50 protein-coding genes, 1 other RNA gene and 1 riboswitch are annotated in these 54709 nt (G+C 37.8%); of the genes, 31 read left to right on the top strand and 20 right to left on the bottom strand.

Features of this window, described 5'->3' with window-relative positions; translation table 11 throughout:
* From MLD65_RS15200 to MLD65_RS15190, 3 genes are all read right to left on the bottom strand, one after another.
* On the bottom strand, positions 1-629 hold a 629-nt coding region (locus MLD65_RS15200), incomplete at its 3' end, for an NAD(P)/FAD-dependent oxidoreductase (RefSeq protein ID WP_243292708.1).
* Between the two features lie 444 nt (positions 630-1073).
* Positions 1074-1781 carry a GNAT family N-acetyltransferase gene (locus MLD65_RS15195; protein ID WP_243292707.1) on the bottom strand — a complete coding sequence of 236 codons (708 nt, stop codon included), beginning with the start codon at positions 1779-1781 and terminating at the stop codon, positions 1074-1076.
* 13 nt (positions 1782-1794) lie between these two features.
* A complete protein-coding gene (locus MLD65_RS15190; protein ID WP_243292706.1) occupies positions 1795-2904 on the bottom strand; it encodes a mandelate racemase/muconate lactonizing enzyme family protein in 1110 nt (369 codons plus the stop codon).
* Between the two features lie 90 nt (positions 2905-2994).
* On the opposite strand from MLD65_RS15190, the gene MLD65_RS15185 reads away from it, so the two are divergent.
* Positions 2995-4281 carry a transcriptional regulator gene (locus tag MLD65_RS15185; protein WP_243292705.1) on the top strand — a complete coding sequence of 429 codons (1287 nt, stop codon included), beginning with the start codon at positions 2995-2997 and terminating at the stop codon, positions 4279-4281.
* An 18-nt stretch (positions 4282-4299) separates the two neighbouring features.
* Here the strand turns inward: MLD65_RS15185 and nhaC (MLD65_RS15180) are convergent, their stop codons facing one another.
* The gene (nhaC, locus tag MLD65_RS15180) at positions 4300-5721 is read right to left on the bottom strand and encodes a Na+/H+ antiporter NhaC (RefSeq protein ID WP_243292704.1); all 1422 of its coding nucleotides are present in this window, start codon (positions 5719-5721) and stop codon (positions 4300-4302) included.
* Positions 5722-6157: 436 nt separating this feature from the next.
* Between nhaC (MLD65_RS15180) and MLD65_RS15175 the strand changes: the two genes are divergently transcribed.
* Entirely contained in the window at positions 6158-7264 is a 1107-nt protein-coding gene (locus tag MLD65_RS15175; RefSeq protein ID WP_243292703.1) for a M20 peptidase aminoacylase family protein, read from the top strand.
* A gap of 369 nt (positions 7265-7633) precedes the next feature.
* On the opposite strand, the gene MLD65_RS15170 is transcribed toward MLD65_RS15175, so the two are convergent.
* The gene (locus MLD65_RS15170; protein WP_243292702.1) at positions 7634-8122 is read right to left on the bottom strand and encodes a hypothetical protein; all 489 of its coding nucleotides are present in this window, start codon (positions 8120-8122) and stop codon (positions 7634-7636) included.
* A 508-nt stretch (positions 8123-8630) separates the two neighbouring features.
* Positions 8631-8733: riboswitch (glycine riboswitch) on the top strand.
* A gap of 144 nt (positions 8734-8877) precedes the next feature.
* On the opposite strand from MLD65_RS15170, the gene glyA reads away from it, so the two are divergent.
* The 6 genes from glyA to purU all read left to right on the top strand — a co-directional run bounded on the left by glyA (position 8878) and on the right by purU (position 15615).
* On the top strand, positions 8878-10128 hold the full coding sequence (glyA, locus tag MLD65_RS15165; RefSeq protein ID WP_243292701.1) for a serine hydroxymethyltransferase: 1251 nt from the start codon (positions 8878-8880) through the stop codon (positions 10126-10128).
* A gap of 24 nt (positions 10129-10152) precedes the next feature.
* Positions 10153-11268: a glycine cleavage system aminomethyltransferase GcvT gene (gene gcvT, locus MLD65_RS15160; RefSeq protein ID WP_243292700.1), complete on the top strand. Its 1116-nt coding sequence runs from the start codon at positions 10153-10155 to the stop codon at positions 11266-11268.
* Positions 11269-11346: 78 nt separating this feature from the next.
* Positions 11347-11742: a glycine cleavage system protein GcvH gene (gcvH, locus tag MLD65_RS15155; protein WP_243292699.1), complete on the top strand. Its 396-nt coding sequence runs from the start codon at positions 11347-11349 to the stop codon at positions 11740-11742.
* Position 11743: 1 nt separating this feature from the next.
* Positions 11744-13096, top strand: coding sequence for an aminomethyl-transferring glycine dehydrogenase subunit GcvPA (gcvPA, locus tag MLD65_RS15150; RefSeq protein ID WP_243292698.1), 1353 nt, complete (start codon positions 11744-11746; stop codon positions 13094-13096).
* Positions 13089-14579, top strand: a complete 1491-nt coding sequence (gcvPB, locus tag MLD65_RS15145) for an aminomethyl-transferring glycine dehydrogenase subunit GcvPB (RefSeq protein ID WP_243292697.1) — start codon at positions 13089-13091, stop codon at positions 14577-14579. Before gcvPA ends, gcvPB begins: the two co-directional genes overlap by 8 nt.
* A 142-nt stretch (positions 14580-14721) precedes the next feature.
* Positions 14722-15615 (top strand): formyltetrahydrofolate deformylase, encoded by an 894-nt coding sequence (gene purU / locus MLD65_RS15140; protein ID WP_481748540.1) that lies wholly within the window; start codon positions 14722-14724, stop codon positions 15613-15615.
* A 108-nt stretch (positions 15616-15723) separates the two neighbouring features.
* On the opposite strand, the gene MLD65_RS15135 is transcribed toward purU, so the two are convergent.
* Positions 15724-17097 (bottom strand): NAD(P)/FAD-dependent oxidoreductase, encoded by a 1374-nt coding sequence (locus MLD65_RS15135; RefSeq protein ID WP_243292695.1) that lies wholly within the window; start codon positions 17095-17097, stop codon positions 15724-15726.
* 579 nt (positions 17098-17676) lie between these two features.
* Between MLD65_RS15135 and MLD65_RS15130 the strand changes: the two genes are divergently transcribed.
* Complete coding sequence (locus tag MLD65_RS15130) at positions 17677-18864, top strand: multidrug effflux MFS transporter (protein WP_243292694.1); 1188 nt, start codon at positions 17677-17679, stop codon at positions 18862-18864.
* Positions 18865-18973: 109 nt separating this feature from the next.
* Here the strand turns inward: MLD65_RS15130 and MLD65_RS15125 are convergent, their stop codons facing one another.
* The 6 genes from MLD65_RS15125 to MLD65_RS15100 form a co-directional block, all read right to left on the bottom strand.
* Complete coding sequence (locus MLD65_RS15125) at positions 18974-20050, bottom strand: SDR family oxidoreductase (RefSeq protein ID WP_243292693.1); 1077 nt, start codon at positions 20048-20050, stop codon at positions 18974-18976.
* Positions 20051-20075: 25 nt separating this feature from the next.
* Entirely contained in the window at positions 20076-20867 is a 792-nt protein-coding gene (locus MLD65_RS15120; protein ID WP_243292692.1) for an alpha/beta fold hydrolase, read from the bottom strand.
* A gap of 240 nt (positions 20868-21107) precedes the next feature.
* Positions 21108-21797 carry an ABC transporter ATP-binding protein gene (locus MLD65_RS15115; RefSeq protein WP_243292691.1) on the bottom strand — a complete coding sequence of 230 codons (690 nt, stop codon included), beginning with the start codon at positions 21795-21797 and terminating at the stop codon, positions 21108-21110.
* On the bottom strand, positions 21797-22897 hold the full coding sequence (locus MLD65_RS15110) for an ABC transporter permease (protein ID WP_243292690.1): 1101 nt from the start codon (positions 22895-22897) through the stop codon (positions 21797-21799). Before MLD65_RS15110 ends, MLD65_RS15115 begins: the two co-directional genes overlap by 1 nt.
* A 99-nt stretch (positions 22898-22996) precedes the next feature.
* Positions 22997-24376, bottom strand: coding sequence for a sensor histidine kinase (locus MLD65_RS15105; RefSeq protein WP_243292689.1), 1380 nt, complete (start codon positions 24374-24376; stop codon positions 22997-22999).
* Positions 24373-25047 carry a response regulator transcription factor gene (locus MLD65_RS15100; protein ID WP_243292688.1) on the bottom strand — a complete coding sequence of 225 codons (675 nt, stop codon included), beginning with the start codon at positions 25045-25047 and terminating at the stop codon, positions 24373-24375. The genes MLD65_RS15105 and MLD65_RS15100 overlap by 4 nt, the downstream gene beginning before the upstream one ends.
* Before the next feature lie 363 nt (positions 25048-25410).
* Here MLD65_RS15100 and MLD65_RS15095 point away from each other — a divergent pair, with 363 nt between their 5' ends.
* The 14 genes from MLD65_RS15095 to MLD65_RS15030 all read left to right on the top strand — a co-directional run bounded on the left by MLD65_RS15095 (position 25411) and on the right by MLD65_RS15030 (position 42501).
* Positions 25411-26598 carry a CaiB/BaiF CoA transferase family protein gene (locus MLD65_RS15095; RefSeq protein ID WP_243292687.1) on the top strand — a complete coding sequence of 396 codons (1188 nt, stop codon included), beginning with the start codon at positions 25411-25413 and terminating at the stop codon, positions 26596-26598.
* A 13-nt stretch (positions 26599-26611) separates the two neighbouring features.
* The gene (locus tag MLD65_RS15090) at positions 26612-27826 is read left to right on the top strand and encodes an acyl-CoA dehydrogenase family protein (protein WP_243292686.1); all 1215 of its coding nucleotides are present in this window, start codon (positions 26612-26614) and stop codon (positions 27824-27826) included.
* A 120-nt stretch (positions 27827-27946) separates the two neighbouring features.
* Positions 27947-29350 carry an APC family permease gene (locus MLD65_RS15085; protein ID WP_243292685.1) on the top strand — a complete coding sequence of 468 codons (1404 nt, stop codon included), beginning with the start codon at positions 27947-27949 and terminating at the stop codon, positions 29348-29350.
* A gap of 14 nt (positions 29351-29364) precedes the next feature.
* Positions 29365-30822, top strand: coding sequence for an alpha-ketoglutaric semialdehyde dehydrogenase GucD (gene gucD, locus MLD65_RS15080; RefSeq protein WP_243292684.1), 1458 nt, complete (start codon positions 29365-29367; stop codon positions 30820-30822).
* 482 nt (positions 30823-31304) lie between these two features.
* On the top strand, positions 31305-32240 hold the full coding sequence (gene glaH / locus MLD65_RS15075) for a glutarate dioxygenase GlaH (RefSeq protein WP_243292683.1): 936 nt from the start codon (positions 31305-31307) through the stop codon (positions 32238-32240).
* 54 nt (positions 32241-32294) lie between these two features.
* Positions 32295-33506, top strand: coding sequence for an L-2-hydroxyglutarate oxidase (gene lhgO / locus MLD65_RS15070; protein WP_243292682.1), 1212 nt, complete (start codon positions 32295-32297; stop codon positions 33504-33506).
* Between the two features lie 272 nt (positions 33507-33778).
* Positions 33779-34087 carry a DUF3870 domain-containing protein gene (locus tag MLD65_RS15065; RefSeq protein ID WP_243292681.1) on the top strand — a complete coding sequence of 103 codons (309 nt, stop codon included), beginning with the start codon at positions 33779-33781 and terminating at the stop codon, positions 34085-34087.
* A gap of 449 nt (positions 34088-34536) precedes the next feature.
* The gene (gene nhaC, locus MLD65_RS15060; RefSeq protein WP_243292680.1) at positions 34537-35985 is read left to right on the top strand and encodes a Na+/H+ antiporter NhaC; all 1449 of its coding nucleotides are present in this window, start codon (positions 34537-34539) and stop codon (positions 35983-35985) included.
* Positions 35986-36210: 225 nt separating this feature from the next.
* Positions 36211-36369, top strand: a complete 159-nt coding sequence (locus MLD65_RS15055; RefSeq protein ID WP_243292679.1) for a DUF3055 domain-containing protein — start codon at positions 36211-36213, stop codon at positions 36367-36369.
* 132 nt (positions 36370-36501) lie between these two features.
* Positions 36502-36732, top strand: coding sequence for an SAV0927 family protein (locus MLD65_RS15050; protein ID WP_243292678.1), 231 nt, complete (start codon positions 36502-36504; stop codon positions 36730-36732).
* A 51-nt stretch (positions 36733-36783) separates the two neighbouring features.
* Positions 36784-37035: a biotin/lipoyl attachment domain-containing protein gene (locus tag MLD65_RS15045; RefSeq protein WP_243292677.1), complete on the top strand. Its 252-nt coding sequence runs from the start codon at positions 36784-36786 to the stop codon at positions 37033-37035.
* Positions 37036-37181: 146 nt separating this feature from the next.
* Positions 37182-39311: a sigma 54-interacting transcriptional regulator gene (locus MLD65_RS15040; RefSeq protein WP_243292676.1), complete on the top strand. Its 2130-nt coding sequence runs from the start codon at positions 37182-37184 to the stop codon at positions 39309-39311.
* A gap of 305 nt (positions 39312-39616) precedes the next feature.
* A complete protein-coding gene (locus tag MLD65_RS15035; RefSeq protein WP_243292675.1) occupies positions 39617-41125 on the top strand; it encodes an aldehyde dehydrogenase family protein in 1509 nt (502 codons plus the stop codon).
* The gene (locus tag MLD65_RS15030; RefSeq protein WP_243292674.1) at positions 41122-42501 is read left to right on the top strand and encodes a putrescine aminotransferase; all 1380 of its coding nucleotides are present in this window, start codon (positions 41122-41124) and stop codon (positions 42499-42501) included. The genes MLD65_RS15035 and MLD65_RS15030 overlap by 4 nt, the downstream gene beginning before the upstream one ends.
* 229 nt (positions 42502-42730) lie before the next feature.
* Here the strand turns inward: MLD65_RS15030 and MLD65_RS15025 are convergent, their stop codons facing one another.
* Positions 42731-42973: a hypothetical protein gene (locus MLD65_RS15025; RefSeq protein ID WP_243292673.1), complete on the bottom strand. Its 243-nt coding sequence runs from the start codon at positions 42971-42973 to the stop codon at positions 42731-42733.
* A 392-nt stretch (positions 42974-43365) separates the two neighbouring features.
* On the opposite strand from MLD65_RS15025, the gene MLD65_RS15020 reads away from it, so the two are divergent.
* The 3 genes from MLD65_RS15020 (at position 43366) to MLD65_RS15010 (ending at position 44519) form a co-directional block, all read left to right on the top strand.
* The gene (locus MLD65_RS15020; protein WP_243292672.1) at positions 43366-43509 is read left to right on the top strand and encodes a hypothetical protein; all 144 of its coding nucleotides are present in this window, start codon (positions 43366-43368) and stop codon (positions 43507-43509) included.
* 307 nt (positions 43510-43816) lie between these two features.
* Positions 43817-44017: a cold-shock protein gene (locus tag MLD65_RS15015; RefSeq protein WP_243292671.1), complete on the top strand. Its 201-nt coding sequence runs from the start codon at positions 43817-43819 to the stop codon at positions 44015-44017.
* A 130-nt stretch (positions 44018-44147) separates the two neighbouring features.
* Positions 44148-44519, top strand: a complete 372-nt coding sequence (locus MLD65_RS15010; protein ID WP_243292670.1) for an SET domain-containing protein — start codon at positions 44148-44150, stop codon at positions 44517-44519.
* A gap of 135 nt (positions 44520-44654) precedes the next feature.
* Here MLD65_RS15010 and MLD65_RS15005 read toward each other — a convergent pair whose 3' ends face one another.
* The 4 genes from MLD65_RS15005 to MLD65_RS14990 all read right to left on the bottom strand — a co-directional run bounded on the left by MLD65_RS15005 (position 44655) and on the right by MLD65_RS14990 (position 49596).
* Positions 44655-46091 carry an aldehyde dehydrogenase family protein gene (locus MLD65_RS15005; RefSeq protein ID WP_243292669.1) on the bottom strand — a complete coding sequence of 479 codons (1437 nt, stop codon included), beginning with the start codon at positions 46089-46091 and terminating at the stop codon, positions 44655-44657.
* A gap of 75 nt (positions 46092-46166) precedes the next feature.
* Complete coding sequence (gabT, locus tag MLD65_RS15000; protein ID WP_243292668.1) at positions 46167-47516, bottom strand: 4-aminobutyrate--2-oxoglutarate transaminase; 1350 nt, start codon at positions 47514-47516, stop codon at positions 46167-46169.
* 191 nt (positions 47517-47707) lie between these two features.
* Positions 47708-49111, bottom strand: coding sequence for a sigma-54 interaction domain-containing protein (locus tag MLD65_RS14995; protein ID WP_243292667.1), 1404 nt, complete (start codon positions 49109-49111; stop codon positions 47708-47710).
* Between the two features lie 203 nt (positions 49112-49314).
* Positions 49315-49596, bottom strand: a complete 282-nt coding sequence (locus MLD65_RS14990) for a biotin/lipoyl attachment domain-containing protein (RefSeq protein WP_243292666.1) — start codon at positions 49594-49596, stop codon at positions 49315-49317.
* Positions 49597-49784: 188 nt separating this feature from the next.
* On the opposite strand from MLD65_RS14990, the gene MLD65_RS14985 reads away from it, so the two are divergent.
* Positions 49785-50618 carry a GNAT family N-acetyltransferase gene (locus tag MLD65_RS14985; protein WP_243292665.1) on the top strand — a complete coding sequence of 278 codons (834 nt, stop codon included), beginning with the start codon at positions 49785-49787 and terminating at the stop codon, positions 50616-50618.
* Between the two features lie 64 nt (positions 50619-50682).
* On the opposite strand, the gene MLD65_RS14980 is transcribed toward MLD65_RS14985, so the two are convergent.
* Positions 50683-51162 (bottom strand): Lrp/AsnC family transcriptional regulator, encoded by a 480-nt coding sequence (locus MLD65_RS14980; RefSeq protein ID WP_243292664.1) that lies wholly within the window; start codon positions 51160-51162, stop codon positions 50683-50685.
* Positions 51163-51363: 201 nt separating this feature from the next.
* On the opposite strand from MLD65_RS14980, the gene MLD65_RS14975 reads away from it, so the two are divergent.
* On the top strand, positions 51364-52290 hold the full coding sequence (locus MLD65_RS14975) for a DMT family transporter (RefSeq protein ID WP_243292663.1): 927 nt from the start codon (positions 51364-51366) through the stop codon (positions 52288-52290).
* A 259-nt stretch (positions 52291-52549) separates the two neighbouring features.
* Here MLD65_RS14975 and ssrS read toward each other — a convergent pair.
* Positions 52550-52740: non-coding RNA, 6S RNA (gene ssrS, locus MLD65_RS14970), on the bottom strand.
* Positions 52741-52898: 158 nt separating this feature from the next.
* Entirely contained in the window at positions 52899-53285 is a 387-nt protein-coding gene (locus MLD65_RS14965) for a coiled-coil domain-containing protein (RefSeq protein WP_243292662.1), read from the bottom strand.
* Positions 53286-53666: 381 nt separating this feature from the next.
* Here MLD65_RS14965 and MLD65_RS14960 point away from each other — a divergent pair, with 381 nt between their 5' ends.
* The 3 genes from MLD65_RS14960 to MLD65_RS14950 all read left to right on the top strand — a co-directional run.
* Positions 53667-54095, top strand: a complete 429-nt coding sequence (locus MLD65_RS14960; protein WP_243292661.1) for a YwqH-like family protein — start codon at positions 53667-53669, stop codon at positions 54093-54095.
* Positions 54095-54361: a YwqI/YxiC family protein gene (locus tag MLD65_RS14955; protein ID WP_243292660.1), complete on the top strand. Its 267-nt coding sequence runs from the start codon at positions 54095-54097 to the stop codon at positions 54359-54361. Before MLD65_RS14960 ends, MLD65_RS14955 begins: the two co-directional genes overlap by 1 nt.
* Before the next feature lie 22 nt (positions 54362-54383).
* A partial coding sequence (locus tag MLD65_RS14950) for a T7SS effector LXG polymorphic toxin (protein ID WP_243292659.1) occupies positions 54384-54709 on the top strand: 326 nt, incomplete at its 3' end.

Here is a 54709-nt window from a genome sequence, read left to right as displayed (position 1 = left end):
GCTCTTACAATATTATCGGGATAAGCAACGACAATATTCGCTTCTTTATCCGAGAATGGAAGTAAATATCCATATCCTTTTGGTGCGAAGCGATGATCGAGCCAAACCATCACGGTATACCGATCGAAATTTCCTTCAACAGTCGCTCCTGTTAAACAGGCTGTCGTATTTTTTTCATAGGGCTGTAATTTTTCAGTATATGCACCATCTCCTGTTGCCATAATGACATGAGAGTGTTCATGCAATAATTCTTCATACGTACAAGTAGAGTGGAAGTGAATAGGTGTTTGCAATTGATTGGCTAACTGCTGTTCAAACGATAGGTGGTGGCGACCACGAATATTGACAAAGCCAATGTGACCTTCAATTTTTGCCTGTTCATTTTCAGAAAAAATGTGTAGCGTCCGAATATGGGACACCGGCTTTATATTAATTTGATGTCTTTCCATAAAGAAATGAATCGGATCCGTTATCGGCCTCGTTAACACGTTCATAAAGGCTTCCGCATTAATAAAGCGATCGCCGACTTGACTTCTTTTTTCATAAATAACAGGGGTAATCCCGTTACGCTCCAATGTAATCGCACATGCTAAACCGGATAATCCTGCCCCCATAATCGCAACGTTCATAAATGACACCTCCAAACCTACATATACAAATAGTTATTGACATGAATGAACATAAATAATCAAGATTTATTGTTCAAAAAATCAACGAAAGTGCCCGTTTTCTTTAATGATCATATGAAAAGTCAAGAAACACAACGGTAAGCTTTGCAGCAGCTATTATGAATTTTCGTAAACTCTTAAAACTAGGTGACTAAATGTATAGGAACAAAGGAAAAATCTTTATAAAAATTAAAGGCGAGGAACTAAAGTATATTCGTGATTTCGAAAAATATCGTGAGTTACTTAAGGAAAGTTTAGGGTTAATGGATCGGGAATCCTCAAAAATTGAAATACAAAAATATTGATATATCGGTATTCTTAAACATGTAAAAGGGGCATCCAAGGTCGTATTGGACAGCCCCTCATTTGACTCTCATTTAGGTTTAAAAATAATCCTTTCGAAGACTACTTCACTTTCTTTCCATATCGAACCCAATACTCACCATCCCGATTTTCCATTTCAAATCCACGAAAGCCATCTGATAAAAGTGTCTGTTGACCAGTAAAGTCGTCCATCCGAAGTGTTGCAACGTCTGTCCAATCTATCTTTTCGTTTTTTAGCAGTTCTTTCACAAAAATATAACGCATTCTATCACCGTACTTTTCTTTTAATGCAGCAATTTCCATTCCTTGAGCAAATTTATCTTTTAAACTAGGAATATTAAATGGTGCGACAGTACAACAAACATAATTGTATTCGCATTTTGTTTGTTGTAACTGTTGCATAATGATTCCGGCTAATGTTTTTTGTAGGCGATTCCCGCGGTATGCTGGATGGACATTCGATATTTCTTGATAAATGACACGAGTTAATTCTTTAACACTTAATCCAATATCTAATCCTAAATGTTCTTCATCATCAATAGGGGGAACTAATAGTGCACGAAATGCAATAAGCTCACCTTCCACGAACGCTCCAATCATTAACCCGTTTCCTTTTAAAATATAGTGATATTCTTCGGAACTAAGTGGTTGCAACGTTTCTTTGTTTTCCAATGATTCAATGACCATTTCTTGCAAAGATAAAATTTGTTCTAAATGATCTAAAGACAATGGTTTGATCAAAAATGGTTTATCATTTTTCTGTAACCTTCCTTCATAAAGAATGTCCATGTTTCCTCCTCCCTTAACGAACAACATGTTGAAAAACAGTTAAATGTTGTAGTGTCTCTTCATCAACATCAACACCTAACCCAGGCTTTTCTGTTAAGCGAATAAAAGGGACATCGTAGTGTAGGTTGCCAATGTCTTTTGAAAACTTTAATGGACCTGTAAGTTCAACACTTGTAATCATTTTTTTCGAAAAAGCAACGTGGAAACCAGCAGCGGAAGCAACAGATGATTCAACCATTGATCCAACTTGACATTCGATGCCAGCCATTTCTGCTTGGTGTGCTAATTTAACAGCTGGATGGATTCCACCGCATTTCATTAATTTAATATTTACTTTATCAGCTGCTTGTTTTTGGATAATTTGACGCATTTCACGAGGGCCTTTCAATCCTTCGTCAATCATAAGCTGAATATCGGTCATGGATTTAATATAGGCCATTGCATCGATATCATCCGCTACAACTGGCTGTTCCAACCAATCAATGTCCAAATGACGAAGGGAGCGTAATGCACGTAATGTTGTAGCGCTATTTTTCCAACCTTGGTTTACATCAACACGAATCGCAACATCATTTCCTACCCGTTCACGGACTGCTTGAATTCGTTTCACATCTTTTTTGACATCTGTTCCGACTTTCATTTTAAACGACTGGTATCCTTTCTTGATCATTAAAGCCGCTTCTTCTGCCATCTCTTCTGGTTCAGCAATGCTTAACACGTGTGTAATTGGGAATTCTTCATGGTAGCGTCCCCCAATTAATTGGTAAATTGGCTGATTCAGCTTTTTGCCCATTACATCAAAGCAAGCGATATCAATGGCCGCCTTAGCTGAAGGATTTCCGTAAACGGTTTGGTTCATTTTCTCATGTATTTTTTCTATGTTCATTGGATTTTCTCCAAGTAAAACTGGAGCCAATGTGTGTTTAATAGTAGAGAAGATGCCTTCCCACGTCTCACCTGTTACGTGCTCATCAGCAACGGCTTCACCATAACCGACAATTCCCTCATCTGTTTCGAGTTTGACAATAACTGAAGGCATATCATCATAAGCATGGTAACTCACAATAAATGGTTGATGTAGTGGTAAACGAATCGCATAAAGATGAATAGCTGTAATTTTCATGAATTTGTCCCCTTTCAGTTTACAAATATTTTTCGTTTTTGATATAGTTGACGTTAAATAGTCGTTAAATACTTATAAGGAGCTATAACAATGATGATAAAAATTGCCGTTATTGGTTCAACAGATTTTATTGATCATCTATTGTCTGTGACGAAGCAAATGGAAGGAATCGAAATAGACCCTTATTTTTATACGTATCCACAGGAAGCTGCTGAACTCATTAAACATTTAAAGCCATGTGATGTTGTCTTTTTCTCAGGTGCATTGCCTTATTATTTTGCGAAAGAAATGAGAGAACGATTAGCCATTCCAACCGTTTACTTGCAGCAAGATGAAATGGCGGTAGCCTCTTCACTTCTTTCTATTATATACCATCAAAACATTCAGCCCGAAAGAATTTCAATCGATTTAGTCGATTCTTCCTTTGTCAAAAATGTATTGATGGATACTGGTATTAGCAGCCTTCCACACGTCATGGATTATAAAGACATGTTGAAAAATAAGTTTGAAATAAAAGAACTTGTTGATTTTCATCATCATCTTTTTCGCACAGGAGCCGTTGATATCGCCTTAACAAGTGTTCATGCCGTATATGATAAACTACAAGAGCTTGGAGTTCCATCACAACGAATGCTTGATCCATCAAAAGCAATTATTCGTGGTTTGCAAGATGCAAAAGCAAAAGCGGAATTGGCGAAAAGTCACTCTGCTACTGTTGCAGCTTGTTTCGTATCGTTTTTAATGACAAACGAAGCTCCAACCGAACTACTCGAGATTTTTGCCCGTGGAATCCACAGTTCTTTCCGGCAAGTAGATGAAAAATCCTATATTCTCTATACAACGCGTGGTGATATAGAGGCGATCATGAAATCAAACACACTTCAAAGTTTCCTATTCAATTGGCAAGGATCTGTTGCAATTGGGTTTGGATACGGTGCGACTGCAACAGAAGCTGAACAAAATGCAAAAATTGCGCAAAGCTTTGCAGCCAATCATAAAACGGAAAGCTGTTGCTATCTTTTAACTGCAGAAAAAGAATTGATTGGACCATTTCCAAAAGAAACTAAAGTGCAAAGTCTAAAAAATGATCATCCAGAACTGCTAAAAATAGCTAAAGAAACAAAGCTCAGTCCTGCGAATCTATCAAAAATTCTTCAATTTAGCAAGTTTCATCATTCGCTTCAATTTACAGCAGCAGATCTTTCCGATTATTTACAAGTTACAAGGCGAACAACTGAACGAATCTTAAAAAAATTAGTCGATCATGGATATGCAAACATTTGTGGCGAAGAAATGCCCTATCAACAAGGACGTCCTCGTGCCATTTATGAGCTTAAGCTTCCGATATATCCTTGGAAAGAAGGAACGTTCATGTGAGCGAACGTTCCTTCTTTTTTAAGCGTTCAAGGTTGTTTCTTCTTCTTTCTTCAATGCCATAATTTCTGTTTCTGAAAGTTTTGTAATGCTATATCCAGTTAAGGCGTAAAGAATGGAAATCACCGGTACGGCAAAGTTAAGTACCGCATATGGAGCGTATTCAAGGGCGCTTACACCAAGTGTTCCAAAAATAAATACACCACATGTATTCCAAGGGATAAAGACGGATGTTAACGTTCCGCCATCCTCTAATGCTCTCGACAAGTTTTTCGAGTGAAGGCCTTTTTCTCTATAAGCCTTTGCATACATTCGCGAAGGAATAACGATGGAAATATATTGTTCAGAACATGTTAAATTTGTGCCAAAACAAGAGAAAATAGTAGATATGATAAGACCTTTAGCCGACTTCGCAAGCTGTAAAATCTTATTTACAATAGCATGCAACATACCCGTATGCTCTAATACACCACCAAATGTCATGGCGACAATGGTCATGGAAACCGTATACATCATCGAGTCTAAACCACCACGATTAAATAAGTTATCAACCATTTCGTTTCCTGTATCAATGACAAACCCTGATTGTAAAGCGCCTACTGCTTCTGCAACAGAACCGCCTTGAACGAAAACTTGTGATAAAAACCCTAGAACAATTCCGACGATGAGAGCAGGAATGGCTGGCACTTTTTTGGCAACTAACACGATAACTAATAAAGGAATAATTAACAATAGAGGTGAAATAAAAAAGCTCTCTTGTAATACGTGCATTGTATGTTCGATATCCGTTGTATCCACACCGCTTTTGCCAAAATTCCTTCCTAAGAAGAAATATACAACTAACGCAATGATTAAGCCTGGAATCGTTGTATAAAACATGTGGCGAATATGTTCAAATAAATCGGTTTTTGTTAAGCCAGATGCTAAGTTTGTTGTATCTGAAAGCGGTGACATTTTATCCCCGAAATAAGCACCGGAAATAATCGCACCTGCAACCATTGGTGCTGGAATACCCATACTAAGTCCAATTCCCATACCAGCTACACCAATTGTTCCCATTGTAGACCATGAACTTCCAATGGCGATCGCAACGATGGCGCAAATAATCGTGATGGAAACTAAAAATAAGGATGGTGTCAATATTTTTAGCCCGTAATAAATCATCGTAGCAACAATACCGCCACCAATCCAAGAGCCAATCGTTAAGCCGACAAGAATAATAATGACGATAGCTGGAAGTGCAAGACGAATTCCTTTATACATTGCCTCTTCGATCTCTTTCCACTTATATCCTGACCGCCAAGCAACTAAGGCTCCAACGGTTGTACCAATAATTAGTGGAATATGTGGGCCTTGTTCCAGAACAACAATGGCGATAGCCATGACAATAATTGTGACCAAAACTGGAATAATGGCCATCCTAAATGACATTTCTTTCTTCATATGATCCCCCTAACCATTATTTGTTTGATAATTTGAAATTGTCGTAAAATAGACGTTATTAAAATGATAATAAACGTTTTTACTCCGATTCGTCAATATGGTATCAATTTCAGTTCCACATCATAAGGAACACTTCAAACAATAAAATTGAAGTATTGTAGGTGGTTTAATATAACTATGCTACTAAAATAACACTCATTATCAAAATAATTGGTTAGGAACTATGTACAATGTATTTACTGTAGATCATTTGGAAAGAACACTTGACAATTGAATGAATATTCAATATGGTTTAAAAAACATAAGGTGTAAAGAACTAAAGTTAATTAACGACTATTTAACAACGGGGTTTAAGTTTATCTACGAATTTAGCAAAAATATAACCCTATTTTCTAAATCATATTTGTCCGAGACAGTGAAGAGGGGTGGGTAAAAAATGAAAGATATTAATCTTCGGGAGCGTTTGCATGAACTTTTTCAATACTTACATGAACATCCTGAAACGAGCTGGAATGAATATAATACAACAGCGTATATTTCTAGATTTCTAGAAAATGAAGGCGTTTCTTATAAAGTGTTTGATGATTGTCCCGGAGTTGTGGCGGAAATTGGAAGTGGGAAACCTGTTATCGCCATTCGTGCTGATATGGATGCACTGTGGCAAGAGGTAGATGGCGAGTTTAAAGCGAATCATTCTTGTGGTCATGATGCCCATATGACAATTGTAATGGGGCTTATTTTACAATTGAAAAATGCTGAATGGTCAAAGGGCACTGTACGATTTATTTTCCAGCCAGCGGAAGAAAAAGGGAGTGGGGCTGTGAAAATGGTGGAAAAAGGCACTGTCGATGATGCTGATTATTTATTTGGCGTTCATTTACGTCCAATTGAAGAATTACCTTTAAAACAAGCAGCACCATCCATTCGCCACGGTGCGGCAGATTTTTTAGTTGCTCATATATACGGACCGGATGCCCATGGAGCTCGGCCACACCAAGGTGTAAATGCCATTGATGTTATTTCTACTATTAATATTGGCTTGAAAAATATATGGCTTTCCCCGCAGCAATCGTATTCCGTTAAAATGACAAAATGCCAAGCGGGTGGGGAAAACCTCAATATTATTCCTGGGAATGGCCAGTTTGCCTTAGATGTTAGAGCGGAAAGTAATTCTTTATTAGAGGAGCTAAAGGAAAAGATAGAAAATGTTATTCAAAGTGCTGAATCAATGGGTGTAGAGATTACCTATAAATGGACAGATTTTACGCCAGGAGCAGAAGTTTCGGATGAGGCGGAAGGGCTACTGCGAAAAGGGATCGTTCAAACATTCGGTGAAAGTGGTTGTACGGCACCGCTTGTTACATCAGGGAGTGATGACTTTCATTTTTACACGATTGAAAAGCCGCACTTAAAAGCGGCGATGTTAGGACTCGGTGCTAACTTAAAACCAGGGTTACACCATCCACATATGACCTTTGATCATTCCTGTTTAGCAGATGGCGTGCAAATTTTGAAAAATACGGTTTTAGAAACATTAAGATAATATTAACCCCCTCATACTAGTTGTGTGAGGGAGTTTTTAATTTATCCTACTCTTAACGGGCAGTAAGCTCCCCCCACCTCAAGATTCTGTAGGGTACTGTCCGTAAAGGTCCAAAAATAAAGAACACAGACTAAGAGCGCCACGTCTGTGTAACCCACATCCTGTTGGTCACAAGGGCCTTTAGGTCATCCCGTAGGGACTAACATTTTAGTGGGGATGAAAAAACTCCCCATTGAATGAAGTTTCACTGTAATACAAAAAGACGTAGTTCATTCATTTTTTAGAAAAGAGAGAGTGTTTAGTTTAATAATCTATTATTGTTACTAGTAACTAGCGTATTGTTAAAGAGGCATTCTTCTAAAGAAGTCTCTACCTTCTTTGAGATCGTTGGATGATCTCGTTTCGGTCAAAATCTTCTAAAGATGAATCTGGCGCAACATGAATAAACTCTTCACCATTATGATATTCGGAATGATGTTGTCTCCCTAATGACTTATATCTTATATGAAGTTCTTCTAAAAATTCAGGTGTTTCTTCTTCTGAAGATGACTGCTTCATGCCATATAACCAAGTCTCAAGTTTATAAGTTCCTCTTTCGATAATTTGACACAAATCTTCAAGGGATTGGATTAACTCAGTGAGACAATCTAGTCCGTTCCTTAGCATGACAAGACCGTTATCTCTTGCCTTTTGAACAGAGTGTTCTAATCTGTACGAATTATCCTTGTACTGAAATTCAATATAACACCTGCTGCGATCGTAATTGAAAGTATAATCTTCAATTTTTAGACGCTTCATAATCCGTAGAAGTCTTCTTTCACACGTTTCCTGCTCTTTATATGGCTTCCATTTGAACATGTCATTCACCTTCCTTATATTCAATTTACCTAGTTTCGTAGCTATTCACTTAATACGTGAATTCTACAAAATAAACACTTTCCCTTTTATAATCGTTTTACATTTGTCGACTTATTTTGTGAAATAAACGATAAAGGATTACATAAAAAACATAATATTCCTGCTCTCCATTAAGAAAAAGAGTGTATTTGAATAATAAAAGAAGGTATTTATCTAAATTTGTAACATATTGTCGATAAAAAATTTACTTACACTGAGTAGAGTAGCTAAAACGGATGACACAAGACCTAGATGACGACAATGATCATAGAATAACAGTTTCGAAAACCAATGTTATCGTTTACAAAAAAATCTTGACATCCATAATTTTAATTATTATTCTAAATTTAATGAAAATTCAATATAAGCGGATGACGGTTGTGAGAGAGTGCAATGCAACAAGCCACCGAAGGAGCAAGTTCCAAAAAGACCCTTGGAACAAATCTCTCAGGTAGATGGAATCACAACGGGACGCAACTCTGGAGAGCGCGTACATAGTAGTACGCCACCAAAGGGGAAGACTTTATGAATAATAGAGTTAAACTCTCAGGTAAAAGGACAGAGAAGGGGGAGAACGCTACCCTTTTCTGTCCTTTTTGGCGTGCAGAAAAAGGTAGCAAGGCATACGTTTTTCTTAGAAAAGAACGTTTGTTGTGAAAGGGTTTTACTGTTTTAGCTATACGAAAATTTTAGTTTGAGTTCAAGGGGGAGTTGAAATGAGTTTACGGCAAAATGATCCAGCCATTTTTAAAGCCATTGAAAAGGAAAAGCATCGCCAACATCAAACACTTGAGTTAATTGCATCAGAAAATTTTGTAAGCCAAGACGTGTTAGAAGCAATGGGAAGTGAAATGACCAATAAATATGCAGAAGGTTATCCAAGGAAGCGTTATTACGGTGGATGCGAATTTGTCGATGTGGCAGAACAATTAGCGATAGAGCGCCTAACCAAGCTGTTTGGTGCTAAATATGCAAATGTTCAGCCTCACTCAGGTGCTCAAGCCAATCTCGCTGTTTTTTACGCGCTGCTTCAGCCTGGGGATAAAGTGATGGGAATGAATCTTTCCCATGGAGGACATTTAACTCATGGAAGCCCTGTCAGCATTTCAGGAAAATGGTTTGACATTGTTTCTTATGGTGTAAGAGAAGGCACTCACTTGATTGACTATGATGAGCTAGAAGCCATCGCGAAAAAAGAAAAACCGAAATTGATTATTGCAGGAGCAAGTGCTTATCCAAGAACAATTAATTTTGAACACTTTAAGGAAATTGCAGATCAAGTTGGTGCGAAGTTAATGGTAGACATGGCTCACATTGCAGGGCTTGTTGCAGCGGGTCTACATCCATCACCAATCCCTTATGCAGATGTTGTGACAAGTACTACTCATAAAACATTGAGAGGACCACGTGGCGGTATCATTTTAACAAACGATGAAGAAATGATGAAAGCAGTCAATAAAGCGGTGTTCCCGGGAATTCAAGGCGGTCCACTTATGCATATCATTGCAGCCAAAGCGGTTGCTTTCAACGAAGCATTACAGCCAAGTTTTAAGACTTATGCAGAACAAATCATTAAAAATGCGGCAACACTTGGTGAAACGTTAAAGAAAGAAGGTGCGACTCTTGTCTCCGGAGGAACTGACAACCACCTTGTTCTATTAGATGTTCGTCCGTGGAACTTAACAGGAAAAGAAGCAGAGAAATTATTAGAAGAAGCGGGTATTACCGTTAATAAAAACACGATTCCATATGACCCTGAAAGCCCGTTTGTCACAAGCGGAATTCGCATGGGAACAGCGGCCTTAACAACTCGTGGCATGAAGCAGAATGAAATGGTGAAAATTGGGGAAGTGATTGCTTCTGTTCTGAAGAGCAAAGGAGATAAAAACGTTCTTGAACGAGTAAAAGATACTACGAAAGCCATTTGCACGGCATATCCGTTATTTCAACAGTCAATCACAGTGTAAGAAATCTTATTCGGAGGTGTATCAATGGGTACAGAAACAGTATTAAAGAGAACTCCACTTTTTGAAGTGTATAAAAAATACGGAGCAAAGGTCATTGATTTTGGTGGTTGGGAGCTTCCGGTACAATTTTCAAGCATTTTAGAAGAGCATGAGGCTGTCCGAAAAGAAGCAGGACTCTTTGATGTCTCTCATATGGGGGAAGTGCTTGTTGAAGGAAAAGACGCAGAAACTTATATGAACTACCTTGTTACAAACGATGTAACAAAGCTTCGTATCCATCAAGCCCAGTATACAGCGATGTGTTATCCAGACGGTGGAACGGTCGATGACTTACTTGTTTACAAGTTAGCGAATGAAAAGTATTTACTCGTGATTAACGCAGCAAACATTGAGAAAGATTACGAGTGGATGAAGCAGCATGTAAAAGGAGACGTAACGCTTCAAAATATTTCAAGCGACATTGCACAGCTAGCCATCCAAGGTCCAAAGGCAGAAAGGATTTTACAAAAGTTAACGGAAATAAACTTAAACGAAATTGGCTTTTTCCACTTTGCTCAACATGTCAATCTTGATGGCATTACAGACGTTCTCGTATCCCGTACAGGATACACAGGGGAGGACGGCTTTGAGCTTTATTTAGCAGCGGATAAGGCGGAAGCCCTTTGGGAGAAGCTTCTAGAAGTAGGAAAAGAAGATGGACTAAAACCATGTGGACTGGGTGCACGTGATACTCTTCGCTTTGAAGCACGTCTTGCTCTGTATGGCCAAGAGCTCACAAGCGACATCAGTCCGCTTAAAGCCGGAATAGGCTTTGCTGTTAAGACGAACAAAGAAAGTGATTTTATTGGTAAAGCAGCCCTAGCAAAAGAAAAAGCAGTAGGGCTAAAACAAAAATTAGTTGGCATTGAAGTAACGGGAAGAGGTATTCCTCGTCACGGTTACAAAGTGTTTACACCGTGGGAAGAAGAAATCGGCTTTATTACATCTGGAACCCATTCACCTTCTCTAAAGAAAAGCCTAGGTCTTGCTCTCATATCCGCAGAACATGCTGAGGTGGGAACTGAGCTGAAAGTTGAAATTCGTAATAAAAAGATTGACGCTGTGGTTGTTAAAACACCTTTTTATAAAAAGAGTTCGTAACACTTTTTATAAGGGGATAGGGAGAGCAATTCGCAGTCCCTTCCAATGTAAAAACTAAATGTGAAAGGAAGTATACAAATGACAAAAGTAACAGCCAATTTATTATATAGCAAGGAACATGAGTGGGTATTACATTTAGAAGGAAGTCGAGTACGAATTGGAATTTCTGATTATGCACAAAAACAGTTAGGGGATATTGTCTTTGTTGAAAACCCGGACGTGGATGATGACGTAACAGCTAATGAATCAATGGGATCAATCGAGTCTGTTAAAGCAGTTTCTGATCTCTACTCTCCTGTATCAGGTAAGGTTGTCCGTGTAAACGAGGAGTTAGAAGATGCTCCTGAGACGATTAACGAACAACCATATGGAACTGGTTGGTTAATAGAAGTGGAATTATCCAATCTAGAAGAGTTAGAGTCGCTTCTAAATGAAGATGAGTACAAAGCATTGATTCATGAAGGAGAGGAATAAAATGACCAATACTTATAGATACCTTCCTGATACGAAACAAGACCAAGAGGAAATGCTCGAATTTTTAAATATTTCTTCTATAGAAGAGTTATTTGAAGACATTCCATCTGACATTCGTTTAGATGGTGAGCTAGACATTCCAAACGCAGTACCTGAGTCGCTTCTTTTGAAAAAAATGCAACAGCTTTCTTCACAAAATAAAAACGCGAATAAATACCCGGTTTTTCTAGGTGCGGGTACCTATGATCACTACATTCCAAGTGTAGTTGATCATATGATTTCACGTTCTGAATTTTATACAGCTTATACACCGTATCAACCAGAAATCAGTCAAGGTGAGCTACAAGCTATTTTTGAGTTCCAAAGCATGGTTTGTGAGCTGACAGGAATGGATGTGGCCAATTCTTCGATGTACGATGGCTTTACATCACTTGCAGAAGCTGCGTCACTTGCCGTTGCCTCAACGAAACGTTCAAAGGTGCTTATATCTAAGGCGGTTCATCCTGAATCCCGTGCAATTATAAAGCCAGTTGCAGCAGGTCAAAGGTACAGTGTTGAAGAAGTAGACCTCGCTACCGATGTTACTGATTTGGTGAAATTACAAGAACAAATTGGTAAAGATACGGCTGCGGTAATCGTTCAATACCCGAACTTCTTCGGTTCTATTGAAGATTTAGCTGAAATGAAGAAGATAGCAGAAGAAAACGGAGCACTGTTAATTGTAAGTGCGAATCCACTTGCACTAGCGCTGTTACAAGCACCAGGGAAACTTGGGGCAGACATTGTCATCGGTGATATGCAGCCATTAGGAATACCAATGGCCTTTGGCGGTCCACACTGCGGTTATTTTGCGGTTCATAAAAAATATATGCGTAAAATTCCAGGACGCATTGTAGGACAAACGAAAGATGAACAAGGAAAACGTGGATTTGTGTTAACATTGCAAGCACGTGAACAGCATATTCGCCGTGATAAAGCGACATCCAATATTTGTTCCAACCAAGCATTAAATGCTCTTGCTTCTTCTATTTGTATGACAGCACTTGGAAAGCAAGGAATTCGTCATATGGCACAGCTGAATTTTGAGAAGGCTGATTACATGGCAAAACGTTTACAAGAAAAAGGATTTACGATTAAGAATCAATCGCCATTCTTTAATGAATTTGTTGTGGAGCTTCCTCGTCCGGTAAAAGATGTGAATGAAAGGGTTCTAGAGGCTGGGATCATCGGTGGGTATGATTTAGGAATTGATTACGGTTTTGATAAGCAAATGCTCATTGCCGTAACAGAACAACGAACAAAAGAAGAGATTGACCAATTTGTAAAAGTATTGGAGGACGTTGTATATGGTTGAATATAATGATTTGATTTTTGAAATCAGCCGTCTAGGCCGTATCGGATCAAGCCTTCCAGAAAGTGATGTTGACACAGTCAATTTAGAAGATAAACTTCCGAAGCATTTAATTCGTGATGAAGCAGCAGAGCTTCCGGAAGTATCAGAACTTCAGCTTGTGCGCCATTATACAGCACTTTCTAATAAAAACCATGGCATTGATAATGGTTTTTATCCACTTGGCTCTTGTACGATGAAATATAATCCAAAAATTAACGAAGGTGTTGCTCGTTTAGATGGCTTTAGTCGCATTCATCCTTACCAGCCAATAGAAACGGTTCAAGGAGCATTGGAGCTTTTATATAGTTTACAAGAAGAGTTAGCTGTTATCACGGGCATGGATGCTGTAACGTTACAGCCATCTGCAGGGGCCCAAGGAGAATGGACCGGTTTAATGATGGTGAAAGCATACCTTGAGCAAAAAGGAGAAAAAAGAACAAAGGTATTGGTTCCGGATTCAGCGCACGGTACAAACCCTGCCAGTGCAACCGTTGCCGGATTTGAAACGGTCACAATTCCATCCAATGATAATGGTTTAGTCGACTTAGAGGAATTAAAGAAGTTTGTTGATAGCGATACAGCCGCATTGATGTTAACAAATCCCAATACATTAGGATTATTTGAAAAAGAAATTGTGGAAATTGCAAATGTTATCCATGAAGCAGGCGGATTGCTGTACTATGATGGTGCAAATTCAAATGCGATTTTAGGGAAAACAACTCCAGGGAAAATGGGCTTTGACATCGTACATTTAAATCTTCATAAGACTTTTACTGGACCGCATGGAGGCGGTGGTCCTGGTGCTGGTCCAGTAGGTGTAAAAGAGAAACTAATTCCATATCTACCAGTACCTCGCGTTGAAAAAGACGGTGACAAATATGTATTAAATTCTAATTATCCACTATCAATCGGTCGTGTAAAAGGATATTACGGAAATTTTAGTATTTTGGTTCGTGCATACACTTATATTCGTACGATGGGACCTGTTGGATTACGTCAAGTATCAGAAAGTGCAGTGCTTCATGCGAATTACCTTCGGAAAAAGCTTGAGCCATATTTTGATGCACCGTATTCACAAGTTTGTAAGCATGAATTTGTTTTATCTGGGTCAAGACAGAAAAAACTAGGCGTTCGAACACTCGATATGGCAAAACGTCTGCTTGATTTCGGCTACCATCCACCGACGATCTACTTCCCGTTAAATGTAGAGGAGTGTTTGATGATTGAGCCGACCGAAACAGAGTCAAAGGAAACGCTTGATGCATTTAGTGATGCGATGATACAAATTGCTAAAGAAGTGGAAGAAAACCCAGGTATCGTATTAGATGCACCACATACAACGGTCATTGGCCGATTAGATGAAGTGCAAGCAGCAAGAAAACCTATCTTGCGTTATACAAAAGAGGAAACAGCAGAGAAAGAAAAAGAAATCGTAAAAGGATAAAATGAAGCTTCCATCGGTGTGGAGTGAGCATCTCTTCACTGATAGTTAGTTGTGGTCGTTACGTGTTTCATTGTGAGGATGAACCGACCTCAAGATGTATTAAGACTGGGGCATGTTATTCCCCTTAAATGCAAAAATAAACATGTTAAAGAATGGGGGAAGGGGTTTGGATACGAAAGTAAATCATAAACGTGTTAAATTATTAATTTCATGTCCAGATAAGCCTGGTATTATTTCAACTGTAACTAACTTTTTATTAGAACACAAAGCGAATATTGTCCACTTTGATCAACATACAACTGATCCACAAGCAGGCATATTCTTTATGCGAATCGAGTTTGATTTAGAAGACTTCGATTCCTTGTTTGAAAAAATTGAACAAGATCTAAACGTATTAGCAGAGAAGTATGCATTAGATTGGAAGTTGAGCAGCAAAAGACAAAAAAAGCGAATGGCCATCTTTGTTTCTAAAGCAGATCACGCCCTTATGGAACTAATTTGGCGTTGGAAGTCCAAGGAAATTGAAGCTGAAATTCCGATGGTAATTAGTAATCATGCTGACTTAAAAGACGTAGTTGAGGCTTATGGCATTCCTTATTATCATATTCCAATATCTAAAGATACAAAAGATGATGCGGAACAAAAGGCATTAGAACTAATGAAAGGGAAAGTAGACTTTATTGTACTGGCAAGGTATATGCAAATTCTTTCCCCTAATTTTATATCTAACTATCCGAATCAAATTATTAACATCCATCATTCTTTTTTACCAGCGTTTGTTGGAGCTAATCCGTATGTGAGAGCATTTAATCGCGGAGTGAAGTTAATTGGAGCAACTGCACACTATGTCACCAATGATCTTGATGAAGGCCCCATTATTGAACAAGATGTACAGAGGATTAATCATCGCTATACAGCAGAAGATTTAAAGATTGCCGGCCGGCATGTGGAAAGAAAGGTTCTCGCCAAAGCTGTTTCCTGGCATGTTGACGATAAAGTAATTGTTCATGGGAATAAAACGATCGTATTTGCATGAGTTGATTTCATAATGCGATTCCATACAAAAGTGACTTTATGAAGCAAGTAGTTTAACGTTTTATTCCTTAAGCGCTCAGAAAAAATAGAGCTTCGTTCATTTCAGGAATTAAGAAATGAACGAAGCTCTTTTACCGTAGGTAGCTTTTGACAAATACTCTCCAACAAATAAGCCACTTGCTGCTGCTTGAGATAGAGAGTGTGTTTCTCCAGAGCAATCTCCGACTAAGAAGAGACCAGGAATGTTCGATTCAAACGTTTCATTCGTCTCAACTTTCGGCTCGTAAAATTTTGCATCTAAGGCATACAGCAATGTATCCTCATGTAATGGTTCTCCGATTAACCCTTCTAGCGCCCGGGCCATTTCACGAAATGCTCGTATGTAGAGTTTGGGCATTTCTTTTGCTACGTTACCGGCTTCAATATCAGGAAGAGACGGGGGGATAGAGTTGCGTTTTAGGCAATCTTGCGTAGTAGACTTGTTTTGTCTTAAGTCTCCCAACCTTTGTCCAACAATACGACCTTTCCCTTGATTAATTTTTCCAATGATGGAACGAGCATACGCCTGTGCTTCCTCGTATGTATCAAAATAACGAGGAACAAACAAGGAAAAGTTCAAATTTTCCGTCGGCTGTGATTTTTCCCGATAATTTTGCCCGTCAGCCATAACGAAACCGTTTTGGTGTTTGCGGATGATTCGTCCCCCTGGGTTCATACAGTAGGTGGTTGCTTGATAATCTTCACCGTTGTAGCGCAGCTTTGTTTCGAACGTGTTTTTAAGGAGAGGAGCCATTTGTTTTCGATTCATTTCTACCCGTAAGCCGAGATCTACTCTCGTTTTACTAGGTGCGATCCCTAAGTTTGTACATTGCTCTTGAAGCCATTGACTTCCACTCATGCCAGTAGCAAGAACGAGTTTATGTGTTTGGAAAGTTCCTTGATTGGAAGAAATCGTAAAGCTATCTTCGTGCTGAGTGATGGAGTCGACAGTTGCTTCGAACGTAAATGTAACATCCTTTAAATGAATATATAGCTTTTGGAAAATCTCTGTTGCAAGCTTCGTTCCAAGGTGCCTTACGTTTGTCGAAAGAACTTGAAGGCCGAAACTTTGTGCAGTCTCTTCTAATTCATCATTTTTCGTGCTATACATGTCTACTTGATCTCCACCAAACGAACAAAGAATGTCATCTACTTCTTCCATTAATTCAAGCGCTTTGTCATACCCAATTTTCTCTCCTAAATGTCCACCAAAGTCATTTGTATAGTTGAACTTTCCTTCAGATTTTCCTAGTCCCCCGAATCCATAATACTTTGGACAAACTTTACAATGACACGGTTCTCCTTTGTCTAATGAGCAGACACGATCTTCTAGTTTTTTTCCTCTATCAATCATATGGATATGTAAGTTTTTGTTTTGCTCGAGTAGTTTATAGGCAAGGAAGACACCGCTTACACCTGCGCCAATGATGGTGATATCAAACATAAAAACTGCTCCTCTCTGTTAGAACCATCGTAATTTCCAACGACAACTTCTCTTTTATCTATAATACCAACCATCTTATGATTCATAAAGTTTTAGCTTGGTTCGCGGCTCAAAATCTGTCGTTAGCTATAGTTTCAAATGTTTAGTTGCTTTTTTTAAGCAACCCCAACCGTTTTTTAGGTGTTAATTTTTCGGTTGCAGTAGGGAAGGGCGTAGAAGCCGTTATCGGTATGACATTTCATTCAGGCGGGTATTTTTATAAGTGGAAAAAGTGTTTTAAAAATGGAAGTGATTATATATGAAAAGAACATGTTTCCACAAAGACAACGTTATCAACTCCCTATATAAGTTTAAAAAGCTCTGTTTCTATTGAAATGATATTTTAGATGTGAGAAAATGTGCATCGTGAATAAGTAGAGTTTGTTAATACCCTCCCATTATATTTAGCATTCTGAAAAAGTTAGAGGTGTTTAGTTATGTTGCTTTTCCCTGAAAATCCTATGTTATGCCCTCCTGTTCCGTAGTAAATAAATAATCATTACAATACTGAGATGTTTAATTATGGGAGGGTAAATAGAAATGAAAAAAGTCTCAGTACCATCATTATTGTTAATGATTGTTCTTTTAGGTTTTCCGCAGATAAGTGAAACGATTTTTACACCGTCTTTACCTGATATTGCAAAATCTTTATCTGTTAGTGGTAGTTCAATACAGCTTACACTTAGTGTATATTTTGTAGGTTTTGCTTTTGGCGTATTTCTTATAGGATGGTTATCAGATAGAATCGGAAGACGTCCAGCCATGCTTTGGGGGATTATCATTTATGGTTTAGGTAGTCTTCTTTGTTATTTCTCAAAATCAATCGAACTTTTACTTGTTAGTCGTTTTATCCAAGCGTTGGGAGCAAGTGCAGGTTCAGTTGTTACGCAAACCATTTTACGGGAAAGTGTTGATGGCCGGAAAAGACATGAAATGTTTGCTAAAATAGCCGGTGTCATTGCCTTTACTCCTGCTGTAGGTCCATTAATCGGTGGCTGGATTGACCAAGGGTTTGGATTTCGAGCAGTATTTCTAACACTTGTTTTTATGAGTGTTGGAATTTATATGTATACACTTACATCTTTACCAGAAACACGAACGAATCAAATTGCTTTGAACATAAATGTTTTTCATGTATTAAAACGACTTTTGACGAACTTAAAAGTGATAGCCTTTGGGTTATTAATTGGTGGAACGAATGGCATATTGTTTAGTTATTATGCTGAGGCTCCTTTTATATTTATGAACTATTTTAATCTTTCACCAGGGTTTTATGGTTTTCTTGGGATTGTTTCTGCATTGTCTTCCATTATAGGAGCCAATATATCTAAACAATTGTTATCGAGGCACGAACCAGAAAGAATCATTTATTTTGGATGTCTCGTCATGTCAACAGGGGCTATCTTCCTTTTAATTACTGTTCTTGTTGGAACTACACCTAATGTATATTATGCTGTAGCCATGTTACTATCAGTATTTGTCTTACTTTTAGGAATAGGAATTGCTTTACCAAACTGTCTAAGCTTAGCACTGGTTGATTTTCAACAAGTCATTGGAACAGCTAGTGCATTATTCAGCTTAGGGTATTACTTGATTGTAGGGGGGATCACATGGGGAATGAGCTCCCTTCATACAGGCTCGTTACTAATCATGCCGATCTATTTCCTCATTTTAGTAATGGTTATGACCGTAATCTGTAGAGTTCAGATATATACAAAGAAAATATAGATGAATCGTTTTATCGATGAAAAACCGGATATCCAAGCATAGAGGATGTCCGGTTTTTTTGTTCTTCAAAGCAGAAAAGAAATAGAACCTCATGAGGTTTGTCAAAAGATTAGCCAGAAAAAGCGATTAATTCGCGTCGGTTCGGTACACCTGCAAAAATAATCCTTTTAATCATTTCGTCTGTCATAAATAAATGGGGAATATTCGTCCCCTGAATGAGTTGTTTTGTATTATCGTCGTTAAATGTAAGGTTCCGTGTTAAGTAAACATTGAAAACTTCAACCATGGAATTTAAACGTTCTTCCATTTTATCGAGCTTGTAATAACCAATATCTTCAACGACGGATAGTTGGTGAAATTGTAGTGCGTCTTTTAACAATTGGAGAAGCTGAAAATTCGTCGGTGGATTTGGATTCGTAATATGGTAGATTGTGTTCCGTTTTGCTTTTTCTGGAGCTAGGCTTAATATATTTGCTACATAGTCTACCGGGACAATGTTTGACGTACCGTCTTTTGCTGCTACTAAACGGTATGCTTTTTTTAGCTCTTTTCCTCTGGCTAATTTTCTTTTGAATAAGTCTAATGCCCGCATAAAGCCATATAACGTAAAGCTCGAGTCTGCTTCTCCTGTTTTGGAATCTCCAACGATAATCGCTGGTCGAAAGATTGAAACATCAAAGTGTTTCTGATACGAATAAACGAGATGTTCTGATTTTACTTTACTTTCCTCGTAAGGATTATGGACACGGTTGTCGATTGGATACAGTTCTTCGATACCGATATGTTCCTTCCCCACTGTATAAGCGGTACTTACGTAAAAAAACTTTTTCACATTTAACGCTAAGGCGAGGTCAAGAATGTTTTTCGTCCCATCATAATTAGCTGCGAAAATCTCATCACGTAAATGAAGGTCGAACTTGACTAATGCAGCTAAATGGTAGATGGTGTCAATCTTTCCTTTTAGCCGATGAATCTCATCGTCTTGTAAACCACCGTTCAAAAACGTAATATCCCCTTTAAAAATGTGGATTCTATTTTGATCAGCTATTGGGAATGTATCACGTAATTTTTCTGCTTTCTCAACGTTACGGACTAATAAATACACTTCATGTTCATGATTTAATAAAAGATTTCGAATGAGTTTTCCTCCAAGGAAGCCTGTTGAACCCGTTAAAAAAATATTCAAAAATTTCACTCCTGTTTTAAATGTATTAGGAAACGATGCGTTTCTTATCCATGAGAGGCTGCAAAAATGAATTGGCGAGTTTATTAAATTCGTCTGCTTTATCTACATTGCAAACATGACCGCAATTATCAAGTACTTGGTACGTTGCATTTGGATCATCCTTTATGTCCTGCTTTAGTGAATGAATGAAAAGATGATCTTCACTTCCTGAAAGATAAAGCTTTGGAATCGTCATCGTTTTTGCGTTTATTTGATACACTGTTTCCACTGTAGGCACAATAGAAAACCAGCTTAAAAAATCAGAGCGCTTCATATTTTGTGCTTCTTTTACAAACATATCTCGTGACCGCTTATGATTTCTTTTTGGCATAATAATGTGAGCAAATAAACGATACAGCCAAATATGTGGTGTAATGTTCTTCATGACTTCGCCACATCCAATCAAGAAATGCGACATTTTGTTAAAGCGGGTAATCGTTCCACCTAATACAGCGGATTTTATTCTCTCTGGAAATTGTTTCATTAAGCAGTGAACGAGGACTGAGCCTAATGAAATACTCATAAAGTGGGCCTTGTCAATTTGTAAATGATCTAGCACTTTCACAACTTCTTTCGTTGCTAAATCAAATGTTAATGGCTCGTCATAAGCTAAGGTGCTTGGGGATCGGCCATGACCAGGCAGATGAATTGTAACGATTTTAAAATATTTCTGAAAAAAACGAATTTGTTTATAAAAAATGCTGCAAGTTCCTCCGAAGCCGTGGATGAGAACGAGGTAGTCGGACGAATCACTTTTGTAAATTTTATGTTCTAACATGAAAATCTCCTAAAAAAGTCATTTTGTCATAAAGGTAAGTCTTCTCTATTATACTATGAAAATTCGACATTTTCTTTAATTTTTCGACGTTTCTTGTTATTATCGTACAGGTGAAAATGACACTTGTCATTACTATTTCTTTTACTGTAAGAAAAATGTCACATTCATGAGAAGATGCTTTTAATTGTTCAAAGAAAAATCCGAACATCCTTTAAAAGACGTTCGGATTTTAAACCATTGTTAAATAGCTACGAGTTGTTCAGCAAGCTTCCCATCATTGATATGGACAACTCGGTCACATAAGTCTAACATTCTTGTATCATGAGTAACCATTATCGCCGCTTTATTTCTTAGCTTCACTTCTTCTGCTAACATTTTGACAACATTTCGACCGCGTTCAGAGTCTAGGCTTGCTGTCGGTTCATCCGCTAAAATAATCTCAGGATCGTTCATAAAAGCACGGGCGATGGCAACACGTTGACGTTCACCGCCTGATAATCGATCAGGATAATGATTTTCGCGATGACTTAATCCGAGTTGATCGAGAAGTTCATCTGCTCGTTGTTTCGCTTTTTTCGTGTCGTTTCCTGCTAATTTCGAAATCAATAGTAATTGATCTTTTACTGTTAAATACGGAATTAAATTAGATGATTGAAACACAAAACCGATTTTTTCTAAACGAATTTGGTTCATCTCTTTTTCTGGAAGTTTATTAATTTCCACATCATCAATGACGATTCGGCCACTCGTTGGAGAAAGTAGGGCGCCGGTAATGGATAAAAACGTACTTTTACCAGAACCAGAAGGACCAACGACAGCAATTAATTCACCTGCATTCACGCGTAACGACACTTGATCCAACACTTTTACTGTTTTATCTCCATCTTGATAAACTTTGCTAATATTTTCAAGAAGTAGTTTTTGCTTCATTATGCAGCCCTCCCAATTGCTTCAATCGCATCAATTTTTGCTACGCGATATAGCGAGATTAAGGATCCAATCACAGAGACAAAGATAAATAAGACTGAACACCCTAAAACTAATGAAGGATTAAGGTTAAATGGCATACTGCTCGGTAATAGAAAGGCCATTCCGTATGTGAGTGCAATGCTAATTATTAGACTCACTACTGTAAGCAGTAATACTTGAGAAATAATGTTACGTGCTAAATAACTTGACTTAGCCCCGATTGCTTTTAATACGCCGAACTGATTTAATTTCTGAATGGTGATGACATAAAAGAATACGGCTAATACGAAAGCTGCGATGACAAAGAGAAACGCAATCATCATTAATAACGATCCTTGTTCTTCTTGGTAACCAGGAATTCCTTTTAATGCTTCATCTTTCGTAATCACTTCAATATTTGACACATTGTCACTTATTTTTTCAGCCTTCTTATCAGTTACATTTAAGGCAATCGTATTGAAAAAAGATGCTTTGTTCGTATTCGTTTCATGAATCATATCCCATTCTTTAAAGTTCATATGAATAACAGGGGCATGACTAAACGATTGTTCTTTTGTGAAACCAACAATTTCAAATTCTTTTCCGGATGCTTCATCCTTGATACGATCGCCTAGCTGAAAGTCTTCATCCTTTAAAGAACGATCGACGATGATTTCATTTGTTGTTTCGTTATTAATCATCTTTCCTTCTATAACTTCCGGAGCAACGATGCTATCTGTATCAATAGCAAAAAAAGTTGCATCGATTTTTTTGGACGAACCTTCTTTTGTTAAAGTTGCCATGCGAATTCCTAGAGGTGTTGCTTCATTTTCATTTGCGTATTCATGAACATTATTTAATGTATCTTCAAATAAAACGGAACGGTTCAATCGATGATTCGCTTCTTTTTCTACGATTAAATAGTTCGCGTTTAATGTTTGGATGGAAGATGCATTATCAGAAGATAATCCTTTCGCCAAGCCTGATACAAATAGGACAAGCCAAGCAATTAACACCATAATGAGCCCTATTAATAAGTAACGAAATTTTGCATGCTTCATTTCACGTAAAGCAAGAAACATATATCCATCAACTCCATTCTTTAAGAAATCATTTGTCGTTTATGAACAACTTACGGTTTCAGTATAAGAATGGAATATGAACGGAATATGAACAGACGTTTACATTCTCGGAAGATGGACGTGAAATATAGTCCCTTTACCTAATTCACTTTCAGCACGTATGCTTCCACCATGTAAATCGATTATTTTTTTCGAAATGGCAAGTCCTAGACCGCTGCCACCTTCTTTTCGTGTTCTTGCTTTATCGACTTTATAAAATCGGTTGAATATATTTGGGAGGTCTTCTTTTGATATTCCGATACCGGTATCTTTTATTTCAACGATACATTGCTCATCTTCTTGAGCTACACGTATTGAAATCGTCCCGCCTTGATTCGTAAACTTAATGCTATTTGTGATTAAATTCATCCAAACTTGATGAAGTAAGTTTTCATCAGCTCGAATAAGGATTTTAGGCAATTCTAAATCAATCGCAATTTCTTTTTTTCGCCATTGCCACTCGGTCATCATGACAACTTGTTTTATTTGTGCTGCGATATCAAAGGTCTTTTTCTCTAATAAGTGTTCTTCTTTATCTAAAGAAGCAAGGGTTAATAATTGTTTACTTAATAACGACATGCGCCTGCTTTCTGATTCAATAATCGATAAGTAATGCTTTCGCTGTTCTTCTGTGATCTTTTCGGTTTGCAATGTTTGTGAAAAACCTTGGATCGATGCAAGGGGCGATTGGATTTCATGTGATACATTTGAGACAAATTCTTGGCGCATTTCTTCAAGTTGCTTTAAATTTTTGGCCATTTGCGAAAAATGGCTGGAAAGCTGCCCAATTTCATCTTTTCGTTTTACATTTAATTCAATGTTATAGTATCCTTTTGCGATGGTTTTCGTTGCTTCAGTTAATTTTGTAATCGGCTTTACAACATAACGAGTGCTAACTGTAACAAAAAGGATGCTTAATAAGATGATCAATACTAGAAGAACGGCAAAAAATATTCTCATTTCCCAAAATTGCATTTCGATATTAGGGCGAATGAATAGAGCATAACGCTCTTCATTAATAGTGATTGGCATACCGATAGTGTTCGAAATCTCGTTATCAAAAAATCCTGTAATAAAGAGTGTGGAAGTGAATTGCGCAATTCCGTGATACACTTGTCCATTTAAAACATTTTGAACAATAGTTTCATCAATCTTTTTGTTTCGAAACTCTCCTCCATAAAAAGCGTAATGTCCATCTTTGTTTACAACATAAATTTGATAGCCTAAGTCTCCGATATGATGGAAATACTCTTCCATCTGCGCTTCCGGATTATTTTCATAAAAGGATACAATATCATTAGCCACATTCGTTATTTTTTTATCATTGGCTGGTTTTAAGTGTAAATGATAATAAACATTTGAAATGACAAAGGCTAAAATACTGCTTAACGCCATAACAAAGAGGGTTGTGACAACGATGCGAACATAAAGGGTTCTCACTTCTTTTTAACCTCCAATTTATAACCGACACCGCGAACGGTTTGAATGATGAAATCATCTGTATGAGAAAAGCGTTCACGTAATCGCTTAATATGCACATCAACGGTTCGATCGTCTCCTTGGAAATCTAACCCCCAAATGAGCTGAATAAGTTCTTCTCGACTGAACGTGCGCCCTGGATAACTGGCGAGCTGTGATAATAATTCAAACTCCTTCATTGGAAGCATAAACAATTTCCCGTTAGATTCTACTTCATAGCTTTTTCGGTTAATAGTGGTTTGGTTGAGCTTAATAATGTCTTCATTCACTAATTGGTAACGACGAAGTAACGCTTTTATTCGGAATAATAGCTCTCTCGGTTCAAATGGTTTTGTTACATAATCATCTGTTCCAACAGAGAACCCTTTTTCTTTATCGACTAATTGGTCTTTCGCTGTTAATAAAATAACCGGAAAATCATAATACGTTCTAATTTCCTCACACAATTGAAACCCGTCTTTATTGGGCATCATGACATCAACAATGGCTAAATGAACTTGATTTTCTGAAAGTAATGCTGAAGCCTCGATGCCATCAGCTGCTTCATAAACGACATATCCTTCCGCCTCAAGATAATGCTTTAATAATTCACGAATATGGGCATCATCATCGGCCACTAAAATATGTAGCATGTGTCGATTTCTCCTTTTTAGTAGTATTCTATCCTATATAGAATATATCTAATTGGAGGGGGTTTGAAAAATATAAATAAACATCAAGTTATGAAATAAAATGTATAATAATATCGAAAAATTCTAAAAAGTGTTGAAATAATAATTGGAATTGGTATAATTTAATTATAGTTAAAATACACTCCCAGAAAGCAGCCCTTTCAGGATCAGTGTAACCTTTTACGGAAAATGAAAATATGTTTATCAAACTGTGGAATCTATTAAACTCCGAGTCATATTGGAGCGTCAAAGTAGATCGGAGCCAGTTGTACTGTTCGTTACGGTATAGCTGGCTCTTTTTGTTTGTAAAAGGGAGGTATTTTGTTGGAAGGCGCCTTACATGGTGTGAAGATTATCGATTTATCACGTGTGCTTGCTGGTCCATTTTCTACGATGATCCTTGGTGATTTAGGTGCAGAGGTCTTTAAAATTGAAAGCGTTTCAAGTGGCGATGATACAAGAGGATGGGGTCCTCCGTTTGTAGAAGGAGAGAGTGCTTATTATCTTTGTTCGAATCGAAACAAACAAGCGATGACATTAAATTTGAAATGTGAAAAGGGAAAAGAAATTCTTGAAAAGCTTGTATCAAGAGCAGATGTTGTCGTGGAGAACTTCAAACCGGGAACATTGGATCGAATGGGGTTAGGCTATGAACATTTAAAACAAGTAAAAAAAGATATTATCGTCGCCTCGATTAGTGGCTTTGGAAAAAGTGGCCCGTATGCTCACCTTCCTGGCTACGATTATATTATTCAAGCGATGAGCGGATTGATGAGTATTACTGGAAAAGAGGAGAGTGAGCCTACGAAAGTAGGTGTCGCAATCAGTGATGTCTTAACAGGTCTTTTTACTTGTATTGGCATTTTGGCCGCATTGCAGCACAGAAATAGAACAGGAGAAGGACAAGAAATTGATATTTCTTTATTTGACAGCCAATTAGCAGCATTAGTGAACGTAGCTAGCAATTATTTATGCTCAGGCAATATCCCGAAACGTCTCGGAAATCAGCACCCTAATATCGTTCCGTATCAAGTATTTTCGACAATTGATGGTGAACTCGTTGTGGCAGTCGGAAACGATGATCAATTCCGAAAGTTTGCTTATTTACTTGGAAAAGAAGAGCTTTCAACATCAGATCGGTTTCAAACAAATGCTCAAAGGCTAAAAAATAAAGATGAATTGATACCGATTATTCAGGAAGTCATGAAGACAAAAAGTAAACAGGAATGGAAGCACCTTTTAGATGAGGCAGGGATTCCGAATGGTCCCATAAACGATGTGAAAGAGGCACTCGAAACAGAGCAAGCAAAAGCACGAGATATGGTTGTCTCGATTAACCATCCGACCATTTCCGAACTGAAGCTTGTCGGTTCTCCGATAAAGCTTTCCAAAACACCTGTTCAAATAAAAAAGCACCCGCCTTTACACGGTGAACATACGAAAGAAATTTTGGCAGGTCTTGGCTATTTAGAAGAAGAAATAATGAAGATGAAGCAAAACCAAACGATATGAGGAGGAATAGAATATGAATTTTTCGTTATCGGAAGAACAAAAGAGTGTTAGAAAAGTAGTGAGAGCGTTTGTGGATCGAGAAATTATTCCGTACATTCAAGAATGGGATGAAAAGGGTCATTTTGAAACAAACATTTTAAAACGTTTAGCAGAACTCGATTTAATGGGTGTTTGTGTTCCTGAGCAATACGGCGGGGTAGGGATGGATTACAATACGTTAGCCATTGTTTGTGAAGAGCTAGAACGAGGGGACACCGCATTTCGCACGGCCGTGTCTGTTCATACAGGATTAAACAGTTTAACACTATTGCAATGGGGGACAGAAGAACAGAAGCAAAAGTATCTTGTTCCACAAGCGAAAGGAGATAAAATTGGCGCATTTGGTTTGACGGAACCAAATGCTGGTTCAGACGTGGCTGCTTTAGAAACAACGGCAGTACGTGAGGGGGACTACTATGTTTTAAACGGCTCCAAAACTTGGATCTCGTTATGTGATGTAGCCGATCATTTCCTTATTTTTGCTAAAACAAACCATGAAGCTAAGCATCGCGGCATTTCCTGCTTTATTGTAGAGCGAACATTTGAAGGTGTGAAAACAAAAGCGATAAAAGGAAAGCTCGGTATCCGTGCAGGCAATACAGGTGAAGTATTTTTAGATGATGTGAAGGTACCGAAAGAAAACTTACTTGGGGAAGAAGGAGAAGGCTTTAAAATCGCTATGTCTGCTTTAGATAATGGTCGATTCACGGTTGCGGCAGGTGCATGCGGACTCATTCAAGCCTCTCTAGAAGCAAGTGTAAAATATTGTGAAGAACGAAAAACGTTCGGAAAAGAAATTGGTAAGCATCAGCTTGTACAGCAAATGATTGCGAAAATGTCTGCAAATCTTGAAATCTCTCGTTTACTCGTCTATAAAGCAGGTTGGCTGAAAAATGAAGGAAAACGAAATACGCGTGAAACGTCATTAGCAAAGTGGATTGCTTGTGATGCGGCATTTGAAGCGGCAAACGATGCGGTTCAAGTCCACGGGGCATACGGATATTCAAATGAATTCCCAGTGGAACGTTACCTCCGTAATGCAAAAGCACCGGTCATCTATGAGGGTACGCGCGAAATTCATACGATTATGCAAGCAGAGTATGCACTAGGTTACCGCGAAGATAAGCAGCTTCGAAAAATGCTCCCATCGTGGCCTTTTGAAAATAGTTCAGTTGAAACATTAACTTAAAAGAATTTAGAGCGAAGGGAAGAGAAGTCTTTCCTTCGCTTTGAAGTCTAAATGATAAATGAGATTCTATGCTTCAAAGGGTAAAAAGGAGATGAAAAAAATTTAGAAAAGGGTGATTTCATGAAAAAAGAAAAGCAAAAATTTGATAAAGTTCTTTCGCAGTTTGATATTTTAGCACTTGCTTTTGGGGCAATGATCGGTTGGGGATGGGTTGTTTTATCTGGCTCCTGGGTATCAACAGCCGGTCTTTATGGATCTATCGTTGCTTTCATGCTAGGTGGTATTGCTGTTGTATTCATTGGCCTTGTTTACTCAGAACTAACGACAGCTATGCCAAAAGTTGGCGGTGAGCATGTGTTTGTTGAACGAGCCATGGGAATGAAATGGTCGTTTGTTGCCTCTTGGGCTATCGCACTCGGCTACATATCAGTCGTTGCCTTTGAAGCAGTAGCATTACCAACCGTTGTTGAGTATTTGTTTCCGAATTACAAGGTCGGGTTTATGTGGACAGTCGCAGGATATGATGTTTACTTTTCATGGGTGGCATTAGGAGTTGCTGGTGCAATCATTTTAACTCTTTTAAATATGTTTGGGGTCAAAACAGCTGCTACGTTTCAGTTTATATGTACGATTTTATTAGTCCTTGTCGGTCTTTCACTTTTTTCAGGGTCTGTCGTAACAGAAGGAGCGACTGAGCCGGCTCCACTTTTTAAAGATGGCTGGGGTGGCATTTTAACGGTATTAATTATGACACCCTTTATGTTTGTCGGCTTTGATGTGATTCCGCAAGCAGCGGAAGAAATCAATTTACCAAACAAAAAAATAGGTCAAGTATTGATTCTTTCCGTTGTGATGGCGGTTGTCTGGTATATTCTCATGATTTACAGTGTTGGACAAAGCTTAAATGAACAACAATTATCTGAGTCGTCACTAGCGACAGCCGATGCGATGGGGGCCATTTTTAATAGTTCATTCGCAAGTAAAATTCTGATAATTGCAGGAATTGGCGGTATTCTGACGAGTTGGAATTCGTTTCTAATTGGAGGGAGCAGAATCCTTTACGTTATGGCGAATTCAGGGATGATCCCTAGATGGCTAGGAAAAATGCATCCGAAGTATAAAACGCCTGCCAATGCCATTTTATTTATCGGTACGTTATCGGTCATCGCACCATTGTTTGGGAAGGAAATGCTTGTTTGGCTTGTTGATGCGGGGGGATTAAGTATTATAGTTGCCTACGCATTAGTGGCTGTTTCCTTTCTCATTTTACGTAAAACAGAACCGGGTATGGAGCGACCATTTAGAGCCGGTAATAGTTCAATTGTCGGTTGGATAGCTGTTTTGCTGAGTATTGGCTTAGCTGCTCTTTATATGCCAGGTATGCCATCCGCGCTCATTTGGCCGTATGAGTGGATATTATTTGGAGGATGGTGGGTAATCGGTGCGTACTTTTTATGGAAGGCTTCCAAAGTGAAGTTTATAGAAGGCGATTACCATTTAAAACAACAGGCAGTAGATGAATAGGGAGGAAGAACAAAATGAGTATTCAGACTTTAAATTATATTAATGGTGAATGGATCACAGCTAGAAATGGTGAAATCATAGAAAGTATAAATCCTGCTAACTGGAATGAAGTTGTAGGGACGATTCAAAGCTCTTGTGAAGAGGATGTAGATGCAGCTGTTTTAGCAGCAAAAAATGCCTTTAAAACGTGGTCGAAAATGTCCTCTGTCAATAGAGGTCAATTATTAGAAAAGGCAGCAAATTTGCTAGAAAAAAGAGCAGATGAAATTGCGGAAACGGCAACAAAGGAAATGGGAAAAATGATTGCGGAAACAAAAGGGGAAGTATTGCGTGGGGCAGCCATTCTTCGCTATTATGCACAAGAAGGATTGCGTACAAATGGAGAAGTATTGCCATCAGCAAGTGATGATAAATTTATATTTACAAAACGAGTGCCACTAGGCGTTGTAGGTGTTATTGCTCCGTGGAATTTCCCGATCGCCATTCCGATTTGGAAAATGGCTCCAGCTCTTGTTTATGGAAATACTATCGTATTTAAGCCTGCAGCTGAAACGGGAGTTACCGCTGCTAAAATCGTTGAAGTATTTGCTGATGCGGGCCTTCCTTCTGGTGTATTAAACTTAGTAAACGGCCGAGGGTCAGTTGTAGGGAATCGATTAGTTGATCATGAAGAAGTTGCAGCGATTACATTTACGGGTTCAAATGCTGTCGGCAGACAAGTGGCTGCAAAGGCTGTTGCTAGAGGGGCGAAATATCAATTAGAGCTCGGTGGGAAAAATCCAGCCATTGTCCTAGATGACGCAGATTTAGATCTTGCCGCTAATTTAACCGTTGCTGGTGCAATGAAACAATCAGGTCAAAGATGTACGGCAACGAGCCGTGTTTATGTCCATGAAAAAGTATACGAATCATTTAAAAACATTCTTGTCAAAAAAGTGTGCGAGTTAAAAGTTGGTTCTGGTTTGGATGAAAAGGTGCAAATGGGACCTGTTGCGTCTAAACAGCAGTTTGACACAATCAAACATTATATTGAAAAAGGGAAAGTAGAAGGTGCATCATTGCTCGTTGGTGGCGGTGTGCCAAAAGGAGCCGAGTTTGAACAAGGCTATTATTTAGAACCAACTGTTTTTGAACAGGTCACACACGAAATGACGATAGCACGTGAGGAAATTTTCGGGCCAGTTCTTTGTTTAATAAAGGTCAAAAACTATGAAGAAGCAATTCAAAAAGCAAATGACACGGTTTATGGACTGAGTGCAGCCATTTTCACAAAAAATCTCGGAAAAACGTTCCAGTTTATTGATGATATTGAAGCAGGACTCATTCAAATTAATGGTGAAACAGGTGGTGCTGAACCGCAAGCTCCGTTTGGTGGAATGAAGGAATCAAGCTCACACTCACGAGAACAAGGGCAGGCAGCAAAAGAATTTTTTACAACGATTAAAACCGTTACTGTTTTACCTATTCAATAATGTTTAATAAAGAAACTTCATTTAGTGTGGGGGTTCATCCCCCTACTAAATGTTAGTCCCTAAAGGTCATTGTCAACCACAGCATGTGGCACTCTTACTCCCATGAAAATAGACGCCATTTTCATCACTATGGGTGAAGCTTTGCTTTATGTTTGGCTGCCCGTTAAGAGCGGGATAAATGTTCGTAAAAAATTAAAATTTTTTCGAAAAATCATTGCACATTCTAAATTCCGCTGTTATAATACAGTTATAGCAAAGAACACTTCCAGAAAGTAACCCTTTCAGGATCAGTGTTAACGTTCACTTTAACATGAATCCGACTTTAAAACTGCGGAATCTATCGAACTCCAAGTCAAATTGGAGCGTTTAAGTAGATCTGAGCCAGTTATACTGTTTGTCACGGTATAGCTGGCTCTTTTTCGTTTTTACGCATTTGCGGCGCCGCGAACATTTTAATTACACGAAACGAGGAGGAAAAAAAGATGAGTATTCTTGAAGCTGATTTAACGAAAATTTCTCGAAAATATGAAGGGTTTGAAGTAAAGCCGCATCCACAAAGCAAGAGACTATATCATATCGAATTTGATCAAGCTGTTGTGTCAACATTTTTTGAAAAGGTAAAAGAGATTAGCCCGCAAAACCTTGAATATGTTCCATACATGAGATTTATTGTAGCTGACTACTTGAAGCAATTAGTTGATCCAAAGTTTGTTCACGTGATTCGCTCCATTCTTCATGACCGCAAAACGGGAGGATTTACAGTCGGTGTTCAAGGAGAAACAAATAACACGGATGATTTTGTGGTATTCTCAACTGCGATTACGCACCTTGTTGGAGAACCGAACTTCGATGCGATGAGCGGTAAATATTATGCAAGATTTACAGTAAAGCATACAGACGGCAGTGATTCTTACTTGCGCCAAGCGTATCGTCTATTCACCCTTCACACTGATGGCACATTTGTAGATGAGCCAACGGATTGGTTATTAATGATGAAGATGGCGGAAGAAAATGCTGTAGGGGGAGAATCTCGTTTACTCCATTTAGATGATTGGGAAGAGTTAAATAAATTCCGTCATCATCCGCTTGCTTCTTATAAATTCACGTATAAAGCACCAGCAAGTAAAAACGTAACACAAGAAGTACAAAGAGAAACATTTTTTGACGTTAACAACGCACCGTGCATCTGTTTTATTGATCAATTCGTGTGTCCAGAAACGATTGAGCAAGCAACTTATTTAAAAGATATGTCTGAATCATTAGAAAGTGATAAGAGTGTGATTGAATTAAAATTGCCTGTCGGTGATTTGATCATGTTGAACAACACGTTTTGGATGCATGGAAGAGCGGCATTTGAAGTAAACCCTGAATTGCATCGAGAGCTGCTTCGTCAACGAGGTGTATTTGCTAAAAACTAATAGATGAATAGAGAGGTTGGCTTCTTTAAAGTCAGCCTCTTAGGAGGTTTTGATATGTATGATTTTATGATTGTCGGTGGTGGAATTGTCGGTCTATCAGTAGGAGTGGCCCTTTACGAAAAATATCCAAACTCAAAAGTACTCGTACTTGAAAAAGAAAACGAATGGGCTTCACATCAAACAGGTCATAACAGTGGTGTCATTCATTCTGGCATTTACTATAAACCTGGCAGCTTTAAAGCGCAATTTGCTCGTCAAGGCAGCAAATCTATGACGGAATTTTGCCAAAAACATGGCATTGAACATGACATATGCGGGAAAGTCATTGTCGCAACAAAGGAAAAAGAGTTGCCTCTTTTAGATAATTTGTATAGAAGAGGGTTGCAAAATCAATTAAATATCCGAAAAATTTCATCAGACGAGCTTCATGAGCTTGAGCCACATGTAAACGGTCTTGCTGCTATACATGTCCCAATGGCTGGGATTGTAAATTATAAGCAAGTAAGTGAAAAGTTTGCCGAGATCATTGAAGGAAATGGCGGAGACTTAAGCTTAAATACAACGGTTCAACATATTTCAGAAGGAAGTGACGGGGTCGAAGTAGAGACAAATAAAGGCACCTTCAGAAGCCGCCTTTTAATTAACTGTGCAGGGCTTCATAGTGATCGTGTCGCAAAGCTTGCCGGGTATAAAACGGATATGAAAATTGTTCCGTTTCGCGGGGAGTATTATATGCTCAAGCCTGAAAAACGGCATTTAGTCAAAAACTTAATTTATCCTGTACCGAATCCAGAATTTCCTTTTTTAGGTGTCCATTTTACGAGAATGATAGACGGACGTGTTGAGGCAGGTCCGAATGCAGTTTTAAGCTTTAAAAGAGAAGGATATACGAAAACAGATTTCAATTTAAAAGATTTTGCTGAAACGATGTCTTATAAAGGATTTTGGAAACTTGCGAGCAAATATATGAAAGAAGGTATGGAGGAGATGGCTCGCTCGTTCAGTAAATCGAAGTTTGTTGAAAGTCTGCAGGAGCTCATTCCAGAAATTAAAGCGAATGATTTAGAATCAGCCCCTGCAGGAGTAAGGGCACAAGCTTTAAAACCGAACGGTGAACTAGTCGATGATTTTCATATTGTAGTAGGGAATAAAAGCATTCATGTATGCAATGCTCCTTCACCAGCGGCAACAGCCTCTATACAAATTGGCAAAGAAGTTGTCAATAAACTGTCGGATTATATCCCTTCATTATCTAAATCTTCATAGGGTAAAACAAAGGCTTCTCATCAAGGTTCAATAACCTGATAGGGGCTTTTTTTGATGATTAAATGTGAGAAAGTGATGGAAAAAATTAAGAAGTGATGAAAAAGTGTAAGAAACTGATCAAAAACTTTGAGAAAGTGATGAAAAAGTGTAAGAAACTGATCAAAAACTTTGAGAAAGTGATGAATAAAATCGAGATGTAAAACAAAACGTGAATTTTTTGATAAAATGAAATTATTATTCATAAAACAGGTCAACACAGGGGGGCGTTACAGATGGGAAACTTATTGTTTTTAGCTGGACATGCACGACTGCCACAAGGAATGGCAGCGAAAAGTGTGTACGAAACGTTAACGATTACGGTAGAAATTGATAAAAAATACGGTGTCATTGTCGATGCGTCTTGCACATTAGCGACCGAACATGGACGTGAATTTATTGGCAGACTTTTAAAAGGCGTCAGTTTAAAAGATGGCGTTGATGAAGCTATAAAAATCCTTCAAGAAAACTATAAAGGAAAAGGTGTAAATGCCTTAACTGCTGCTATGAAAGATTTATATTCTCAATATGAGCAAATAAAGTAAACTTTATTCTGTGAGAATGCTGCTACCCTAAACTTGAAAAAAGTTAAAATTGGTTAGAAGAGGAACCGTCTGGGCGATGGTTCTTTTTTATAGACCAAAATTTATATCATTATCCAGCACCTCCCCCTCGAATCAAAAACGTAACGCCGTAAAGGCAAAAAGAGCCTTTTCGTCGTAAAAACACTTTTGTGTGAGACTGAGCAAGGCGCTTGCACTTTTCCTATCAGTAATATTTTTTTAGTATGTAAAATTTCATACATTATGCAAAATTGAATAATAAAGAGCTTTCATTCTTTCGATTCAAAGGTAGTTTTTACGCGTTATAATCTGATAATTCAGATTAATAGAAATATTGGTATAAATATTGCAAGGTAATAAATGAAATTGATGGTAAGGAGAGTAAGGAGAAATTTTGAAAGCGTTTGCTTTTGAAGTGAGGAGGAATGATAATGAACGAAACATTAAGGAAAAGTAAAAAGCCAACTTTATTTGTTGCCCTTATCCCAATCTTATTTATGATGGTTGCACTCTTTTTTGGGATTGGGGTTTTCGAAGCAGATCCACATATTCCGTTATTATTAAGTGGAGCCGTTGCAACGATTGTCGCTTTATCTTTAGGGTATACGTGGAAGGAACTTGAAAAAGGAATGCTCGATGGTGTTCGTTTGGCGCTGCAAGCCATTTTCATCTTGATGATTATTGGCAGTATTATCGGTTCATGGATTGCAGCAGGCATTGTCCCCACGATGATTTATTACGGGTTAGACATCCTCTCACCTGGATATTTCTTAGTAGCGGCATGTGGCATCTCATGTATAGTAGCATTAGCTTCAGGAAATGCGTGGACAGCTGCTGGTACAATTGGCATCGCCATCATGGGGATTGGTCACGGACTTGGCATGAATATGGCCATGGTAGCTGGTGCAGTCATTTCAGGTGTATACTTCGGAGATAAAATTTCCCCTTTATCAGAAACAACGAATTTAGCTCCAGGTATTACAGGAGCAGAGCTTTTTGAACATATTAAACATATGCTTTATACAACGATTCCTTCGCTGGCGATAGCCCTTATCCTGTATGCCCTGTTAGGATTGCAGTTTGCAGGGAACGGGGCAAACATTCAAGAGGTCGCCGAATTACAACATCAATTGAAACAATTGTTTCACATATCCCCCTGGCTTTTGTTAGCGCCAATATTCGTTATTTTTATGATGGTGCTAAAAATCCCAGCAATTCCTGGGCTTACAATAGGTTCTTTAATCGGGACATTATGTGCTATCTTCGTACAAGGTGTTCCGATACAAGATGCAATCAGTGTCTTATACTATGGTTACTCCGTTGAAACTGGCATGGAAGTTGTTGATAATCTCCTAAACAATGGCGGAATTGAAGCAATGATGTATACCGTTTCACTCATTATTATTGCTATGAGCTTTGGCGGCATCTTAGAAACATCAAAAATTTTCGAAACGATTGTCACAAGTTTGATTAAATTGGCCAAGTCAACGGGAAGTCTTATTACAACAACTGTTGCAACATGCTTTTCTGCAAATGTTGTTGGCTGTGATCAATACTTATCGATTATTATTCCAGGAAGAATGTATGCAAATGAATATAAAAAGCGAGGATTAAAAGCAAAAAATTTATCGAGAACATTAGAAGATGCGGGAACTATGACGTCCCCGCTAGTTCCGTGGAATACGTGTGGAGCGTTTATGTTTGCCACACTAGGTGTTCCGACATTAAGTTATGCACCATACGCCTTTTTATGCATTATTAGTCCATTGATTGCCATTATCTATGGGTTTACAGGCTTTAAAATTGAGTATATGTCAAAACAGAATGAGGGAGTTACGCCTGCAAATAAACAGAATCAACAGCAGGAACAATTGGGATAAATGTAAGTAAAGAAGCAATGGATGCGATGAAATACTCAATACAAATGTATGATCTATTCAAAGATGACGTAGAAGAAAAATAACAAGCGGATTCAATAAAGTAGTCCATACAGCAGAACGTTATGAAGCTGATATGAAAGTAGCAGCATATGTTGAAGGTGTTCGCTACCTTGTCGAAGCTGCTCATTACCGCGGATGGATCCGCTTAAAGAGGAGGGTGAAGCGATGAAAGTTGATATTTTACTAGATGAAACAGAAAGTCAAACGGCTAAATATGTTTGTTTTGCTGCTGAAATGAAACGGTATGATTTTACCGTATTTATCCTACTCTTAACGGGCAGTAAGACCCCACCTCAAGATTCTGTAGTAAAGCAAAGAAGGTAGGTGGGGGACAAGATCCGAAAAAATGAACACAGACTAAGAGTGCCACGTCCTGTGGCAACGTCTGTGTAACCCACATCCTGTGGGTCACAAGGGCCTTTAGGTCATCCCGTAGGGACTAACATTCAGTGGGGGATGAAAAACCCCCCACTGAATGAAGTATCACTTTATTCGAAAAGGTTTTTCGGCAAACAAATCGTGATTTCTTTGCAAAATGGGCAAATGGTTTTAATGTCATCAGAAGACATTGAACTCCCTGAAATATGGGCAAATAAATTTTCAGTTCACCCAGCAGACATAAAGCATGTACAAGCGTTTTTCTATATGGTTTTGGATAGAGAGCCAATACTAGATGCACAGTATTAAGGAGTTTACTAATCTTTAATATGCATTTCATTTAAAAGGTGGAGAGAAAAAATGAAACAGATAGAAATGATATTAAGTCCTTGCTATGGAAAAGTAGAAACGGTTGATATCATTCAAGATGCATATGTATATGAATGGGAAACGAGTTTTACCATTAAAAAACAAGATGGTTCTATTGAACATGTTACGTTCGGTATTAGTGGTAAAGTCGTATCCATTGAAGTTGAACAAGGTGATGAAGTAATTCCCGGAATGGTTCTCGCTTACTTAGAAGAGGATTTAGCCATTACGGGAAGTGATTGATGAAGAAAAAAGTGATAGTAGAGAGGAGAAAATCAGTATGTTCTGTTTCCTCTCTCTTTTTCATCTAATTTTGAATTCTATAAAAACTTTGAAAAATAGTGCTATACTTACATATGTAGATTCTTTTAAAGTGAGGACTGATAGGAATGCTTCACATCAATGATGAAAACATACGTCCGATAATGTCTGTTTCATTTGAGGAATCAAATGAAACATGGAAAGAACAATTAAACGACTACAAGGAACCTTTTTTATTTATTGAACAACAAGGAGAGTTAGTTTCATTTGTTTCGTTAAAAAAATTAATGATTACAAATTGGAACGATCCGAGCATTGACAAAGACCAGATGATTCATTCAGCCACTTCCATTCGTCATGTATGCCAATTAAATGAATCGTTATCATTACCTGATATATTCCAAATTATTGGCCAAGAGATTGCGTTTGTGAAAGATCAGTCAGGAGAAATAACAGGATATATAAGACGTGAAGATATTTTAGTAGAACTGTTGAAAAAAGAAGATAAAAGTGTGGATATATTGAAGATTATCTTAACTTCAATACCAATGGGGATGTTTATCGTAGATATGAACGGCATTATCATCAATTACAATGAATCAGGACTTAAGATGATAAAAGCTGAGGCAGACGACATATTAAATGTAAAAGCGGATGAAATTTTTAATCAAGACCATATTCACCAAGTTTTTTCAACTGGCGAAACGTTGTTAAATCAAGTGATTGTGACAGATGAAATGGGGATTCTTGTTGATTACAGTCCCATTGTGAGCTTTGATCAGTCGGTTGAAGGGTTAATTATAATCGTGCAAGATTTACCAATGGTTGAAGAAATGGCTATGGAAATTGAATATGTTAAAAATTTAAATAAAGATTTAAATGCTATTTTATCCACCATTTATGATGAAATATTAGTAGTAAACAATCAAGGGACTTTAATTCGAGCAAGTGAAACTTCAATACCGAATTTTTGGGGAGTGGACAATCTCCATGAATTAGTTGGAGAAAATATTCTTGAATTAGAAAAAAAGGGGCTTTTTACTCCTTCCATTACACGGCTCGTTATCGAACAAAAGAAAAAAGTTTCAACCGTTCAAGATACAAACAATGGCCGAAAAGTTTTGGCTGTTGGAAATCCTGTTTTTAATGAAAAAGGCGAAATCGATCGGATCATCATTGCTTCCCGCGATATTACCGAAACGACTCAACTTAAAACAGAGTTAAAAGAAATGAAAAAATTGTCTGATCAATATCGCCGCGAGCTTGAGAGCATGAAAAATAAAGATTTGCTTGCTAAAAAGATTATTTATTCAAGTCCGAAAATGGAAAAAATTATGTTGCAAGTGGCAAAAGTTGCGGAATTCTCCTCAACGGTATTAATCCATGGAGAATCAGGTGTAGGAAAAGAAGTAATTGCTCAAGCCATTCACCAATCTGGGCTTAGGGCAAGTCAGCCATTTTTAAAATTGAACTGCGGAGCCATACCGGAAACACTTCTAGAAAGTGAGCTATTTGGTTATGTAAAAGGGGCATTTACAGGAGCGGATACAGGAGGTAAGGATGGATACTTCAAGCGTGCTGATAAAGGGATGCTCTTTTTAGATGAAATTGGTGAAATGTCCGTTACGCTTCAAGTGAAGCTTCTTCGTGTACTGCAAGAGAGAGAATTCGTTCCAGTCGGTAGCACAACACCGATTTGCGTTGATGTACAAATTATCGCTGCAACGAACAAAAATCTCGAAGAAATGGTGCAAAAAGGAACATTTCGTGAAGATTTGTTTTATCGCTTAAATGTCATTCCGATTCATGTTCCCCCGCTTCGGGAACGGCATGAAGATATTCCTCTTTTAGCAATCCACTTTTTGCAGCAATTAAATGAGCGATATAACCGAAACTTCCAATTGACTCCCGATGCTCTTAATCTATTGGAAGTTTATCCGTGGCCTGGAAATATAAGAGAACTGCAAAATATTATTGAGCGGCTTGTCGTTACAGCTGAAAGTGATGTAATAGACGGGGATTTTGTCAGTCAATTTCTCCATTTTGGTGGTACAAGAACACAATCGAAGCCGATCATTACAAATATAATGCCACTTAATGAAGCGCAGGAGTTACTAGAAGAACAACTTATTTCCCTTGCGATGAAGCGGTACAAAACAACAACAAAAGCAGCAAAAGTACTCGGCATCAGCCAATCATCTGTCAGTAGGAAATATCAAAAAATCTTAAGTAAAAATGAGGAAACGAACGTATTATAAACAAAGCGAAATTGCTCGATGAAGCGGTTTCGCTTTTTGTGTTACCACACGAACAACATTTGTAATAGATTAATTTAAGTTCACTAAAGTGACTTTTAAATTAAACCGAGCGTCTGCATTTGTTCCTAACGGATTAAGGCGCTTTCACTTCATTACTTTCTATGTAATATTTCATAAACTATGCAAATTTGCATAATGATACGCTTCTATTTCTTACATAAAGCTTCAACGACAAGGTTTTGAATATTGGCATACTTTTTGCATTATTAATAGTGACACTTCGTTACAAAGGAGGCAATAAACGGATGGTTGAATTGAGGCACTTTATTAACGGGGAATGGACAACGGGAAGTAATGGTGAAAAAAGAGACATTATAAATCCAGCAACGGGTGAAATGATTGCACAAGCTCAAGAGGGAACGGCTGAAGATGCAAAAAAAGCAATCGGTGCTGCGCGTGCTGCATTTGACAGTGGAGTTTGGTCAGATTTACCAGCGTCAGAACGAGCGGCATACTTGTTGAAAATTGCTGATAAAATTGATGAAAAGCACGACGAATGGACTCGACTTGAAACGATGGATAATGGTAAGCCATTGCGTGAAGCGGATGCAGATGTAAGTGATGCAGCCCAATGTTTCCGCTATTATGCAGGCTTGATTACAAAGCCGCATGGAGAAACTTATGAAGTAGCTGATCCGATGCAGGCAATGGTTGTCCGCGAGCCTGTCGGTGTATGTGGACTTATCGTTCCATGGAATTTTCCTTTATTAATGAGTGTTTGGAAAATAGCTCCTGCACTTGCAGCAGGGAACACGATTGTGTTTAAACCATCTGAGGTGACACCGATTACACCGACAAAATTAATTGAGGTTATCGAAGAAGTAGGTGTACCAAAAGGTGTTGTGAACATGGTAATGGGAGCAGGTCCTGTCGTCGGAAAAGAAATAGCTGAAAGTGATGAAGTGGATATGGTTTCCTTTACAGGAGGAACGAAGACAGGTCGGACCATTATGCAAGCGGCAACAGGAAACTTAAAGAAAATCTCGCTCGAACTAGGTGGAAAATCACCGAATATTATTTTCGAAGATGCTGATTTTGAGACAGCAGTTGATTGGGCACTATTTGGTATTTACGCAGGATCAGGACAAGTTTGTTCAGCGGGTTCACGAATTCTTGTACAAGAATCGATTTATGATAAATTTGTCAGTCGCTTTGTTGAGCGAGCAAAGCAAATTCATGTTGGTCCAGGGAATGAAGAGAATGTAGAAATGGGGCCACTTGTAAGTAGAGAACATATGGAAAAAGTCCTTAGCTATATTGAAATTGGTCAACAAGAAGGGGCGAGATTAGTTTGTGGTGGAACACGTTTAACAGAAAACGGATTAGATAAAGGTTTCTTCGTCGCTCCGACTGTTTTTGTCGATGTGAAACAAGATATGAGAATTGTCCAAGAAGAAATTTTTGGTCCTGTTGTGACAATCCAAACATTTAAAACAGAGGAAGAAGCAATCCAATTGGCAAATGGAACAAAATATGGACTTGCTGCTGCTGTTTTTACAGTTGATGGAGCAAAAGCGATGCGTGTCATTAAAAAGGTTCGTTCCGGTATTACTTGGATTAATTCTTATCATCCGACTTATAATGAAGCGCCTTGGGGTGGTTATAAACAAAGCGGAATTGGGCGTAGTTTAGGTACTTACGGATTAGAAGAATTCCAGGAAATTAAACAGATTAATATTAATTTACAAGTAGAGCCAATCGGCTGGTTTGAAGAAACTACAAAGAAAAAGGAAAAGGAGAAGATTTCAACATGAGTACAGAATTAAAAAATAAATCAGTTGTAAAAGAACAATATAAAGAGGTAAATGAATACGCCAATAAGGTGCTTGATTTAATCGAAAAGGATTCTGTTACAGAAGAAGAAGCGAAATGGGTCATGAAAGAAACGGTTGCTAATTTCCGTGAATACGTGAATCCTGGATTTTTAGAGTATCGTAAAACGGTGACGAAGGACACACAATTTGCATCTGTTGAATGGTCTGATAGCGGATCATGCTTTAAGGATGTTAGCGGAAAAGAATATATTGATTGTTTAGGAGGATTTGGCATTTATAATGTTGGTCATCGTCATCCAAAAGTAGTAAAAGCGGTGACTGACCAATTAAAACGCCAAGCACTCCACAGTCAAGACTTGCTTGACCCGCTTCGTGCAATGCTTGCAAAGATTTTAGCAGATATAACACCGGGGGATTTAAAATTTTCTTTCTTTGTAAACAGTGGAACGGAAGCGGTTGAAGCTGCGCTGAAGCTTGCGAAAATGCATAGTGAACGCACGACATTTATTGCGACGACACGTGCTTTCCACGGTAAGAGTCTTGGTTCATTATCAGGAACGGCAAAGGGTGTGTTCCGTAAGCCATTCCTTCCGTTAATTCCAGGCTTCAAGCATGTCCAATTCGGCGATATTGACATGATGCGAAAAACGATGGAAGCTTGCGCTTTAACAGGTGAAGACGTTGCTGCTGTTATTTTAGAACCTATTCAAGGTGAAGGCGGTGTTATTTTACCACCTGAAGGATATTTAAAAGAAGTAAGAGAGTTATGCGATCAATTCGGGGCCCTATTAATTTTTGATGAAGTTCAAACTGGGATGGGACGGACAGGTAAAATGTTTGCGGCTGAAGTATATGATGTAGTTCCTGACATTATTTGTCTTGCAAAAGCATTTGGAGGCGGGGTTATGCCTGCAGGTGCGATCGTTGCGAAAGAAGAAGTGTTCAAAAGCTTATTCCCAAATCCATTTATGCATACGACAACATTTGGCGGTAATCCACTCGCTTGCGCTGCAGCAATTGCAACCATAAACGTTTTAATTGAAGAAAACCTTCCTGAGCGTTCAGAAGAAGTAGGAGAATACTTCTTAAAAGGTTTAAAAGAGGCTGCTACCGGTCATGAAGATAAAGTGCTCGAAATTCGTGGTAAAGGATTGATGATTGGGATAGAATTCCATAGTGATGAAATCGGGTACGAAATTTCAAAAGGAATGTTTGATAACGGCATTCTCGTCGCTGGAACACTTGTCAATTCCAAAACAATCCGCATTGAACCGCCATTAACCATTTCTTATGAAGAAGTAGATACAGTTATTAAAACGTTTAAACAAGTTCTGAATTCAGTGAAAGTGAAATAAATGTTGTCTGTAAAGAAGGTCTTTCGAGGCCTTCTTTTGTAGGATATGTTATATCTAAAAAAAATTTAGGTGATCCGATGAAAGGAATTGGAATGTTAAAAATCCCCTTGGATAACGAATGAAGGATTGCGATTTATGCTTGATGAGAAAGGAGAATTAGTAGAATATTTTATTATAGTCAGGGAATACAAGTAAAGGAAGATGAAAACTCCCATCTTCCTTTTAAGTATTAACTTCCTACTACAAGAAAAAATATGATAATAAATGCCGCTAAGAAGGAAGTGACAAACCCAATTTTTTTAACTCTGTTCGAATAAGGTAGGAATAATGGTAATGTAAAGAAGAACCCTAACACACATACCATAAATGCAAAATTTGCAAGTTCACTTGGATAGTTTTTTAATCCAATGATGAGTGCAATAAAGATAATGAACAAGTTAAGCCACAAACGTACTTTTACTTTTCTTTCCATTTCTAATCACTCTCCCTATCTCCCTCTATTTTACCACACTTAATTCTATATATTTCCATTTTTGTAAGCGGAGTATCAAATACCCCAAACCGTTCATCTTATATTTTTTGTATGCTAAAGGTGTCTTGTTCATCGACTTTCCACTTATTTTATACTATCCATTATATATAAGGTGGAGAGTAAATATGAAGAAAACCTACTGGGATAATATGGTTTTTCTTGTTGCAATGGGTTTGTACAGTTTGTATCATTGGAACGATATTATTATTAGCATTAAATAAAAAGCCCCTTAGAGTGAGCTAACTCCCTGGTAAGGGGATTCTAAACTGTTTGAATACAGATTAAACGTTCAAGTATTCATGGTATAATAATCCGAAAAAGGAGGTACTAAAATGACCGGTGATGCTATTTTTACGCTTTTACCGATGCTCTCTATTTTGTTTTATATCGCTCCAATTGTATTTGTCATTTGGTTTCTTTTGAAATTCTTAAGAATACAACAAGAAAAAAATCTTATTTTAAAAAAATATATCTGAAAAATTAGATAAGTTGAATAAAAATAATTGAGTATAATGCTCTTTCCTTTTGCCCTACTCTTAACGAGCAGTAAGTCAAGACTTTGAGTCGATTTTGACACGATAATAAAGATGAGACAAAAAATTTATAAAAAATAAATTTTCCTCTATCTTTTATTTTTTTAGTGTGATATACTAATTATTAATTATTGTTGTTCGAAATATGATGAATGATAGCAGAAATACCAAATAAGGAATTTTGTCTTGAATGAGTATGAGAGCAGGGATAGTAATATATTGTGCGTTAAAGCACTAGGAGGAAATATAAATGAATACAGGTAAAGTAAAATGGTTTAATTCAGAAAAAGGTTTCGGTTTTATTGAAGTAGAAGGTGGAAGTGATGTGTTTGTTCATTTCTCTGCGATTCAAGGCGAAGGTTTTAAAACATTAGAAGAAGGTCAAACAGTTACGTTTAATATTGAAGAGGGACAACGTGGCCCACAAGCTACTAACGTTATTGTTGCGTAAACATGATCAAATCAAGGTTCTTCCCTTTGTTGGGAAGACCTTTTTTATTTACTCTAAACAACCTGAATATCATTACTTCTTTAAGATTTAAAAAGCTTTATATAACTAAAAGACTATGTAGGTGATATACATGATTGAAATAAGAACTTCAACACTAAGTGATGGAGAGTTTAATAGAGGCGTATTTGCTACGTGTGACATAGCAAAAGGTGAACTTATACATGCAGCACCAGTTATTCCTTATCCTAATAAGGAGCATATTTTTATAGAGAAAACTTTACTTGCTGATTATGTGTTTGAGTATGGTGCAAACCATACGGCAATTCTTTTAGGATATGGCATGTTGTTTAATCATTCGTATAACCCTAATGCAACTTATAATATTAACTTTCCAAACCATACGTTTGACTTTTATGCTTACAAAGATATAAAAGCGAATGAAGAGATACTCATCAACTATAATGGTGATGTTGATGACAAAAGTTCACTATGGTTTAACTAAATGGAGAGCTATAACCATCACAGATGAAGAAAAAACATTTTTTCTTCATCTGCTTTATTTTTGAACCGCTTATTGTAAATCCTTATTTTTATTTGGGACACTGTAAAATAGTGGAGGGTGTTAAAACGATCTTATTTAGTTCCGATTAATAACAACGAGCTTCATCTCGGTCATTTCTTCAATGGCATATTTTAAGCCTTCTCGGCCAGTTCCACTTTCTTTTACTCCGCCGTATGGCATATGGTCGACGCGGAATGTCGGGATATCGTTAATCATTACCCCGCCGACATGAAGCTTATTAGCAGCGTCAAGTGCTAAAGAAATGTCATTTGTGTAAATACCGGCTTGCAGACCATAACGGGAGTCGTTGACAAGCTCAAATGCTTCTTCAACTGATTTGATTTTATTAATTAAAACAATTGGAGCGAACACTTCTTGACAAGAAACCTTTAAGCTTGGCGCTGCGTTTAGAATAACCGTTGGATGAAGGACGTTTCCGACACTTGTTCCACCTGTGGCAATTTCTGCTCCAGATTCAACCGCTTCTTTAATCCAGTCGATGCTGCGCTGTACATCATTTGGTGATATTAAAGCGGATAATTCAGTTGTTTCATCGAGCGGATCACCGATTTTAATGTTTTTCGTCGCTTCTACAAACTTCGAAACAAACTCATCATATAGATTTTCGTGTACGTAAATACGCTGTAAGGAAATGCAAACTTGACCTTGGAAGCTAAAGGCACCTGTTACACACCGCTGAATGATTTTATCAACATCAATATCTTTATCAACAATTAACGCTGAATTCGAACCAAGTTCTAATGTTACACGCTTTAATCCAGCTTTATTCCGTAAACCGATTCCGACAGAAGGGCTTCCGGTGAATGTCACAACTTTTACCCGTTCATCCGTTGTTAATATATGACCAACAACACTTCCTTTGCCTGTCACGACGTTTAATGCGCCGTTTGGAACGCCGGCAGCTTCAGCAATTTCTGCTAGAAAATAGGAGGAAAGTGGTGTTTGTGATGCTGGTTTTAAAACAACAGGGTTTCCAGCTGCGAGTGCAGGGCCCACTTTATGGGCGACAAGGTTCATTGGAAAATTGAATGGTGTGATAGCGGCAACAACACCAAGCGGTTCACGAACGGTATAGGCGATGCGATTTTCACCACCCGGTGCTGCATCAAGAGGAATTGTTTCGCCTCCTATTCGTTTTGCCTCTTCTGCTGCAAATTTATACGTTTGAATTGTACGGGCGACTTCACCTTTTGCGATAGAAATAGGTTTTGCCGCTTCATTAGCAATAATGCTAGCGGCTTCGTCTGCTCTTTTCTCTAAAATGTTCGCGATATTTTCTAAAATGCTCGCGCGTTTGTGGGCAGGCATTTTGGCAAGTGCACTTCTTGCTTTTTCAGCTGCTGCAATAGCTTGTTCTACTTCTTCTTCTGTCGCTTGCGGGATGTCTGCGATTTGTTCTTGAGAATAAGGAGAGAGAAGAGGTGCGTAATGTTTTGCCTCCTGCCAGCAGCCATTAATAAATAACTTTTTCTTCAAGTTTACTTTTTCCACATGATCCCCTCATTTCTTATTTTAGGATAAAAGAGAGAAGCAACCGACAGAATACCGATTGCTCTCTAGATCTTCTTAATCCGTTACTTGTTCCATCACATCTTCAAAAATATTTAATGCTTCATTAAGCTGTGAGTCTGTAATGACAAGTGGGCTTAAAATTCTGATCACATTTCCGTATAAACCTGCGCCTAAAATGATAACACCGCGTTTATTACATTCTTCAACAATTTTTCCGGTTAGTTCTTTATTCGGCTCTTTTGTTTCACGGTCTTTCACAATTTCCATCGCACACATAGCTCCTAAGCCGCGAACATCACCGATAACAGAGAAGCGATCTTGCATTTGCTTAAATCGATCCGTGATGGTTTGGCCAATAACATTTGCGCGCGCAATTAAGTTATCTTCTTTAATCATTTTAATCACTTCTAGTGCTGCAACACAACCAAGTGGACTTCCTCCATATGTTCCCCCGATTTCCCCTGGGTTTGGCGCGTCCATAATTTCCGCTCTCCCTGTTACCGCTGCGATTGGTAGGCCAGCCGCAATCGATTTAGACATTGTCATTAAATCTGGGACAATATCAAAATGCTCACAAGCAAACATATGGCCCGTACGTCCAAATCCTGTTTGAACCTCATCAGCAATGAATAAAATACCATGTTTTTCACAAATCTTTTTCACTTGTTGCACGAAGTTTTTCGATGGAACGATGAAGCCGCCTTCACCTTGTACAGGCTCCATAATGAATGCCGCTATATCTTCTGGTGGTACTTCCCCGAGGAAAAAGTCGTCAATTTGTTTTAACATATATTGATCAAGTTCCTCGTTTGTCATGCCGTCTGGTTTTCGGTAATAATACGGATAACGGATTTTGTACGTATCTGGTGCAAAAGGACCAAAACCATTTTTATACGGCTTTACTTTGCTCGTTAACGACATCGTCATTAATGTCCGTCCGTGATAGCCTCTGTCAAACGATACGATCGCACGTCGACCTGTATATTTTCTCGCAATTTTCACGGCATTTTCAACCGCTTCCGCTCCTGAATTAACGAAGAACGTCTTTTTATCATGTGTACCAGGTGTTAATTCATTTAGTTTTTCCGCTAACTCAATGTAAGGCTCATACATCATAATATGAAAGCAAGGGTGGATGTACTTATCGAGCTGTTCTTTTAATGCTTCAACTACTTTTGGTGGACAATGACCTGCATTTAACGTTCCGATCGCCCCTGCCAGATCAATGAGCTCGTTGCCGTCAACGTCTGTCACCATTGCTCCTTTAGCTTTTGCAATAAATGCTTGAGACGTGTTAAATGGTCCTCTCGGGACATTTTTTTGCTTTCTTTCTAATAAAGCCTCTGATTTCGGACCAGGAAGTGCAGTTTTTAGATCAATATGATTTGTATTTGTTGTTTTCATACGTTCACGACCCTTCAAATTTAGTAATCTCATTCATCTATACATGCAACTACTGTGCCAAGTACAACTTGTTGAAAAGGAAGGGAATATACAAAGGGGATAACCCGTGATTGACTTATTTGAATTTTTCAAAAATAAAAAAGCAGTCGTATAAGACTGCTCAGTTCTTAAATCAAAAATGGGTTAGTAATTCAATATTGACTTATATACTTCTGAATTTTTCGGTTTGCTGTTGATTGGCTAATTTTTAAAAGTTTCGCAATTTTATAGGAAGATGGATATTTTTCATATAAAGAACAAAATAGCTCCTTTTCTTTTGCTTCCAACCAATCTTTTAATGATAAAGAACTTTCATCGAGTTGCTTTCCTTTTACGAGATTTTGAAATTTTTCTGGCAAATGGGAAGAAGTGATGACGGATTGGTCAGTTGTAACGATTAAACGTTCAATAATATTTTCAAGCTCACGAATATTTCCCGGCCAGTTGTATTCTAGCAAAATTCGGGTCACTTCAGGAGAGATGGACGTGTTTTTTTGATGCTTTTCATTCATTTTTTCTACCGTCCGTTGAATAAGCGGGATGATATCTTCTTTTCGTTCACGAAGTGGAGGGATCTCAATTGGTACGACATGGAGCCGGTAATATAAATCTTCCCGAAATGTTTTCTCTTCCACCATTTTTTCTAAATTTTTGTTTGTCGCAGCAATAAATCTTACATTAACCGGAATGTCTTTTGTATCGCCAATGCGCTGAATCGTTTTTTCTTGAAGGACATGGAGAAGCTTTGCTTGCAAGTGATAAGGGAGCTCACCGATTTCATCAAGAAATACTGTCCCGTCATCCGCGCTTTCAATTAAACCTTTGCTGCCTCCTTTTTTTGCTCCAGTGAAGGCGCCGTCGACATAACCGAATAGTTCAGCTTCGATTAAACTTTCTGGAATAGCACCACAATTAATTTTTTTAAACACTTTACCTTTTCTGCTACTCTCGTCATGAATGATTTTGGCGAGCGCTGTTTTACCGATCCCAGATTCCCCTAGAATAAGGGTTGTGACATCAGATTCCGCAACTTTTAAAGCGAGTTCCATTACTTTTTGCATTTGTTTACTTTCAAACACAAAATTTTCCCGATGAAAGGATGATACTTTCTTTAATTCATTATTATAATATTCAACTAAATTTTCCATTTCAGACAACTGCTTTTTTAGTTGAGAAATTTCGGTTAAGTCTTTTGAATTACAGACGATTCGAACGATTTCTCCGTTTTCATTCATAACCGGATTGGCAGTTACGAGTAAATTTCTACCATTTCTTGTTTTCTGAAACATGCTGACGCGTTTTTGCGATTTTATGACTTCACTCGTTACTGATTGGTTAAATATGCCCATTTCTTCAAGTTGCTTCGCCGACTTACCAATCAATTCTTCTGCTTTAATACCATAATTTCGTTCACATGCAGAGTTCACGCGGATGGTAACACCGTTTCCGTCCGTGACGAAAATTTCATCATAGGAAGATTCAAAGATAAGCTCTAATTCATGGTTTCGTTGCTCTAAATCTTTTATTTTTGCATGTAAGTTTTCATCTGTTTTCATCTCTCTCACCTTTTGAATCGTATAAAGTTATCATTATCATATCATGATTTAGGAATATTTAAAATTTATAGTTTTTTTTGTGGAGAATGTACAGAGAAAAGCGAGATTTATAAGGGCGATATTCATCTTCGCCACATTTTTATCAGTTCACATAAATTAGAGTTCCATGGCGAAGATGTGCCAATTGTATTTCGTTAAGTCTTTTAGTTGCTAACGGATATTTGTTTGTCTTCATGTATATAGGCAAGGACAGCGCCAGGGATGACTTTGTCTCCTTCTTTTACGGGAAAGGAGTCTATAATGCCAGATACTCCTACACGTAGCTGTATTTCTTTTCCTTCGTCTGTTTGTATCGTAATAAGCGGGTCCCATTCAATGATACGTTTATTTGTTCGAGTAAAAATAGACTTGATTACACCATAGACAGGGCTAGTGACAATTTCTTTATTTCCCCAACGAATGGTCATGACATCTTTTTTGAACATCTTCATCACTCCTCGTAAAAGTTTGTTTTAAAAAATGCAATTTTCATGCCAAAATTGTATTTTTGTCTTTCAAACAGGATACGAGAATTGTGATATATGTAGTTTTGCATAAAGTATTTAATGATACATATAGAGGAATTCAAATGAGGGACTAGAATCATATAAAGTGCAAATAAGGGGGAAAGAATATGTTAAGCAGCCAACAGTTAGAAGAAATAAAAAAGTTACAGAGTATATGTGCAGAAGCAGATTCGATAAAATTGAAACTAAACTGGGAATTGCTCGAAAACCGTGAAAGTGGAGAGGTAAATGACTTTTTTCATTATGAAAACGGTGAGCTTGTCGGCTTTTTAGGCCTTTATGGTTTTGGGAATAAAATAGAATTATGTGGGATGGTTCATCCGAATCATCGAAGAAAGGGCATTTTTTCTCAATTATTTAGGAAAGCGATAACAGAAGTATTGATGCGAAATTACAGAGAAATTTTATTCAATGCGCCTGCTAGCTCTTCTTCAGCTAAAGCCTTTTTAAAATCAGTACCTTGTGAATATGCTAGTTGTGAATACCAAATGAAATGGGAAGATATTCTATTAACTGTTGATGATGACGTGGCGGTACGAATGGCACAGCCTGATGACTTAGAAGCGGAGATCCAATTAGATGTTCAATGCTTTGGCTTTAATGAAGAAGAAGCAAGAATTTATAATGAGCGTATTAAAAATGAAGGTAGCCAAGCCTTTTATATGATTGAATGGAAACATCAAACAGTGGGGAAAATTCGCCTATTCCGTCATAATGGCGAAGCGTGGATTTTTGGATTTTCCGTATTCCCTGATTATCAGGGGAAAGGAATAGGGAGAAAAGCATTGCAACAAATCATTTTGAAAGAAAAAAATGCAGGTTTTACGATCTTTTTAGAAGTAGAAGCGAAAAATACCCATGCGCTTAAACTTTACGAGTCTTGCGGGTTTCACGTGTTTCAAGCACAGGATTATTATCGATATTTGAATGATGAATCGTAGGTTAGAATGGCCGATTTAAATAGGTAGAAAAAGGGTTAGTGCTAAATGGCACTAACCCTTTTTCTTATTCTTCATTAATAGGTAACACCGTTGAATATTTCACTTCACGTAAAGAAAGACTCGTTTGAATTTTAGTGATGCCAAGGCTATTGAGCTTTCGAATGAAGTTTTCTAAGTCTTTTCGGTCTTTGTTTGCGACTTTTAACAAATAATCGTACTCACCTGTTAAACAATGACATTCGAGTACTTCTGGCATGTCAGCAAACGCATTCTCTAACACCTCCAATTTTTCCGCTTGATGAATGTTCGTCGAGATAAAGATAAAGCAAAGTAAATTAAACCCGAGCTTTTCTTGGTTTAAAATAACGACTTGTCTATCAATATATCCTTCGTTTTCTAATCGTTTTACGCGCGTGTGAGTAGCAGGTGGTGATAAGTTTACTTTCCGTGCGAGTTCAGCGTTACTGATTTGTGCTTCTTTTTGCAGGATACTTAATAGTTTTTTATCGACTTCATCTAATCCTTTTTTCGATGAAAACTCCAATGAAACCCCTCCTTTTCATTCTTTCGTAAACATGGGGAAATTTGATATAAAAAAGAATAAAATTTCGATAATAATCTTATTTATATTATATAATTTTGAATTATTTCTATTATACAAAATTTTGTTTTGTGTGTGAGCTTTAAGTGTTAAGATGATGAATAAATACATATAGCAGTTCGGTTGGAAAGGGGGATATAGGGAATGCCGATTTTTTATTTTTTATTATTGCTTGTGACAAGCTTAATGTGGGCCGGAAATATCGTCATTTCTAAAACGCTTGTTGATCACGCTTCACCCATGACATTGACGAGTTTAAGGTGGATCATTGCGGTCGTTTGTTTAATTCCAATTGTATGGTGGAAGGAAAAAAAGCTTGTGCCACCTAAAAGTGCCATTCTACCTCTATTTCTTATGGGAATTACTGGTGTTGTTTTATTTAACCTTTTTCAATTTTTAGCAGTTGAACGTACGTCAGCAACGAATGTCGGACTTATTACAACGTTAAACGCCATTTCCATAGCTGTGTTTTCCGCTATCTTTTTGAAAGAAAAAATGAACTCCCTACAAATGGGGGCAATGATGTTCTCGCTTTTCGGAGTGTTGCTCGTTCTTTCAAAAGGGAATATTGAGATGCTGTTTTCTTTAACCTTTAATCAAGGCGACGTATATATGCTAATAGCTGTTGCCATTTGGGGATTGTATTCCGTCTTAAGCAAATGGGCAACAACGAAAACGACACCGATGGTTTCAACATTGTACGCTGGCATTTTCGGCCTGCTTGTACTTTTACCGTTTAATGCACCTACCTTTACTGTAAAAAACATCGATACAAGCTTTACATTGGCGATATTATACACAGGCGTTATTTCAACTGTTGTTTGTATGGTTTTTTGGAGTATCGGCTTGCAAAAGTTAGGGGCATCAACAGCTGGGAACTTCATGAATTTTAACCCAGTCTTTACAGCATTACTTGCGTTTCTCTTTTTAGGTGAACAAATGACTGGCATTCAATTTGTTGGTTCCGGTATTGTCATTTTCGGCTGTTACTTATTTTCCTACTTTAAAGATAAACCATTGTATAAGATTCAAGTCAGAAAGCATATGATTGAGAGCGAGGGCTACAGATAGGTAGTTCTCTTTTTTTTATAAATCTTGGCGTATAAGTGGGACAGTACCTTAATGATTGGAAAGTGAGAATAAAAAGGGCAGAACCGATAAAAACAGGAGTAAAAGCGAGAATAAAAAGGGCAGAACCGATAAAAAAACTAGGAAAACCGACAATAAAGAGTGAGAAAGTGATGAATAAAGATGGGAAATGATGTTTAAGGGGTATGACTTTTCATAAGTAATAAAAAAGTCGACCGAAAAGGCCGACTTATCATTCATAGGAAATGCCGCATTTGCCGTAATGTAAAGATAATGAAGTTTTAAACCACCACTCCTCAAAGTGGGTGTTCGCAGAAACGTTCCTGTCGTCCTATACACGATGGTAGGCATGACATTCCAGCTTCGATGTAAAACTCCCTATAACAGCTTAAAGGTTAAAACTTATTATGATTACGTACAATGCAGCTTGGAAATACATCATACATGAATCCCGCTTTTTTTGCAAGGTTTATTACAGAAGAGAAAATGTATAGCTAAACTTTCTAGGCAAATAAAAAAGCTTGTAGAGAAAAACGATTCTTTTACAAGCTTTTTTCTAGTTGGATTTTTAATGAAGGTATGTGAGGATATTACGTTGATGGATGTTGGGTTAATCGGTTCAGTTTTAATGCGTTTTCGGATACTTTATGGTACGTATACATGAGATCTAATTCAATGTTATCCATTTTTTCATTTGTTTCATTAAATCGCTCGGTGATTTCATTAAGGAGTCCCTTTTGACCATCTTGAAGAATTTTAAGTTGTACTCCCGTTTCTTTGTGAAAATCATTAAATTCAGTTTTAAAGCTTATTATCTCGATTTTTACATTATTCACCTCGCATTTAACGTTATTTAGCTCTCCTTTAACGTCATTCAATTCACTTCGCATCTCTTTTAGTTCACGTTCTAGCGAATCAACCCGCTTGTTCACATTGATTACTTCTTTCAAAATTTGCTGTAATAGTTGTTCACTCAATTTTTTCACCTCCTATGTAGTCGAGTTTATCATAGTAGAAAAAGAAAGTAGAAATGGTCAAAATTTGATTTTTAACTTATGTAGCCGTTGTTGAAATTAGTAGGGATGGTCATGGTCGATATCACTCTTTATTATGTGATTCGTTATATAAAGGAAACTGTATTTAATTGGGTAAATTCATTATAATGATTCTTTTTGAGTATTTCGAACCTTTAGATATGAATCTTTTTATCTATAAATGACCTTAGTTATGCAACAATAGTCATTATTTCTCCCATCCATTATTTATTCTAAAAGAGAATTTTTCCCTATTTAGCTTATATACTTCCAAATTTATACTATAACATAGAGGAATGTAATCTTACATACAGAGGTGTCCGCATGAGCTATTCAGATATTCTTTACTCTTTGTCTCAGACCATATCGAGTCAGTCAGCAGATGTCGATGAAAAAATATCAAGGCTAAAGAAAGCGAAAAAGGATTTAGTAAATGAACAACATGCAGTAGAGAATGAATGGGAAAAAATACTAGATCCGGATTTAGGTCAAAGCTGGACGGGGAATCGTGCTGATCATTTCGACAAAGCGAGGCGTGGGGCCAAAAAGGAGATTGAACAAACTTTTCAAGAGGAAGTTGAACAATACACTAGTCAAATCCAACAAAAGATCAATCTGTTAGAGATGCAGCGAGAGTCCTTAAGAGTTGCAAGCTACTTAAGTCATGAAGCAGGTGGTTTGTTACATAAAGGCGAGGAGGCCTATGCAGCGATCGAGCACAAATTTACAGAGATACGAAAGAGGTTATTGTAATGGCGACGATTAAGCTTGATTATGAGACGGTCATGAGTCATTTAAACGACATAGAGAGAGCAATTGAAAAGCTGACATTTCCTTCTTTACCAGAAGAATCGGTAGGGAATAACAAGTTGAATTTTACGAAGAAATGGATCGAACGTGAACATGAGATTCATCAACTGGTCTCTCAATACAAAGAGGCCGTTGTAAAAAATGTGGAGGATACGAAGGCGAATGTGAATTTATTGAAAGAGCAAGATCAAGCGATGGTAAAAAACTAAAGAGAAAGGGCTTCTCGCAATCATGGAAGATTTATTATACGAAGCGAGCACACTCGTTTCAGCAGCAAAAACACGGGTAAAACAGTATCAGTCATTGAAAGAACAGTTAGAAGAAGTGAAAAAAGCGTGTAAAAGAGTCGCTGATTTAGATCAAGCCTTTCAAGGGAAAGGAGCCGATGCCATTAAAGATTTTTACGAGGCACAACTAGATGTCATGGATGGTTGGCTTGACTTCATCGATGTTCAAATTGCTTTTTTGCAAGGGATCGAAGGGGACATGGAAGAGGCAGACTTAGGAGAGGGGACGGTCGTTTCTACCTCTTTTGTCGATCATGAAGTAACGAATAA

This window comes from Bacillus sp. FJAT-47783, from assembly GCF_022808615.1.
Lineage (GTDB): Bacteria > Bacillota > Bacilli > Bacillales > Aeribacillaceae > Bacillus_BZ.
The sequence above is the reverse complement of the archived record's forward strand: the minus strand, read 5'-3'. Positions and strand labels throughout refer to the sequence as shown.

Bases quoted from the DNA above. Each gene is read 5' to 3' on its own strand.
- MLD65_RS15035 (WP_243292675.1), top strand. From the start codon at position 39,617: ATGGTTGAATTGAGGCACTTTATTAACGGGGAATGGACAACGGGAAGT.
- gucD (WP_243292684.1), top strand. From the start codon at position 29,365: ATGAGTATTCAGACTTTAAATTATATTAATGGTGAATGGATCACAGCT.
- MLD65_RS15050 (WP_243292678.1), top strand. From the start codon at position 36,502: ATGAAAAACCCCCCACTGAATGAAGTATCACTTTATTCGAAAAGGTTT.
- MLD65_RS15190 (WP_243292706.1), bottom strand. From the start codon at position 2,904: ATGAAAATTACAGCTATTCATCTTTATGCGATTCGTTTACCACTACAT.
- MLD65_RS15040 (WP_243292676.1), top strand. From the start codon at position 37,182: ATGCTTCACATCAATGATGAAAACATACGTCCGATAATGTCTGTTTCA.
- MLD65_RS15195 (WP_243292707.1), bottom strand. From the start codon at position 1,781: ATGGACATTCTTTATGAAGGAAGGTTACAGAAAAATGATAAACCATTT.
- gcvPB (WP_243292697.1), top strand. From the start codon at position 13,089: ATGGTTGAATATAATGATTTGATTTTTGAAATCAGCCGTCTAGGCCGT.
- MLD65_RS15110 (WP_243292690.1), bottom strand. From the start codon at position 22,897: ATGTTTCTTGCTTTACGTGAAATGAAGCATGCAAAATTTCGTTACTTA.
- lhgO (WP_243292682.1), top strand. From the start codon at position 32,295: ATGTATGATTTTATGATTGTCGGTGGTGGAATTGTCGGTCTATCAGTA.
- MLD65_RS15030 (WP_243292674.1), top strand. From the start codon at position 41,122: ATGAGTACAGAATTAAAAAATAAATCAGTTGTAAAAGAACAATATAAA.
- MLD65_RS14990 (WP_243292666.1), bottom strand. From the start codon at position 49,596: ATGTTCAAAAAAGATGTCATGACCATTCGTTGGGGAAATAAAGAAATT.
- glaH (WP_243292683.1), top strand. From the start codon at position 31,305: ATGAGTATTCTTGAAGCTGATTTAACGAAAATTTCTCGAAAATATGAA.
- MLD65_RS15175 (WP_243292703.1), top strand. From the start codon at position 6,158: ATGAAAGATATTAATCTTCGGGAGCGTTTGCATGAACTTTTTCAATAC.
- MLD65_RS15025 (WP_243292673.1), bottom strand. From the start codon at position 42,973: ATGGAAAGAAAAGTAAAAGTACGTTTGTGGCTTAACTTGTTCATTATC.
- MLD65_RS15135 (WP_243292695.1), bottom strand. From the start codon at position 17,097: ATGTTTGATATCACCATCATTGGCGCAGGTGTAAGCGGTGTCTTCCTT.
- MLD65_RS15170 (WP_243292702.1), bottom strand. From the start codon at position 8,122: ATGTTCAAATGGAAGCCATATAAAGAGCAGGAAACGTGTGAAAGAAGA.
- MLD65_RS15120 (WP_243292692.1), bottom strand. From the start codon at position 20,867: ATGTTAGAACATAAAATTTACAAAAGTGATTCGTCCGACTACCTCGTT.
- purU (WP_481748540.1), top strand. From the start codon at position 14,722: ATGTTAAAGAATGGGGGAAGGGGTTTGGATACGAAAGTAAATCATAAA.
- gcvT (WP_243292700.1), top strand. From the start codon at position 10,153: ATGGGTACAGAAACAGTATTAAAGAGAACTCCACTTTTTGAAGTGTAT.
- MLD65_RS14955 (WP_243292660.1), top strand. From the start codon at position 54,095: ATGGCGACGATTAAGCTTGATTATGAGACGGTCATGAGTCATTTAAAC.
- gcvPA (WP_243292698.1), top strand. From the start codon at position 11,744: ATGACCAATACTTATAGATACCTTCCTGATACGAAACAAGACCAAGAG.
- nhaC (WP_243292704.1), bottom strand. From the start codon at position 5,721: ATGAAGAAAGAAATGTCATTTAGGATGGCCATTATTCCAGTTTTGGTC.
- gcvH (WP_243292699.1), top strand. From the start codon at position 11,347: ATGACAAAAGTAACAGCCAATTTATTATATAGCAAGGAACATGAGTGG.
- gabT (WP_243292668.1), bottom strand. From the start codon at position 47,516: ATGAAAACAACAAATACAAATCATATTGATCTAAAAACTGCACTTCCT.
- MLD65_RS15085 (WP_243292685.1), top strand. From the start codon at position 27,947: ATGAAAAAAGAAAAGCAAAAATTTGATAAAGTTCTTTCGCAGTTTGAT.
- MLD65_RS14985 (WP_243292665.1), top strand. From the start codon at position 49,785: ATGTTAAGCAGCCAACAGTTAGAAGAAATAAAAAAGTTACAGAGTATA.
- MLD65_RS14960 (WP_243292661.1), top strand. From the start codon at position 53,667: ATGAGCTATTCAGATATTCTTTACTCTTTGTCTCAGACCATATCGAGT.
- MLD65_RS15130 (WP_243292694.1), top strand. From the start codon at position 17,677: ATGAAAAAAGTCTCAGTACCATCATTATTGTTAATGATTGTTCTTTTA.
- MLD65_RS15100 (WP_243292688.1), bottom strand. From the start codon at position 25,047: ATGCTACATATTTTAGTGGCCGATGATGATGCCCATATTCGTGAATTA.
- MLD65_RS15065 (WP_243292681.1), top strand. From the start codon at position 33,779: ATGGGAAACTTATTGTTTTTAGCTGGACATGCACGACTGCCACAAGGA.
- MLD65_RS15010 (WP_243292670.1), top strand. From the start codon at position 44,148: ATGATTGAAATAAGAACTTCAACACTAAGTGATGGAGAGTTTAATAGA.
- MLD65_RS15185 (WP_243292705.1), top strand. From the start codon at position 2,995: ATGATGATAAAAATTGCCGTTATTGGTTCAACAGATTTTATTGATCAT.
- nhaC (WP_243292680.1), top strand. From the start codon at position 34,537: ATGAACGAAACATTAAGGAAAAGTAAAAAGCCAACTTTATTTGTTGCC.
- glyA (WP_243292701.1), top strand. From the start codon at position 8,878: ATGAGTTTACGGCAAAATGATCCAGCCATTTTTAAAGCCATTGAAAAG.
- MLD65_RS15015 (WP_243292671.1), top strand. From the start codon at position 43,817: ATGAATACAGGTAAAGTAAAATGGTTTAATTCAGAAAAAGGTTTCGGT.
- MLD65_RS15045 (WP_243292677.1), top strand. From the start codon at position 36,784: ATGAAACAGATAGAAATGATATTAAGTCCTTGCTATGGAAAAGTAGAA.
- MLD65_RS14975 (WP_243292663.1), top strand. From the start codon at position 51,364: ATGCCGATTTTTTATTTTTTATTATTGCTTGTGACAAGCTTAATGTGG.
- MLD65_RS15115 (WP_243292691.1), bottom strand. From the start codon at position 21,797: ATGAAGCAAAAACTACTTCTTGAAAATATTAGCAAAGTTTATCAAGAT.
- MLD65_RS14995 (WP_243292667.1), bottom strand. From the start codon at position 49,111: ATGAAAACAGATGAAAACTTACATGCAAAAATAAAAGATTTAGAGCAA.
- MLD65_RS15090 (WP_243292686.1), top strand. From the start codon at position 26,612: ATGAATTTTTCGTTATCGGAAGAACAAAAGAGTGTTAGAAAAGTAGTG.
- MLD65_RS15055 (WP_243292679.1), top strand. From the start codon at position 36,211: ATGAAAGTTGATATTTTACTAGATGAAACAGAAAGTCAAACGGCTAAA.
- MLD65_RS15020 (WP_243292672.1), top strand. From the start codon at position 43,366: ATGACCGGTGATGCTATTTTTACGCTTTTACCGATGCTCTCTATTTTG.